Raw genomic sequence first — 57671 nt, forward strand, 5'->3', positions numbered from 1 at the left:
CTTGCCAAGTACGGTCACAGCCTGGTCGAAGGGATTCGCTCGAATTGAGTCTAAGTCTTCTTCATTAGCAGAAAATAAGAGTCCGAAATCTGGCGACACAGACATCGCCAATTCAAGCGCGGAAACTTCGAAACACTCTGCGACATGTCGAACATCATCGTCCACCAAGTGATCAATATCTTCGAGTCGGATCTGCAAACCGCTGTGTTCACAGATATCTGCGATGGCATTTCCTAGTCCGTCACTCGTGTCTTGCCCTGCGTACGCCAACGAGTTGGTGGCTAACCATACGCTGAAATCAATCGGTGGAGACGGTCGGCGCCAACTGCCAAGCAAGCGCTCAGCAATATCGGAAGAAACGGGACGGCTGCCTACCCCTAGTAGCGCTTTCTGGGCTGCCCTGCATCGACCCGCCGAACCTGCAAGGCATAAAAATTGCCCTGGGGTAGCAGCGTTTCTTTTCAGTATGCGCCCTCCTTGAGCGAAGCCAAAACATGTAGCGCTTATGACAAAACTAACATAACCACCCGTATCCCCACCGACGATGCGAACGTCAAAACGTTTGGCGGCGTCGGCCAAGCCGGCGAAAAACTCTTCCTTGATGTGTGCTGGAGTGTCTTTCGGATATCTAAAAATGTCTAGAAGCCCGAAAGGCTTTACGCCCATAGCAGCGATGTCAGATACGTTAGCGGCGACAAGGTAGTGTGCAAGATCGAAAAAGCTTAGGTGGCCAGCTTCGGCAAGATTGAAATGTGGTCCTCGAATAAAATCTGACGCGATGACAAGCGACCCAGAGTTCTGCGTAGAAATCACAGCCGCATCGTCAAAATACTTGCGTTCCAGCAATGGTTCATCGCCGGCTGTAATCAGAGAAAAAATCTCTCGTTCTGTCAAACCCAGAAGTGTTGACATTCTAGCCTGTTTTCTCCTCGCTTTCCTTCATTTCGAAAACAAGATCACTATCGGTGCGCAACTGATTTGCTAACCAAAATGCATAGTTGATAACTACCGCCTTCGGCGCACTCGCGACGGTAATCAAACGAACAGTGCTAAGGAACAGCAGCACATAATATTGGCGAAGGTGAGCTTTTAATCTTTGATCTGTTAGCTCTATACCATCATTATTACTATTGTAGAACTTATATATTGCTGCTCGTAAAATAAGTCTCATCGCGCCAATTACAGAATGGGCAACACCTTCGTAAGCGTTGTAGTCCGGGAAAACTCTGTTCTCAGAATACGCATCCAAGTCTGGTTGCCCCGAAGCGTTCAGAATTATTTCATCGACCTCACGCGGCCCATCGTTGGTGGCAGGCTCAAGCTTAATATCTTCCGAAAGCCACTCACTTTCAATCCTAGTGATTATTCGCGTGATTTTGTCGAACCCAACGTAATCCTCAAGAAAAAATACAACCAAGGACACTTCTAAAGACGCCATATCCAGAAACGCGAGGTCAGATTTGCTAGAGTTCTCAAAATCAATTAGAGACACAACGTCGCTTAGATTTTTGATTTCTCTTCTTCTTTGATTATTTGCATCGGATTGATCTTCATCGCTATCCACACTGTGGCGTTGGACAACTATGTTCTTTTGATGCATGTCGCCGTGGACAATACCGCATATTGTCTTAACCCCTTCGGTCGTTGCTTCAAAGACAATGTTACGCAAGAAATGCTCAATAAATCGCAGTTCAGTTTGAAGGCTATTCGTTTTTAACTCCCCAGAAAATTTAGTGTTTCCCATATTTTGCAAGGCATCAAGAATGTTGCTCAGTTCAGATCCAGTATCGACATCAGAAAGCTTACCGGGCATTGCTTTTCCGTCGCTGAATTTCCATGAGGAAGGCTTAGTGCCGAGCTTACCGAAAAGTTCAGTGAGGATCTTTTGAATAGTTTTCGCGGCCGTCTTGAGCTTTTCCGGCTCAGGGTCTGCAAAGCATTCGGTCAGGAACGGAGTAAGAGATTGCGCTCGAGTGCCATTAATTAGCAGTTCGTAGGCAACTCCAATAGCATGCTTGTGCTGTTCTGACTCAATTGCCGTATAGTTTCCTATGCAGCTAAAGAACTTGGCCACCTCAATTCCGTTTAGTTCTTTCGCGGCGCGCTCAAATCGCGATGAGACAGCTGGCCCATTATGGACTTCAATGTTTTCACCGATCCTCAGGAATCGAAAGGCGAACGCTTTGACTTCGTTAGTGTCTTTTCGTTTGAGCTTAGTGTGTACAATCAGTACGCGCACCCTGTTGCTGAGCCTTGAGAATTCTTCGACGGTGACTTCAAACATGGAGGCTATCTTTTGGGCCTTAAGGTGATCTATGCTTTCAGCATCTGCTCTAGCTTCTTCCGCGGGCGTTTCCTCGTTCAGATCAAGGTAAAGCAGCTTTGCAAGAGCCACGGTCAGGGCTGCGGAAACGTCATCACTGAGATCTGTGACAGCATGGAAGGGCGACGCTACTGCTAGTGTCATCCGATCCAGGTAACTCCAGTCGATCTTTCCTTCGTTCGCTTCGAGGAACCTATTGGACAACGAGAACTTTTTGGCTGTTTCTAAGACCTCCGGTGGGGCAACATGGACCTCTTCACGCAGTGCTTTGTCTATACGGCTTGCTCCGAACAACGCGCCAAATGCCATGCACGGGTCCGCATTTTTTAGCAAAAAACGCATTTGCTTACCGAGTGACCCGGGCCACAACTGCCCTGCTGGTGAGAATGGTATAGGTTTGTCGAGGGATTCCACCGGAAACGCAAGCAACGAGCACTTTTCTAGGCGGGGTGACTTCTGCAGGTAATCTCGAAGCTTGGCCCAGGTCGAAGGAAAATTGTCCGCTTTTTTCAAGAAATCTGAAAGAGCGAGAGTGAAATAGCCACCTTTTGAATGAGAGCTTTCATGTGCCTCATTCCAATTGGCTGCAAGAATTATGAGCTCACCCGCTTCGAAACTTTCTTCGGTTGCCAAACCAATTTTCGCGGTTACTTTTTCGACGCTGATCCTAGCGCTCTCGCATGCATCCAAAATGAGCGTTAAGCGCTGCACCCTGGGCTTACATACCAATTCCACTGCGTAATCGATAATGTCAAAGTCCAGGTCGCTATCGCTACGTTTAGAGGGTGTCCAATATCCTTGACCGTCTGATTTGCCATGGCCTGCGTAGTAAATAAGTACGTCCCAATTTTCCGAACTAGTACTTATATAGTCCTGCAGCTCGTCTATAGCTTCACTCCCCGCCACCTGATCGTAATTTATCAATATGTTTGCAAGTTCCCATGAATTAAGCTCAAGGACATTTGCCATCGTGACGACATCGTGCGGAACGAAGTTTAGTTTGGATTGGTCAGTGGTGTAGATTTGGTTGCCGAACAAGGCAGCTATTTTCTTTGGTGTACCCATTTCTGCATCTACTTCTACTTTTGAATTTTTTATCGATGGTTGCGAGAAATCGCCAATCGTTAAGAAAGTTGTGTTTCCATAGAATACTGATGCTCTGGGCGTTGCAAGGCCTAATGATTCGATATAATAGGCAGATGAAGCATGGGTCCATTAAACTTTGAGAAAGCTCCGTATGACAGATAGTTGTTGGCTCTGCTCGAATGACCGCTTTGTGCTGAATGAGCAACTCGGCTTGCCTTCAGAGGAAACGCTCGTCAGGCGCTCCAAATATTTTATTGCGGCCGTGGACATCGCACCGTTAGTTATCGGTCATTTACTTCTGACGCCCGTCCGTCACGTTGAACGTTTGAGCGATTTGCGCAACGAAGAGAAGCGTGATTTGCAACAACAGCTCAGTTACTTCAGGAATCTTTTTGAGCGCAATGGCTTCGGGATTCTTTCATTTGAGCATTGTGACAACGGTAAGTCTGCGCGCAAATGTGTGAGCCATGCACATGTACATTGCTTACCAATCTCGAACGCTAGGATGGGTTTGGTGGACGCAGTGGTGTCGAACTTTGCGACCGGTTTGCCGAGCGACACGAATTATTTGCAGGTTTTCCTGGATGAACAGGTTCGCTGTGTTTGTGGGTTCAGTTCTGCAGAGCGCGCGCGCTCCGCGTTAGAGGTTGCAGCGGCTGGAGTATGTCGCCCATGGCGAGATCGCTTGCAACAAGACTTAGAAGAACTTCCGCGGCGTTTGATCGAGTCGGTAGGGTTTATTGAACGGTTGAAAGCTGTAACTTGAAAAAGCTCATTGACCTTGGTGAAGATCGCATCACACGTGAGCTGATCCTCCCAAAATTTCCGAGCGTATCAGATAGCCGCTATGGAGCAGATGATTGTGCATTGCTGAGGCGAGGCTCTAAGTCCTCAACATTGGTGCATACCACCGACCCTGGCCCCACACCTGTCGTTTTTGAACTTTTCGAACCGGACTATTTCCATCTTGGTTGGATGACTGTCACAGTTAACGCTAGCGACATTGCCTCGATGGGAGCAAAGCCAGAGCAAATGTTGCTGTCTGTTGAAGCGCCCGAACAAATGTCAGTATTCGATTTTGACCGCATGTTAGAAGGCGTTGCTGCTGGCGCTGAAGCGATGGGGGTTCGCGTTGCCGGTGGCAATCTCCGTGACGCAGAACGTGTAAGGTTAACCGGGACAATGATTGGCGCGGTTCCTAGTGGAGAGCCGTTGAGGCGAGGTGGAGGCAAAATCGGGAATGCTATCTGGGCAGTTGGACAAACAGCCCACTTTTGGCTTTCTGTGTTACTCTGTCTTCGGCGCGGCTTTAAAGAAAATTCGAATTCTCAAAATGTCACCAGCGCGTTGTTGAAGCCTATGGCAAAGACTGCATTCGGAATGGCGCTTCAACGATCAGGTCATACGGCCACGGCCACAGACGCCTCAGATGGCTTGATGTCTGCCATTGGATCGATTGCAAGCACAGCCGGCTGTGCCGCAAATGTAGACATTTTACGTCTAGAGGCTAACTCTTGGGCGATTGAAATGGCGAGCGAATTAGGGATCGACTACAGAACCTGCGCGCTCGCGTGGGGAGATTGGCAGATATTAACAGCCATTGAACCTGAGTTGGGAAACGAGATTCGAACTCTCGCCTCTAATTACGGGCTGCACGCAATGCACTGTGGAGACCTTGTTGAAGGGAAAGCTGGTGAAGTTCACTATACATGCGGTGGAGCGCCGGTAGTACCACCCGATCTGCGGTCTAAAAAATTTAGCCAAAGACATAGAGAATGGAGTTATTCAGACTGGGCTGATTTAATTGGAAGTTACAAGTTTGCAAATTAAGTACGGATGACCTGCTGACGTGTTCCCCTGAAAGTTCCTCGTTTTAGTTTAGTTTGTTTCTTATATTGAGGTCCGCTCTGTTTTTGGCTGGCCTCGGGCGGGTTTTCCTGGGTATCGGCTATCGGTATTGGCCGACGAGATCTGACAATGCCGAGTTACGTCAGAGGCGGAGGGAACTAGCATCGGAGTGATGGCGCTTAGAGCTCTTTTCATGTCATTCGTGTGGATTGCTGGAATTCGGATAAAAGTCACCCCAAAATCGGCAAGCAGTGAATTGTGCACAAAGTCTAAATGAATGATGAGAAATAGCAGGTGCTTAAACGGGGGCCGCACGCCCCCTCACCGAACAGCGCCTATAGCGCGTTCGGCAAGGTAGTTGGTTTACCAACGAACACCTTGCGCGTTTTAATTTGAACCGGAGCTCCCCGGTAATGAGGCGTGTGCGCTTGTTCTATCGAGTGCCTTTGAGATCATTATTGCTCTTGCGGCAGGCTGGTTTCTGCGCGAGTCCCTCACCTGGGTTCATTTCGTATCCGCGGCGCTCGTCGTTAGACGATGCGCGACAGGGCCAATAGGAATGCCTGTGATTTCATCAGGTCACTCATGCGCGGCTATGTATGAAGTCTCTGCTGCTCTCGTTTCGCCGATACGTTTAATCGTCAATTTGCTCCGGAAGCGAAAAGATCTTGCCATTGATCGCGAATCTGTTCGATCACGGCATTAACAAGTGGCCCAAGAAAGCTAGCTGAATTATCGACAATACCCTCTGCGACCTGGTCCGCGGCCTCTCCGATTACTTTGCTACCCAGCGTTTTCAACGCCCCCTTGATAACCGCCTTCACACTATTGTCAGGCGCGCCGGCATTGACCAAAGCATCCTTGATAGCCTCGTGTTGATCGTTGGGGATGATGTTGAGTATTAAGTCTGTGACTGTATCCAAGGGAGCGCGCACCAACGCAGAATTGAATGATGTGTCGGAAAAGTGTCCAATTTCCCGGATCCTCTGGCGCATATGCGCGAGAGTCAGCGGGTTCTCGATCTCCATCACAAAGTAATCGCCATCTTTGGCGAACTTGGTATTGATTAGAGCCTGTTTGATAAGCTCGTCGAGCCTCTCCTGGTCACTGCCATATTGGCGTATTTCCAGATCGAAAATTAGCTGCGAAGCTTTTGTTCGTGTGACCATCAGATCTGTCATTAGACTGTAGATCGTCGCTTCAGTCTTAACGATGCCAAGATTTCGCATCAAATCGAAGACGCGTAGTTCGATCTCGCGCTTGGGAAGCGAGCCAAAAGCCGGTGTCATGAAGTCCTTGAGGAAGCTTGCAATTTCGGATTTTAGTTTTTCTTCTTCGACTACGTCAAGCGCTTGCGCGATATCCATTCTGTCCTCCTGCTTCCTGCCCATCCTAGAAAGTTGCTGCACCGCAAATGAATGTCTGCTTTTGGGCGCAGCCTAAAATTCGGCGCGCGACCAAAATTATTCGATCATTGCCGTTGCAAGTTTGGAACTGAGCAGCTCGTCTTCGATCAAAATGTAGATTTCTTCGGGTGGAGTTTTGAGCGAGTAGACCATCAAACCAGGATCGATCCCCATCTCAATCAGATATTCCATTGTTTCACCCTGACCATACTGTATTCCTTCCACAGCCAAGAGAACGGGCATGTACCCCGGAGCCCTGTAGTAATGCTGATGCATCCCTATGGCTGAGCTTTTCGACGCTGACCGCTCGACACCTGCAGCAAAAATGTATGGGCATGAAGAAAGGCACACCATGCCTGGCAACATAGTGGTGTTGACCTCGGTCGCACGTAGGCTACGTCCAATGGTCAGTGCCTCTTGGACATCGCCGCCGGGACTGTGGAGGGTTATCAACCCTGGTGGCTCCGGAGTGCTAGCAAGGAAACTCGCAAGGCGCTCGGCATCACCGGTCTCAATGCGACCATGCATAAAGAGTGCTTCTCCCAAATCACCAGCGTCCATCAATTTGAATTGCAGCCTTGGAGGCATCTCACTTGGAACATCGATGTCTAGCGGGATCGGGGTTTTGGTAAGGTCAGGGAGCGTTCGGGTTGGTTCGTAACGCCTCACTTGATCACCGGGCGTCGCTGGCCCGGTAGGCAGTGCATTGTTCCCGCTGAAGCTAGGGAACCATTGCGTTTGTAAGTGCGAAAGGACCAGTACGGTTGCCAATATCGCCTGCGCGATCAGTATCCACTTCAAGCTGCGTTGCACAGTGATCCGCGATGTATCAAAGCGTTCAGAAAACACGACGCGCTACTCCGCAGCATTTAAGTTCGCAGGTTCTGAAGCTTCCGCATTCGCGACACGGCGCAAGACTTCTTTGTCCGCGGCGCCCATCGAAGCCTCGACATCTTTCATCGCATTTATAGCTGCCTTCAGGTCGGCCAGGGTGAGGGTCTCTTCGATGCTAAGTCCATCTCGACCACTGCGGATCGATGCCTGTGTGATCGCGAGGACGAAGACTAGCACGGCGGGCAAAAGATCGATTGCAATCGCGCCAGCCCAAGAGGGGACGAAGTTCCCAGCATATTTGATCACTGCGTCAGCACTCGAGATCGGATTGTAGGCAGTCTCTTGCGGCGGCTCCAAAGCCAGCACTTCATCAGCCGCACGTTTCAGGGTTTGGCTGCGTTGGTCGAGTGCGTTCAGAACCGAGGCAATGGTGCTTGATTGGGCTTCTCGCACGCTGCTGTTTCGACCGTCGAGTTCGGGCAGAACAACAGACGCAGGCAGGTCCTCAGCAGCTCGTGCGACAAGCGGGGCAACCGAATATTGGTTCAGGTTGGTAATCACCCCAGCAAGGCGAACGCTTTCTTCCGAGAACGCCACTGATCTTTGTTCAACCGGACCAGGCGCAACAGTGAGGGCTCTCATTCGTCCAAGAATCTCGTTACCCTCGTCAAAGGCTGAGTCAATCAGCGGCTGCTGTTCCCTTATCTGTTCCTCGAGATTTTGTAGCTCTTCTGTTTTTTGCGTGAGAACGCGAAAGACTGCTCCCTCGCCAGCTGTGCCTGAAAGCTCGCCAGAACGTTCTTGCTGGGCGAGCGCTTCGAATGCCTCTTTTGCCCGCTGAACTTCGCGTCCGAGAGCTTGCCCTGAAAGGGCAATTTCGTGTGCCTGCTCTAGCGCTGCTTGGTAGTCACGGACTGTAGTGTCCAGATGCTGTTCAACAGCTGCTGATCCCGCGAGCGCAGCCGCGTTCAGCCAACTCGACATTGCAATTATTGCAGCTGATCCAACTAGCATCGAGACTGAAAGCCCAATGAATCCTGCTGCACTTCGCATCGCAGGCATCAAGCGAAGCATGTAGCTCCAAAAGACAAAGATGCCGACCGAAACGGCGATCGAATACGCGACTGCTGCGAAGAAACTCATCGCACCGGTGTCCTCCAGCAGAGAGGACACGCCCAGGTATGTGTAGATTCCTGAGGCGATTGCGAGCACGCCCAAAGCTGCGGGAGTAAATGTTTCAAGCCAGGAAAGATGGCCTTCAAGCTCTTTGGCGGTGCGAAGGCCCTTTGCCTCTGCAGCGGTCAGTTTTGTTTGACTGTCTTCCATAGCATTTCCTCACGAGCTTGCAGGCAGCTCAGCTTAGCCAATCGGCATGGTTCAAGTACGCAAGAGAACTTTGAACGACAAGGCGCATTCTAAGTGTATATTGCGCTCAACAATAATTAAAAGTTGTATCTGAGTTGTGATAGTTACCCCACCTTTTTGTTAGCAGTAGGGCCTACGTCCAATCTTCTTAGCCACTCCCGGCTGCTCAAACTTGGCATAACGCCCACCTGAATAGCGTCGGCAATCTAGGGCGACACCGGCGGCGACGGCTAGGGCCGCGATATCTCTGCCGTCTATGTAACAGATTGCGACGATCCTGCCGTATCGGTCTTGGTCAACCGCCTCACAACGCAACTGTTGCCCGCTCACCAAGCCTCGCATAAACCTCGTCGCGGCATTACCACCTGTGCGTCCGGTTTCTGGAGCGTCCAGACCGTTTAGCCGGATAGTAAGCGTACCGTGCTCAGTAGATTGAATTCGCAGTGTGTCACCGTCTGTGACGCGGACAACTTTACCGGTGAATTCTGTTGCCCCGGCTTGTGTGGCTATACTAAGAAACGACAGCGCTGTGCCGATCACTAGGATTGATCGCCTCATATGACTTCTTCCTTTTTTATTGTTTTCAGCGCCGCACGTAGCTGCAAGTTCACACCACGTCAATAAGTATTAAACCTAAACAAGACTGATTTCAGAGAACTACATTGACACATGCAAAATTTGTCATGATTTTTGCTTTACGCCTAACTCTAAAAACTAAAGGGCGAACATTTATATCTCATAAGATGCTTGAACACCTTAAGCGTTGAGGTGTGATGAATTAGTCGAAGATGCCGAACTTACAATCTCAAATCTGTCAAAGATTATATCGTTGAAACGATCCTAGAACCATGTTCAAATTGTTTGTCAAACGCGACAACTAACGCTTTTACATCTTCATTCGATTACCTCTTGCAGTCGTTGCAACGTGTCCAGAAGAACATTTTTGAAACGAAACACCTCGAGGTCGATAACAACCCGTTCTCTTCGGGACATGATCAAAAACGCCTCCAGAACCGCGTCAGAATGATGGGAGAGCATTGCTAGGTGAGGCCCGCTTGGCCCGTGCTCTGCCGCAAGCCAGTTCGTAACCGTACGTTCGCCAGCACCGGTCCACCGACGTACCGTTTTTACGGCTCTGTGTGTTCCTCCAAGTTCTCTACGCAGCGCGGTCGCAATGACGGCCGCATAAGCTTCTGAGCTCAGTTGTTCGATTGAACCAACATGCAAGTTGTTGCGCATTTTCGGCGACATATTGCATCCCCTCTCCAGATATAGTTTTCGTTGGGTTTTCGCTGTTGCGGGTTAAGCAGCAAAAACTCGTCTTAGATACCTGCGCATAACGGCTGGAAGATGGGTTCGAGAGAGGACATCGATCAGAGCAAAGATGGTGAGCGTGACGAGCTGAAAGCGCGTGCCGCCGAGTATGTTCGCATGTCGACTGAGCATCAGAGGTATTCAACGGAAAACCAAGCCGAAGCAATCCGTCGTTATGCAAACAAGCGTGGTCTCAAGATTGTTCGCACGTACGCCGACTCTGGACGAAGTGGCTTAAACATCGAAGGTCGCGACGGACTCAGCCAGTTGATCTTGGATATCGAAAGCGGCAAGGCAAATTTCTCGGTAATCCTTGTCTACGACATCAGTCGTTGGGGGCGCTTTCAAGATGCAGACGAGAGTGCGTTCTATGAATATCGATGTCGGCGAGCAGGTGTTCAGGTGGAATACTGCGCAGAGCAGTTCGAAAATGATGGCAGTATCGGTTCCGACGTACAAAAGGTTGTCAAACGACGAATGGCAGCGGAGTACAGCCGCGAACTCTCCGTCAAAGTGTTCGCTGGGCAATGCCGTCTCATTGAAATGGGTTATCGACAAGGTGGAATGGCTGGCTTTGGTCTGCGTCGCGAGCTCAGAGACGAGCACGGCCGACCAAAAGGTCTTCTGACGCGCGGTGAAAGGAAAAGCATTCAGACTGATAGGGTTGTGCTCGTTCCAGGGCCGTCAGAGGAAGTCGCAATTGTCAGGTGGATCTTTCAACAGTTCGTAGAACGCGGTTTGGATGAAACAGCAATCGCCCAGCAGCTAAACCAACGAGGTGTTACCACAGACCTTGACCGCCCCTGGACCAGAGGCACCGTGCATCAAATTCTCATCAACGAAAAATACATCGGCAACAATGTTTGGAACCACGTTTCATTCAAGCTAAAGCAGCATCGACTGAAAAATGATGCGTCGATGCTGGTTCGCGCTGACCATGCTTTTGAGGCAATCGTTGACCCGCGAGCTTTCGATGCTGCCCGAGCAATAATTGAATCCCGCTCACATCATCTGACCAATGACGAGATGCTTGACCAGTTGAGATCCGTCTATGAACGCACAGGCGTACTTTCTGGATTGATAATCGACGAAACGCAGGACTGCCCTTCGAGCAAAGCCTTTAGCCATCGGTTTGGCGGGCTGCTGAAAGCGTACAAGCTGATCGGATACACTCCTGAAAGAGACTATCGCTACATCGAAGTAAACAGGGCTCTGCGGCGGCGCTACCCTGATACGGTTAATGAGACGATCTCAGGGATTGAGAAGGCTGGAGGGAAAGTCTCCAGAGACGAGATTACCGATCTTCTGACGATAAATCAGGAGTTTACAGCTTCGCTTACGATCAGTCGTTGCTTTCAAACGAACGCAGGCTCTCTGCGCTGGAAAGTGCGGCTTGATCGGAGCCTGTATCCAGACCTTACGATCGCAGTGCGGATGAATACTGAAAACACCAGTGCGAAGGATTATCTCATCCTCCCAACATTTGATGTTGAAGCCGAAACTCTGAGGCTTTCTGAAGACAATGGGGTTTGGATTGATGCCTATCGATTTGAAACGCTAAGCCCACTATTTGCTTTGGCGGAACGGCTCTCAATTCACGAGGCTGCATGATGCCAGACGCAGAAAAACTGCAAATCGAGCTGGTTCCCATTCACAGGATCTCCATCCTGAACCCTCGGTTGCGTAACAAGAAAATCTTTAGAGAAATCGTTTCAAGCATTCGCGATGTGGGGTTAAAGCGACCCATCACCGTTTCTAAGACGGAAGAGGCAACAGAAGCGCGTTACCAACTGGTGTGCGGGCAAGGCAGGCTTGAGGCCTTCAAACAGTTAGGGCAGGTGGAAATACCCGCGATCGTCATTCGAGCAGATACTCAAACAAGCCTGGTGAAGAGCTTGGTTGAAAACTGCGCACGTAGGCAACACCAAGCGATCGACCTGGTTCGTGACATAGAAGGTATGAAGGAAAGGGGCTACAGCGAGCCAGAAATTGCCAGAAAGACAGGGCTTTCAACCGAGTATGTAAAGGGCATCGGCAAACTCATTCGCCAAGGTGAACAGCGCTTGCTTCGTTCCGTTGAAGCTGGGCAAATTCCGATCAGTGTTGCTGTTGAGATTGTTGATGCGGATGACGACGGAGTTCAGGACGCTCTTCAGAATGCTTATGAAAATAACATTCTTAGAGGACGTAAGCTTCTTATTGCTAAGAAAGTTGTCGAGAGCCGGACCCGTCGGGGCAAGGCTCTCCTAAGCAGCGTGCAGCGGAAGAGAAGAATTTCGTCCGAGGCGTTGGTACGTGCCTACAAGGAAGACACTGACCGCAAAAAACTCCTCATTCGAAAAGCGGATGCAACGCGCAATCGGCTGATTTTCATCGCCCACGCACTGAAGGAACTTCTAACTAACGAAGGGTTCCTTGAACTGCTCAAATCCGAGCAATTAGACACAATACCTAAGAAGCTTGCTGATCGGATGGAGCGTCAGGAGCTGACGCGATGAGCCCAAAAGAAGCTCCTTTGGTCAAACTGGCGTTTCATCGTGAGCCGATAAGGCTTTTCATCTCCAGTATCACACCTCTAAGAATTGTGTCGGACAGGATAAAGAAGTCCAAGAAATACGGCCAGATACGTTCCTCGATCTTCTATTCCGGTTTAGCTGAGCCTCCGGTTGTCGTTCCAGATCGCGATGAAAAAGAGAAATACCTCCTGTTGGACGGACACATGAGAGTGTCGGTCTTGACGGAACTCGGACATGAGGAAGTCGACTGTTTGATCGCAACGGATGATGAAGCTTACACGTACAATAAGCGGGTCAATCGGCTCGCGACCATCCAAGAACATCAAATGATCCTGAAAGCCATTGAAAAGGGTGTGTCTGAAGAAGTGCTCGCGCGTGTCTTGAACGTCAATATTCAGAACATCAGAACGAAACGTGGACTGCTTGAAGGAATATGTGCCGAAGTAGTTGAACTTTTAAAGGACAAGCACGTCCCGATAAACACCTTCAGGGAACTGCGTAAAATGAAACCTCTGAGGCAGATTGAAGCCGCCCAGCTTATGATCGCGATGAACAAATTTTCTTGTCCATACGCACGGTCGCTCGTCGGGGCTACACCTGTCCCTCAGCTAGTTGAAACTGCAAAACCGAAGAAAATAAATGGGCTTACCGACGAACAAATTGCGCGTATGGAGCAAGAGTCTGCCCAATTAGATCGTGAGTTTCATCTGCTTGAAGAAACCTATGGCCAGGATCATCTCGATTTGGTGATTGCAACAGGATACGTGAAACGTTTGATCGAGAATGCGCGCGTGGTTCGCTACCTCGCCCAGAGTTTCCCCGAGCTGTTGACCGAGTTTCAGAAAATTTCTGAAATCGACGAAACTTCTAAATTCAATTCTCCAAACTAAGCGACGGCACACTCACAAAAACGGTACAAGACACTCCAATTCGAGGTCGATGCATCAATGCTTGTTGTCGACACGACGTGTAACTAACATCATGTCGACCGTCGATTTGGAGACCTTTATGATCGATACTGCTACGCTGATTGCATATGTCACCATCGTCCTGGGGTTCGTGTTCATACCGGGACCGGCAACACTACTGACCGTGGCACGGGCGACGAGTTCGGGAACAAAGGCCGGAATTGCAACCGGAGCAGGGATCGCTGCCGGGGACGTTGTACACACCTTCATGGCGATCATCGGTGTATCGGCGATTATTGCGACGTCAGCGCTTCTTTTCAGCCTCATCAAGTACGCAGGGGCCGCGTATCTCGTTTATCTCGGCATTGTCGCCATCTTTGACAAGACACCTCTGGATCTCAGTCGTGGGAGCGCGCCGATCACGGCAAAAAAGGCGTTCAAACAGGCTATCATCGCAGAGATCTTAAATCCGAAAACAGCGTTGTTCTTTCTGGCCTTCCTACCGCAGTTCGTGAAACCGGAGAACGGTTCGGTCATGCTTCAACTAACTGTGCTTGGTGTAATCTTCGTGCTGCTAGGCCTATTCAGTACCGTGATCTTCGCTGTCGGGGCTGGCAAGCTCGGTAGTTTCCTTAAGAAGCACCCTGCCGTCGTGAAATGGCAAAGCAAAGTCGTTGGTGGCATTTATTGCGCCCTCGGTGCCCGCCTAGCATTGCAGGAGCGGTAACGGGTTAGGCGTTAATGAAGACCGGTGGTGCGGAAGTCCGGGTGCCCAGTCTCTCAGAGTGTGTCCGTTGCTGTATCGAGAAGAATGTAGATCCCGGCAGCGATCATAACGAAAGGTGAGAGGTTTTCGAAAAACCACTGGATTCTTCGGTTACTCCCAAAACTTTTGGTTAGCAGGGTGCCAGCGACGACAAGGCCCGTTACTGCGATAAGAGCACCTAGAAGGACATGCCGATCGAGCACCGCGGCCGTATCGGCGAAAAAAGCAGCGATGAGGATGAATGTATCAGCGCTTAACGCAAGGAAGATAACCGCGGCGCTGAAGATTGAGTGCGCTGGCTTTGGTGTGTCTGTGCTCTTTCCAGAGCGAGACATGTTTCTCCAAACTTCCCATACACCAAGAGATAGTGGCACAATGCCGAGATAGCCAAGAGCGTGCGGTGTCAAGAATGTTACACCCGCGCCTGCAACATATGCCCCTACAACAACCAGAATCTGCGCAAACAGGAAACCGATCAGCGCTTGTTTGTACCTTCCTGATGTCGCGATTGCGAAGAAGGCAAAGAGGCCATCGATATTGGTAAGCGCATAGGCGAGTGCAATTGAAAGAGCAAACAGCATCGACGTCTGCTTTAGGACGGGACAAGCACAAAAACAATCGCAAAGGCATCATACAATCGAGAAGGACGAGTATTTCAGACAACATTCTCCGAAGGTGCAACAACTTTAAGACTGGCATCGACGATTTAGGGTGTTGGCTTCCCGTCTGCACCTTCGTTCGCAATTCAGCGAGTATCCGTTTCCCGCCCCTTCCCACAAATTGCTGCATCTGAGTTGAATGTCCGCTTTTGGGCTCAGGTTTCAACGCAGCGAACATCAGGAATGGGGCCGCAAAGCGGACTCGCCGCACATTCCAAGACCAGTCCGAAAGTTATGGGACCGCGAGGGGACTGTCTTCTTTCAGACCAGTTTTGGTGAAAACTGCCATCCGATCGATCTGATGAAATGCCTCGATCGCCGACCAGGCTCAGTTGTTGACCTGAGCGCCTACGCGATATGCGACAAAAGCTTTGTGCCCGTCACGCAAATACAGCTTCAGGCTCATGATCCGCGTCGTCGGGTCCCTTTCCTCAATATGGTCGAAGCATTTAAGCAGCAGCTTCCACACGTCTGGGATCGAGAGCTTGCTGCCCGGGACGGGAATCGAGAATTCATGTCGGACTATGATTCCGGCCCGATAATGCTCGAAGCCGCACCGGACCGAGATGATAGGTTCGTTCGTTTCGATCGCTCGACTCTGGGTGTAGGCCCAAACGTCGAAATTCAACGAAAACAGCTCTAGTTCGGAACGGCTACTCGATGCTTGCAATCGAACCGTGTCCTCGAGTTGTCCATTTTCTTCACATGATTGCAAAGCGCTTCGGAGCGAAGACAGGCAAAGCCTACTGGACAAGACCGTCGTCGGATAGCTCATGTCCAATACCAGCGTTCGCTCCTTGTTGAGCCGATATGTGTTCACCTTAATCTTGGTCTCATGACCCTCGGCGACCGAGATTTCGCGGAACAACTGCAGTGCAGTGGGTCCGTAAATATCATCGAGCGTCTCCCTAATGACGATTTCGCCGACTACAGCGCCTAGGAATCTTGCCGCACCTTCGTATTCACTTTGCTTGTTCGGATCCCAGCGCTGCGGACTCTTAAGCGAATGATGACGCAGCTTACCACGCAGCAGAACCAAGGCTCGAATCTTTTCGCGAGTGCTGTCTCCAGGTTTAAAGAGATTGAACGCAGGCTCTCTAGTTGATTTTTGCTTGGCGAACACCTTCGCATTGTTCTCGATGGCTTGGCAGAGCTCTGCTTGCTTTAACAGGAGGTCCGTCTGCTTTTCATTACCGGTCTTTCCATCGCAAAATCGCGTCTCTAGAAACAGGTACATGTTGTTATACGCGTCGACATACCGTCCAGCACCGTATGCTAGTCGCCCTTCGCGAAAATGCGAATTCGATTCTATTCGATCATCGGAAATCTGATTTACGCAAAAAGCCCTTCCGATCTGCTCGAAATCGCACTCCCGATTCAGAGCATTGTAGGCATTCGAGCGAAACGACGTGAGATGAATACTGGTTTCTTCACTCACGTCTTCCGCGCGGAAGCGCAGTTCGTAATTGTCGTAGTCCAGGTCTACTATCTGCTGGCCGCTAATAACGGCCTGCCAATTCATGATGCTCTTCCGAGCCCGAGAGGCATGCCCGCCTCCCATTATCTTGATGGACGGAATCTCGGCTTCCGACCCGGTTGGCTGCACTAACGGGGCCTGTGCGACATCCACGCCGGAGAAGGCGACGCAAACGCGCTTCAATACGTTGGCTTCACGTTCCAGCAAGAAGGTCCTATCACCCAACTTGATAGGCCAGTCTTCCACCACTTCAACGTGATTCTTTACATCAAATGCTACTGTAACGATCATTACCTGATCTAGCCGAGCAAGAAAGCATTAGGCAATCCTTATTTCGGTCGTCATTGGATAATCGGGCAATTATCCGATTGCGCGACCGCTGCAGATTCTCGACGGCAGATAAGCTTCACCGCCGTCTGAGCTCTCGATAGCTGCCTGCATTGCCTCGATGACGTCGGTTGAGCTTGACGCAATGTTTGCAAGGCGAGGCCCAAACCCTCCCAAGTGCGTGAACTCGTCGAGCGCCCCGCTCGAATGCTTCTGTGACCTGTGATGGCCATCATCACGACGGGTTTTGAGAACTATCAAGGGTATTCTCAGGAACCAAATGGGCGCACAAAGCTGCCACAACCCAAAATAAGAAAATTGAAAACATGCTGGGTTGCAGTAGGGGTGCAAATGCTGCTGGGCTTAGGTGCAACACGCTGGATAAGTTTGAGGCAAGACAAAGACAATATCCTGAACAAGATCAATCGGTCCGCGAACCGGTCTGGGTCGGCGCGCAGCTTCATGATTGAGACTTAAGCCTAAATCATAATCCGCGTGTCGGGGGTTCGAGTCCCTCCTCCGCTACCATTTTCCAAAATGTCCGATCCGGAGACATAGGAAACGTTTTGTACCAGAGACATGGGTTGCAACCTCGTGCCGAACGGGTTGTCGATTGTCTGTAGTGTTCTCTGCTCCAGGTCGATATATCCCAGATCATAGCTCATGAAGCTGATCAGCCAATTTCCATCCTCCACTTCTTTTATTCCGAGCCTCTGACCGGCCAGTACGGTCGAGACGTTGATCTTCTTGCGATGCCTGCAGATCCGCCCACAAGCCGTGACCAGGGTGTCCCGGTCATGGAATGGATAGTCCAGGTGCGGCAGGCCCTAATAAAGCCTTGCTGAGGATGTGAAGACTTTCGCTGGGGTCTTCATGGCAAGTGCTTCGTGAGGCCTTTCATCGTTGAATTCGTTGACGAAAGCGTCGAATTTGGCTCCCTGCTGCGCCATGTGGGCCGATTTATGAGGCTATGACCTATTGTGGCGAATTTGAAATGCGCCTCTTTTTCTCAGCACAAGCCAGAACGTATTTCAAATTCACCGCACTAGCGCGCAAGCCAGCCCCCATCCACATTCAGAACGGCACCGTGAATGTACTGTGCCGCGGGCGAGGAGAGGAACACCGCGGCCTCGCCGATATCGCTCGCTTCTCCCCAGCGTCCGGCAGGTATCCGCTCCAGGATCTGCCGGTTGCGTTCCGCGTCATTCCGAAGAGCTTCCGTGTTGTTGGTCGCTATGTAGCCGGGCGCGATCGCGTTGACGTTTATTCCTTTTGCGGCCCATTCGTTGGCCAGGAGTTTTGTTATGCCAGCAACACCGTGTTTCGAAGCCGTGTAAGAAGGCACGCGAATACCGCCCTGAAAGGAAAGAAGTGAGGCGATGTTGACGATCGCGCCCTTTCGTCCTGCCCCCATTGCCGCCCTGCCGAAGGCCTGACAGGTGAAAAAGACCGCCTTCAGATTGACATCCATGACGTCATCCCAGTCCGTTTCGTTGAACTCGGCAGAATCTGACCGGCGGATGATGCCGGCATTGTTGACCAGGATGTCTATCTGTTCGCGTTCGAAAACCGGAACCGCCGCCATCGGATCGGAAAGGTCCAGCGCCAGATACCGGCCATGGTCCAGCTTTTCCAGCGTCTCTTCACAATCCCGGCGGGCTGCGCAGATCACTTCTGCACCGGCCTTTCCCATGGCGACGGCAATCGCCTGCCCGATGCCCGTGTTGGCACCCGTTACGAGTGCCCGCTTGCCGTGAAGATCAAAGGCGCTCATCGCAGGTCCCCAATGGCGACCATGTCCATGTCGGTGAAGTCCATATTGTCGCCGGCCATCGCCCAGCAGAACGTGTACGCTCCGGTCCCTGCCCCGCAATGGATCGACCATGGTGGAGAAAGAATGGCTTCCTCGTTCGCCACCACCAGGTGCCGGGTCTCATCCGGCTTGCCCATGAAGTGAAACACGCGCTGGTCGGCTCCGAGGTCGAAATAGAGATAGGCTTCCATGCGGCGATCATGAACATGGGCGGGCATCGTGTTCCACACGGACCCGGGCGCAAACTGCGTGTACCCCATCATGAGCTGGCAGCTTTGGGCAACTTCGGGGTGAAGGAATTGCAGGATGACCCGCTTGTTCGCAGTTTCGGCAGAACCCAGTTCGACGCGCCTGGCTTCCTCGGCCCTGATCAGTCTGGTCGGATGACCGCGATGTGCAGGTGCGGACAAAACGTAGTAGCGCCCGGGTGCCGAGAAGCTGACCGGCCCCGCGCCCATTCCAACATAGAGAACGTCGCCTCGGGCGATCTCGTAAGTCTGACCGTCCACCTCAACAGTTCCAGTGGCCCCTATGTTCAGAACACCGAGTTCGCGCCTGTCCAGCAACGATGGCGTACCTGTCTCTGTTACTTCGTCAAGCACCAGTTTTCCGTTCACAGGCGCAACGCCCCCGAGGATCAGCCGGTCGTAATGGCTGTAGACCATTTTGATTTCATCATCGACGAATAGACCGTCGGCATGAAAGTGCTTGCGAATGCCATCAGTATCCAGGGTTTTCGCGTAATCGGGATCGATCGCGTAGCGCGTCTCAACAGTGAGCATGATGCGGATTCCAGGTGTCTAGGGTGTCAGAGAAAATCGTCACGGCGCGGCGTGAACGTATCAATCAGGGTGCCTGGCTCGACGCAAATGCAACCGTGTCTGGCTCCTGAGGGAATGATGAAGCTGTCGCCAGCAGCGACGTCAAATTCCAGGCCATCGATCGTGAATCTGAAGGCGCCGCTTTCGACATAGGTCGATTGCACATGAGGGTGCGAATGAAGTTTGCCTTCGGCATCCTTCTCCTCAAACCGGAAGGCCACGACCATCAGCTGCGGACTGTCGGACAGCACTCGCCGGGATACGCCCGGATCCGCTGGGACTTGCGGGAACTTTTTTACGAACACGTTCTCAACCTCAATGGAAAAGAGATGGTAGCCACAGCGACAGGGCCGGGATGTAGGTCACAAGCATCAGCGTGAAGACGGCAGCGCCGTAGAATGGCCAGACCGTGCGAATTGCATCCCAGACGGATATCTTCCCGACCGCGCAACCGACGAAGAGAACCGTACCGACAGGGGGTGTGCACAGGCCTATCCCGAGGTTGAGAACCAGGATCACGCCGAAATGCACCGGATCGACGCCGAATGCCGTTGCGACCGGCAGAAAAATCGGGGTTGTAATCACGATCAGCGGTGACATGTCCATGAAGGTTCCCAGGAACAACAGGACGATGTTGATCATCAGCAGGATGACGATCGGGTTTTCTGAGATGTCCTTCAGGAAAGCGACCAGTTCTGCCGGAATTTTCAGGAATGCCAGTAGCCAGCCAAAAGATGCCGCACAACCGATCACCAGAAGCACCATCGCCGTTGTCCGGACGGCAGCCTTCGTGGCAGCGACAAATTCGTTCCAGCGCATTGTCCGGTAGGCAAGTGTCGTAACAAGGAGCGCATAGACCGCCGCAATGCAGGAACTTTCAGATGCGGTGAAGACACCTGAGCGTACGCCTCCGAAAATGATCGCAATCAGCAGCAGACCGGGAACTGCATTGATGAACAAAGCTCCGAGCGCGGCCATGCCCGGAAAGGCTTCGGTTGGGTACCCGGCACGCCGGGCGACAATCCAGGCCGTGATCATTAGGGCCGCCGCCAGCAAGAGGCCCGGCAGAATACCGGCCGTGAACAGGTCGGCAATCGACAAGCGGCCACCCGCGGAAATCGAATAGATGATCATGTTGTGCGATGGCGGCAGCATCAGCGCGATAATCGACGACATGACGGTGATATTCACGCCGTACTCGACCGAGTAGCCCTTCTTCTTCATTTGCGGGATCATCAGACCGCCAATTGCCGTTGCATCGGCGGCGGCCGAACCGGAGATCCCTCCGAAGAGGACCGATGCGGCAATATTCACTTGACCCAGCCCGCCGCGAAGGTGGCCGACGACCGCGCCGGCGAGCGCGACCAATCGGCGCGCGATATCGCCACGCACCATCAGCTCCCCGGCAAAGATGAAGAACGGAATGGCCATCAGCGCAAAGACGGAGACCCCGGAATTCAACCGCTGAAAAACGATGACGGGAGGCAATCCCATGTAGAGCACCGTCGCCAGCGAAGCCGCACCGAGGCAGAACGCCACCGGCGTCCCGATCAGGAGCAGCAAGGTGAATGTTCCAAACAGAATGAAGGGTTCCATGTCAGACCCCTGCCGTATCGGTTTCGCCGAAACGCGCGGTCGGCTGGCCCGCAGCCCGCCGGGCAAGACGTTCCAGCGAGAACAGGAATACGAGACAGCCACCCCCGACCAGCGGAAGGAAGTCGATGGCTCCGGAGATGCCGAGCGACGGCAACTTCACGTCCCAGGCCGACAAGGCAAGCTCCGAGCCGTACCAAGCCATGCCCGCTCCGAAAGCGGCAACAACCGCATCGGATATGCTGAAGAGCACATGTTTGGCGCTTTTGGGCAGAAAATAGAGCAGCACATCAAAGCTGAGATGATAGCCTTCGCGGATACCGACCGCCGCCCCCAGAAAGATGAACCACCCCATCAGGATCACGGAAGCCGGTTCGCTCCAGACGAGGCTGTCGTTCAGAACGTAGCGCATGAACACCTGTGCGGAGATGAAGACGGTCATCAGGATGAGCCCTGCGCCTGCAAGCCATAAAGCCAGTGTTGAAATCCAGCGCATTACGCGTGCCAGAATTGAAAGTTGTGCCTGCACGTCATTTTCCCGAAAGTGAAATCTGCGGCCGGAAGGCCGCAGATTTCCGGTTGCTTCAGTCTGTTGAGCGGATCCGGCCGACAAGGTCCTTCAGCTTGTCGGACGTGACGTGCTTTTCGTAGACGCTGTCCATCGCGGCCATGAAGGGTTCCTTGTCGATTTCGGTGATGACCTCGACACCGGCTGCCCTGACCTTTTCCTCAGAAGCTTTCTCCCGCGCTTTCCAAAGGTCGCGCATGAAGGGAACCGATTCCTTGGCCGCCTGCTTCACGGCTTCCTGGTCTTCCGGCGAGAGCTTGTCCCAGGACGCCTTGGACATGACCAGGACTTCCGGAACGATCAGGTGTTCGTCCAGGGTGTAGTAGCCTGCCACTTCGTAATGCCCCGAGGACTCGTAGGACGGCCAGTTGTTTTCCGCCCCGTCTATGACCCCGGTCTGAATGGAGGAATAAACTTCACCGTATGGCATCGGCGTTGCATTCGCGCCCAGCGCCGACATCATGTCGACGAATATGTCGGACTGCATCACCCGGACCTTCATGCCTGACAGGTCCTCGATCGACTTGATGGGCTTGACCCTATTGTAGAAGCTGCGCGATCCGCCGTCGTAGAAGGCAAGACCCACGTAGCCATGTGGTTCAAACGCTGCGAGAATGTCCTCGCCGATCGGGCCATCCATGACCCTGTGCATGTGATCGACGCCCTTGAAGACGTAGGGCAGCGAAACAACCTTGGTTTCCTCCACAAGGTTGTTGAAGGGGCCCATGGATACGCGGTTGAGATCGATCACACCGAATTTCGTCTGCTCGATGGTGTCCTTCTCCTGGCCAAGCTGCGCCGAATGAAAGACTTCAACGCAAACACGGCCGTCCGTGCGCGCCTTCAGGAGCTCACCCATATGCTTGACGGCTTCAACAGTCGGGTAGCCGTCCGGATGCGTGTCGGAAGATTTCAGGGTTACTTCGCAGGCAATTGCCGTCGTTGTGAGGGCCGCCGTAGCCAGAAGCGCAGCAGCAAGTGATTTAAGTACTGTCATGTATTCCTCCCGAAGATGTGGCTCCTCAGAGCCGGTAGGCCTGCTTTGCAAGCCTGTATGCGAGGTCGATCGCGACCTCGTAGGCCTCGTCCTCATCCAACCTCCCGGATGTCACGAGGGATGCGAGATATGCACAGTCGACCCGCCTGGCCACGTCGTGCCGGGCAGGGATCGAGCAAAATGCGCGGGTGTCATCGTTGAAGCCGACCGTGTTGTGAAAGCCGGCCGTTTCCGTGGTCATTTCCCTGAAGCGGAGCATTCCTTCCGGGCTGTCGTGAAACCACCATGCAGGTCCGAGTTTCAGTGCCGGATATACTCCGGCGAGCGGGGCGAGTTCGCGCGAATAGGCGGTTTCGTCCAATGTGAAAAGAATGATGCCGAGGTTCTTCTCCTCACCAACGGCATCCAACAGCGGTTTCAGCGCGTCGACATAGGTCGTTTGCTTAGGAATATCGAAACCCTTGTCCCGGCCATAGGCGTTCAGGACAGGGCTGGAGTGATTTCTGAAACTGCCGGGGTGAATCTGCAGGACGAGGTCGTCATCCAGGCTCATCCGGGCCATTTCGGTGAGCATGTGGCCACGAAACCGTTCCGCATCGGCAGGCGTGCATGTTCCCTTCAACGCCCTTTGAAAAAGCCCGTCCGCCTCCGCTGCCGAAAGGTTTTCGGTATGCGCGGAAGGATGGCCGTGATCTGTGGACGTCGCTCCAAGGGATTTGAAAAATGCACGACGCTGCCTGTGTGCGTTGAGGTAGCCTTGCCAGCCAAGGGTGTCTTCTCCGGCAAGTTCGCCGAGTTTCTCAACGTTTTGAGTGAAGCCCTCGAAGTCGGGATCAACGACGTTGTCAGGCCGGTATGCCGTGACGACCTTGCCGTTCCAATCACTCTCCCGGATCGCGCGGTGCCAGCACAGATCGTCCAGGGGAGATTCGGTTGTGGCGATGACCTCGATATTGAAACGCTCGAACAGCGCACGCGGCCGGAACTGCGGCTTTGCGAGACATGCGGCAATATGATCGTAGGCTTCGTCCGCATTTTCTGCGCAAAGCCGCCGTGTCCAGCCGAACACCTCTTCAAAGGCATGCTCGAGCCACAGACGCGAGGGCGTGGCCCGGAAGAGATGATAGTTTTCCGCGAAAAGGTGCCAGATCGTGCGGCTGTCCGTTTCCGTCCAGCCGTCATCTGCGCGCGGGACCCCGAGGTCACTCAGATCGATTCCCTGCGAGTGCAAAAGGCGGAACACGTAGTGATCCGGAACAATGAAGAGCCTCGCCGGATCCGGGAAAGGGTCATTTTCTGCGTACCAGCGCGGGTCGGTGTGACCGTGCGGGCTCACGATCGGCAGTTTCGAGACTGCCTGGTAAAGACTTCTGGCAACCGACCGCGTGGATGCTTCTGCCGGAAACAATCGGTCGGGGGAAAGGCGGGCTTTTGCACTTTCAGTTGCTTCCGCAATTCCAAATGCCATCATAGTCTCCGCAGAACAAACAAAGCCAACATTTACTGCAGCTAGACAACTGATATGCTAGTTATCTAGTCAAGTCAATGGAGAGTCGCCGTATGAGCGAAAACAGCGCATTGAAAGCGCTCGGACCGATAAAGGTGCAGTCCGTCACCGACACCGTGTTCGAAGAACTGAACCAGCAGATTCTGTCCCTTGACCTTCCCCCGGGGACCAAGGTGTCGGAGGTTGACGTCGCCAAGGCTCTTGGTGTCTCCCGTCAACCTGTCAGGGATGCCTTTTTCAGGCTGTCGCAGCTCGGCTTCCTGTTGATCCGTCCCCAGCGCGCCACCGTGATTTCAAAGATTTCCGAAGAAGCAGTGCTGCGTGCGAAATTTATTCGAATTGCTCTTGAGATCGCCTGTTGGTCCGCGGCGGCGGATGTCGTGACCGGCGAACAGATCAAAGAGCTGAAAGAATTTCTGAAACAGCAGAAGTCAGCGGTTGATGCCAACAATCAGAAACTGTTCCACGAACTGGATGATGCGTTTCATCGCACGATCTGCCGGATCGCCGGACATGAATACGTCTGGAGCTTCATCCGGGAGCAAAAGGCTCATATGGACCGCGTCAGGTTCATTTCGTTGACGATCGGAGCAGCACAAACCGCATATGAAGACCATATCGTTCTGATCGACGCACTCCAGAACCGGGACAAGTCACGCATCGAACCAGCATTGACCGAGCATCTCGGCCGGATCGAAAAAATTCTCGAAAAAATCAGATTGGAAAAACCGGAGTTCTTTCAGGACTGAAGCCACCAGGTGATCAGCAAACCAAGAAAGCAACTTACGTAACAACGATTGCACTTGAATGGAGTTGGCCCAAACCGGGTCAGTCATGGTGGCGGTAAAGATCCTGCGATCTGTCCAGGTGCGAGCGCATTGCGTTTTCCGCGTCCGCTGCGTTGCCCCTTTCGATGCACGCGACAATTTCCATGTGTTCTTCAAGCGTTACGTTTTCCCTGCCGGACCAGATCAGCAGGTCGGTGTGGTAGTTGAAAAGCCACGAGAGCATCGCATCGCTGACAGCCGCAAAGATCGGATTGCCCGACATGGAGGCAATCTTGCTGTGAAAGGCGATATCGACACGGATGAAGTCAGAGGGGTTGCCGAGCATCTTCTTCTGGTCGTCGACCAGTTGCTTCAGATCCGCAACATCCTCGGGCGTCGCGGACTGCGCGGCAATCTTGACCATCCCGACCTCGAACAACCGCCGCGCCTCCTTGAGATGTTCGAGGTTGTCCGAAGACGAGGACAACAGCATCCTGGCAACCATGTCCATCTGCCGGAACGCCAGGTCCGCGGACAACTCGCTCACCTTAGAGCGTTCTCCCTGGGAGATCGTGATGAGACCCTGCGTGTGCATGATCTGCATGGCCTCCCGCACGGCGGGACGCCCCACGCCGAACCGCTTCATCAGTTCACGTTCAGAAGGCATGGGATCACCGGGAGCAAGATCTCCACGCACGATCATTTCACGAAGCCGTTCGAAAACCTGATCGGAGAGCTTTTGCCGGGTGATCTTTTCCTCGCCGGCTCCGGAGCCATTCCAGTTTTCCATAACCCGCCAAATCGCTCTCATTGTTGACCGCCACGATAGTATATCGCTGACAACCGGGCTGCGAGCAATGGTGTCAGTCCCTGCACCTAAAGCCACAGGATTTCATAGGGCCCAAGGCTCACACGCTCCCGGCAGTCAACCTGAACTTGCTCCGGCGTAAGATTGGCAATCAAAAATTCCGGTTGCACTCCAGTGTCGATGCAAAGTGCCGCAACCCGGCGGGGGGCGGTATTGCTGCATTGAAGCAAACGTTTTTCGCGCAGTCGCGTCAGCCAACTGACGGCCCGGCCAACCGGCAGGAGGGCTCCTCCCTCTTCCCTTACAAGTCCCCTTTGGCCTGCAAATGAACACGGCACCCACTTTTCGACACCGGCGGGAGCGATTGCCGACGCGTATCCGATCGTCCAGGCCGCGGCGAACTGACCGCGTTGACGCGGATCGTCATGGCTCATGCAGATCCGGTCTCCGTCGGGGTTCTCGAATGTGCGCGACCCGTAAGGGTTCTGACGCATCCCGATGCTGGAGGGGCCAATCCTGTAGGAAGCGTTATTCCCGATGATGGCGCGCGCGGACCGCGTGATATGAGGGAGCGTTTCCAGTGTCTCCATGACGCTGATGTCGTCCGCCGCATGGACGATCGGGTTCGTTGCATGGGTCACGAAATCCAGAAGATCCAGGGGGGGCCGCTTCCGGTTCAGTTCCGTGAAATAGCTGAACATCCCGCCTCCCAGGGGGACATCGGGAAAGAACTTCCGAGCCGCCTCGTAGACGCTCTGCAGCGGCGGGCAGTCCGGCCACTTGCTTCCCGGCGGTGTCGACTGCCTGTCGACAGACGGACAGACCGCGAGCGAACTCAGAACAAGTCCGGACCCGGCAACACTGTCGTGCAAACGCTCGAACTCATCTTCCAGCTTCGTTCTTGATCCGACAACGTACTCCAGGTCGAACGGCAGGTGCAGCTCGTCCTGCAGTCTCCTGAAATCCTCAAACGCTTCATTATTGTGACCCGCGGTGGGGTCAAAGTGACAGAGTATGGCGTGCGGAGCGACACGCGCCAGAAGTTCGCCTGTCCTGATGGCCTGTCCGGCATCCTCGGGGGATACGAGCAATCCTACCTTCGGGAACGCGATATCACTGGGTGGGCCGGGTTCGATGACGACCACATCCACACCCTGGCGCGCGCGAACCGCTTGCGGTTCTTGCGACGTGATCGATAGGCTTACTGCCTGCCGGTGAGTCCCGCCGGCGGGTATCTGGTAAGGCCAGGGCAGTTCAATCGGACGGACATAGGTCTTGTAGGATGCATCGGACCAGTTCCGCTGGTCCTCCATTTCAAAGACATCCCCTTCCATGCGGCACGTCGCCCTGAGGCCTTCGCAAGGCGCGTGGGTCAGGGCACGTATCGACTTGAACGGCTGCCAAGGTTCGATCAAATCCGGGAAAACGGTTTCTTCTAATGAGCCGTCACAATGCTCGACGGTGACGTTTGAACCGGAAACACCCTCTATTGGATGCAGGATGTTGAAACCGGTGCGATTGGTTTCAAAATCCCGGTCCGCACATGCTGTTGCGACGAATTCGACAGCGCCGGAGCTATCGCCTGAAATTTCTGTCTCCACTATGAGGAGCGATCCCTGGTTCTCATACGTCGCCTGATAGGTGATGCGGAAACCGGTGGGCGCCTCCTCGATTTCCAGATCCGTCATTGCCGGTTCAAGCGTTCCCCAGTCCCTGTCGCGGACGACATAGGAGACAGCGCGCAGAATTTCGACGCCGCCGAATTTCACATATCTCAGATTACCGTTTTCCAGCCGCACATCCAGTGCACCTGCACGCAGTATGCGATGAGGTGCCGGTGGTTTGCCGGTGCCGAAAAGGCGCTGTCCTTCGGAAACGGGCATGTTCATGAACCGGTCAGCTGAATGGTTCGATTTCCTTCGGCGGCAGACAGATAGGCAGCCTCGACCAATTCCAGTGTTTTCAGATTGTCCTTTCCCGACGTTTCGGGCGAGGCAGACGCGTGCAGGCAGTCGATAAAGTGCTCCTGAATGTTGCGCACGCTTTCCTGGATGTTGTGCCATGGCCGCTCGGCCCAAGGCAGCAAGGGCGGGGAAACGTCCTGCTGCTCAGTGCCGTCGGCAGACTGAATCACGAGCTGATAGCCGGGCAACAGTCTCAATGACCCGGTGTGCCCGTCGACCTCAAGGAGGCTTTCGGGAAAGTTCTCGCGCGGCAGCAAGGAAGCATAGCTGCAGTCGACAATGCTGGTGACCCCGGTCTCGTGAACCAGCATCATGGTCGCCACATCCTCTGCTTTGATCAGCGGATTGACGCGCTTTGTGCTCGCAGCAATGGAGCGGGCATCACCGAAAAGGAAACGAGCGATATCCAGTATGTGAATGCCGAGATCCTGAATGATGAAGCGGTCGTCGGTCGCAAGATAAGGCTGGCCTGAATAGACATCGTAGGCGGAGCGAAAACTCACGCGGCCCCAGAAGGGGTCTCCAATCCGTCCACTGTCCAGAACGTCCTTCACCACCCGGATCGCCGACTGCCACCTGAAATTTTCATGCACCATCAGTGATACGCCGGCATCGTCGGCAGCACGCGTCATCGCCTGTGCATCCTCCATGGTGTCGGCGAATGGCTTCTGGCAAATGATGTTGACCCCCGAAGCCGCCGCAAGTTCGACAAGCGGGCGATGGGTCTGGACCGTCGTGGCAATATCGACAAAGTCCAGCTCCTCAGCATTCAGGAGCTCGGCGGCATCCGCGTAGGTGCGCTCGATCTTGAACCTGTCGGCCGTTTCCCCGAGCCGGGCAGTATCCCGGTCACACAGGGCCGAAATCTCGACGCCGCTCAATTCCTGCCAGGCATGCAGATGATTTTGGGCAAAGAATCCGCACCCTATGAGAGCTCCCTTTTTCATTTCTTCCCCTTCAAGCCGCCAGTGCCTGTTGCTGCAGCGCGACCCGCGCTTGCAGTCTCTGTTGTGCCTGATCAACCACGACAGCCGCAATGATCACCAGACCCTTGATGACCGTTTGCCAGAAAGAACTGACGCCCATCATGACAAGCCCGTCGGACAGGACACCGATCACGAATGCGCCGACGATCGTTCCGCCGATCCGCCCGCGCCCGCCGGACATTGACGTCCCGCCAAGCACAGCCGCCGCGATGGCGTTGAGTTCAAAGGTTTCTCCCGTCGCCGGATGGGAAGCGACCAGCTGGGAAGAAATCACCAGGCCGACGATCGCCGCGCAAAATCCGGAGAACATGTAGACGAACATCTTTACACGCTTGATCTTCACACCGGAAAGCGCTGCTGCCTTTTCATTGCCTCCAACGGCATAGATATGACGCCCAAGGGGCGTTCTTCCCGCGATATAGGCCGCCGACAGGCCGACGGCGATCAGCAGCCAGATCGAGATCGGGATACCCAGGAAACTGCCGGCCCCCAGAAGATAAAACCCGGTTGAACCGTAGGCTTCGTTACCAACCAGGTTCGGGAACGTGGCGCCGTCGGAAGACAGCAGAGCAAGACCGCGCGCGACGTATAGCGTTCCAAGCGTCGCGATGAACGGCGCAACATTCAACCGCGTTATCAGCATCCCGTTCACCGCGCCGACAAGGACACCGACAGCCAGCGTGATCAGGATGATTTCGAAGAGATTGAAATAAAGCGAATATCCGATCCCGAGATCCACACCGTTCAGGATCAGGTAGCCCGCGACCATGCCGCAAAGGCCAACGATCGATCCGACCGAGAGGTCGATGCCGCCGGTGATAATGACAAAGGTCATCCCGATGGCCAGAAACGCATTCAACGCCACATGTTTGGACATGATCACGAAATTGGCGGCGCTCAGGAAATTCGGAGCCGCGAAAGAGAAAAAAGCAAACACGGCAATCAGCGCGATAAAGGTACGGAGCTTCAGGAGCAGCAGTATCATGGACTGACCACCCGCAGCGCCCTGGCGCTCAGTTGCTGTTAGCGACGTCATGCGTGAGGTCTCCCGTTCTTCTGGCCTGGCACACGATCAGGGGCATGACCGATCGCGGACGCGGCTATTATCTGTTCTTCGGATGCATTGCCCCCATCGAATTCCCCTGTGATCCGGCCATTCGACATGACGATGATCCGGTCTGAAAGGGACATGACCTCTTCCAGGTCCGACGTGACGAAAAGAATACCGAGCCCTTCCGCGGCGAGCTTTCGCATCGTCCGGAACACTTCGGCTTTTGCACCAATGTCGATGCCTCGGCTGGGTTCGTCCATGAGGAGCACCTTGGGTGCTGTCATCAGGGCCTTGCCGATGACGACTTTCTGCTGGTTGCCGCCGGAGAGCGAACTTACCGGGTTTTCCATGCTGGCGATCTTGATCGCGAGATCTTTCACGAACCGGCCAACCTCTTCACGTTCACGTCTAAGGTTCAACTGAATATGCCGCACGAATTTGCCGAGACTGGACAGCGACATGTTCTCGCGGATCGGCAGCATCTGAATCAGGCCTTCCGATTTCCGGTCTTCGGGGATAAGCGCCAGCCCGCGCGCGATGCGGCCGGCAACATCCGGTTCGTCCAGCAACCGGTCGTCGACAAAGAACGACCCCCGGCAGGTCGGATGCTGTGCCATGATGCATTCGAACAGCTCGGAACGCCCTGCGCCCATCAATCCGTAGATGCCGACGATTTCCCCCGCCTGCAAGGACAGGGAAACGTGATCGACGACGAGCTTCCCGGTACGCCCCGTCAGGCAGATGTCCTCGCAGCGGAACACCTGCTCTCCGAATTCATGTTCGACGGATTTCGCGAAATCCTTCGAGGCCGCACCGATCATGTTCTGCACGATCCACTGGACATCCACGCCCTCCATCGAGCGCGCGCCGGTGCGCACCCCGTCCCTGAGAACCGTTATGTAATCGCCGATCCTGATCAGCTCCTCGAGGCGGTGCGAGATATAGACAATACCGACACCGCGCTTTTTCAGGTCCTCGATGACGCGGAACAGAATCTCGACTTCGGCCGCGCTCAGCGCGGAGGTCGGCTCGTCCATGATCAGGATGCGGGCATCCTGGGCGAGCGCCTTGGCAATCTCCACGATCTGCTGTTCGCCGATCCTCAGGTCGGACACCAGTGCATCGGGCGAGATATCGTGCTCCAGCCGTTTCATGAGCTCCGCGGCGTCTTCCTTCTGCTTCTGAGCGCAGATGTCGACACCGCCCCGGGTCTTCTCACGGGCGATGAAGATATTGTCGGAGACCGTCATGTTCGGAAACAGGTTCAGTTCCTGAAAGACGATGCCGATGCCATCGGCCGCCGCTGCGCGCGTATCCGGAAAAACCTTGATCTCGCCTTCCATCAGGATCTCACCGGAGGTCAGCTGTTCGACACCGGCAATGACCTTCATCAGCGTCGACTTGCCTGCGCCGTTCTCTCCGACCAGAACGTTGACGGCGCCCAGATGTACGTCGAAGCTGACATCCTTCAGCGCCACGGTGCCCGGATAGACCTTGTTGGCACCGCGTACCGAAAGCCCGATTTCGTGTCGTGCCGACGTCATTGTCCGCCGACCTTCATTGATACCGGCGTCACAAGATAGGGCGGTCCCTTGCCGCGCTCGGTGAACGCCCCGATCGCATCGACCGTTTGTCCTGCAAGAGCATCGCGCGGAAGGTCCTTCAGAACAGTCTCGTAGGCGCGCGTGTTCAGGGATCGCGACAACTGGGCGAACTCGATCTGGTCGGTGAAGGACGAGAAATCGACAAATGGCAGGATATCGCGCAGGGCCGTACCCCGGATCACCGGACCAAGCTGAAGGGTCACATCTGCGGCCCCGTCCCCGTTCACATCCACATCGGCGGTCGCTGCGCGCGTATCGGTCTTGGCCGACACGATCACCCCGTGGACCTGCACTGCAAAATTCCAGGGGCTTCCCTCGCTGGACGGACGATATCCGCTCGCCTCCCCTGCACTGTCAAGGTCGGTCCCGATCGCAGCCGCGAGGTCTTTCATGTCTGTTGCGGTCTGCCGAAGGTGCGGAACCACCTGGCTCTCCCAGATCCCCTCGACAAGCGCGGTCATGTCTCCGCCCTGCGAACCCGAGACGACCTGCTGCGACGATCCTTCCGAAGCGATATCGTTTCGTTCGAGTTTGCATCCACCCAGGCCGAGAACGGACGCGATCGCCAGAAAGAGTGAGACGGTGCTGCCGCGTTTCACTTCAAAACCTCCTGCTGGAATTCAGTTCCGGCATGCTGCGTTGCCGCTGCAAGTATCCGGAACCTGGGACGGCTGCGGCGGAAACCGGCGCAGCCGTCGCGGGTCTTACTTCAGCGAGAAGGTTTCCAGGTCGCCGGCATTGGAGGCGGTGATCAGGATACAGTCCATCAACTGCTTTTCGTCCTGACCGGTCGATCCTGTCTTGAGGTACTGATCAGCCTGCTCGACCGCGATCTCCGCCTGGCGGTAGGCAGGCTGCAGGACAGTGGCCTTGATGCCTCCTTCCAGGATGGAGTCGCGCACATCATTGCTGCCATCGAACCCCACGACAATGACATCGGTGCGGCCCGCAGCCTTCAGCGCGGCCCAGGCTCCCATTGCCATCGTGTCGTTGCCTGAAATGACACCTTTGATCTCCGGATTGGCCTGCAGGATCGTCTCCATCTTTTCGTAGGCCTCGGTCTGGCTCCAGTTGGCCGATTGCTGGGCAACCATTTCCAGATCCGGATACTGGTCGATCACGTCGTGGTATCCGGCGGACCGGATACCGGCATTGGTATCGGCTTCGCGGCCAAGCAACTCGGCATATTTCCCTTCCTCGCCCATAAGCCGGACGAATTCTTCGGCTCCGAGCTGAGCACCCTGGTAATTGTTGGAAACGATCTGGGAAACGGCAATCCCGGTTTCCTTGATCTCGCGGTCGATCAGAAACGAGGGAATTCCGGCTTCCTTGGCCCGCTTGACGGGAGCAACGGTGGCGTCAGCCCCGGCGTTGTCGAGAATGATCGCCTTCGCTCCCCTGGCGATGGCCGTATCGAACAGCTGGTTCTGCTTGTTCGGATCATCATCGTGCACGAGCACGAGCGTTTCATAGCCAAGCGCTTCCGCGCGCTTTTGGGCGCCCTCGGCTTCCGCCTTGAAGAACGGGTTGTCGTGCGAGGGCGTAATGATCGCGATCAGGTCTTTCGCCGATGCATGGGCCGGAGCCAGCAAGGTCGCGGCGAGTGCCGCTCCCGCGAGCAGGGTTCTGCGGGTAATAGTCATGATTTTCCTCCCAAGATGATTTGGTACCAGTTTGCGCACCACCAGCTCCTCCCGGGCGTGCGCGGTGCAGGTCGGGGCAATCCGGATCCTTGACGCATCCGGCCATCCCGATCAGGTGATCTGCCGGATGCTCTCCTTGATTTCTTCCGGGCGGAACACGCCGATCCAGTCACTGCGCATGAGGCGCGTCTTGCCGTTTGTGATCGCCTTGTTGCAGGCGTCGGAAAAGACGCCGTCGACTTCTTCCATGACGACAGCGCCGAGGACATTGAGATGGCCGAGCAAAAAGTCCCGGGCAGCGTCGCGATCAACGCCCTGACGAACGACCTCGTCCATGGCTTCCTTCATGATGACCAGCAAGGTGGCGCACACCGTCTCTGAGAGACCCGGCTCCAGAAGTGCCATCTGTTCGACGGTGACCCTGTGAGATCGCAGAATCGGCTGGAAGATCGTCTTCGCAATCTCTTCACCAACGGCAAAATGCTCTTCGGGGCCTTGCATCAATGCGCTGACGATCGCCTGCTTGGCTGCAATCCCGCCAAAAAAATCCCGTTTGGCGTTCGTTTCGGTCTCGTCGTTGAAGATCGGTGGGTGGCACGGATGCGTCACGAAATAGGTAACGTCTTCCCGCTCGGGGAAATGCCCCGCGAAAGGCGCGGCAGCGTCCAGCGCGATCACGATCGTTCCAGGAGCGATCTTGTCGATCAGTCCGGCCGCGACTGCGCGGATCGCGGTATCTGGCACGGCCAGAATGACTGCCTCGGCGCTCGCAAGAGCTGTGTCGGCGTCAACGCAATCGACCCCAACCTCGGCCTTCAGCCGGTCCCTGCCCGCACTGCTGACCTCAACGTGAGAAACGTCGTACCGGGAGTTCTTGAGGTTGCGGGAAAGCCGCACTCCCATTTTGCCTCCCGCACCGATAAGCGCGATCTTCATGGTTCCTCCAGTATTTTCTGGTCGGATTAACACATATGAAAATCATGTTGTCAACTGGTATGATAAGTTGATAAGACGATGAATATGGAAATGGGAGCAAAGGAAGCCAATGCAAAGGCTGCACGCCACCTACGAGTTGGAAACGCCTCTGTCGCTGGACAGTGCGGCAAGCGTCATTGCCGGTGAACAGTCGTCGGGCACCTTTCTGAAGGTCCCTGGCGAGACGGATCTCCTGAGAGAGCGTTCAGGCGCACGTGTCGAAAGGATCACCGAGACATCCGCCCGGACCGCACCATCCCTGCCCTGCCGGATAGGTGCCGACACTTACCGGCGCGGTGAAATCGAAATCTCCTGGCCATTTGCCAATCTCGGCGCATCCTTGCCCAACTTGCTGGCGACGGTTGCCGGCAACCTGTTTGAATTATCGGAAGTGTCGGCACTCAGATTGACTGACGTTTCGCTCCCGGAGGACTTCGCCGCAGCTTACCCCGGACCCGCATTCGGCCAGACGGGCACCCTGGAACTCGCAGGTGTGAGCGGCAGGCCGATGATCGGAACGATCATCAAGCCGAGCGTCGGACTGTCTCCTGAAGAAACGGCCGAACTCGTTCGCACCCTGGTCGAGGGTGGCATCGACTTCATCAAGGATGACGAGCTGCAGGCCAACGGACCATATTGCCCGTTCCCAGACCGGGTTTCCAAGGTCATGGCAGTCCTGAACGACCATGCGAACCGGACCGGCAATAAGGTCATGTATGCGTTCAACATCACCGACGAACTGGACCAGATGCGGCGCAATGCAGACCTCGTGCGTGAAGCCGGCGGCACATGCGTGATGGTCAGCCTGTTCTCGCTCGGACTGGTCGGTCTGAGCGCGATGCGAAGGCACTGCGAATTGCCGCTTCATTGCCATCGCAATGGCTGGGGCATCTATTCCCGGTCTCCAGACATCGGTATAGATTTCAGGGTCTGGCAGAAACTCTGGCGACTGGCAGGCGCAGACCACCTGCACGTCAACGGGATCGCCAACAAGTTCACGGAGCCGGACGAAGTCGTGATGGAAAATGCCCGCCTTTTGAACCAGCCGTTGGCCGGTTCACCCGGATACCAGGCCATGCCGGTTTTCTCATCGGGACAAACCGCGGTCCAGATGGAAGCCACCTTGAACGCGATCGGCCATACGAATTTCATCTTCTGCGCCGGCGGCGGCATCATGGGCCACCCCGGCGGGGTGAAAGGCGGGGTCGCGAGCCTGAGGCAGGCTGCCGAGGCATCTCTGAGCGGCATGCCGATCGAGGTTTTTGCCCGCGGCCACAGGGAGCTGCGCGACGCATTGGCAATGTTTGGAGATAAGCAACAACCCGGCTCCGGGTCATGAGTAGCGGTTTTTTCCTGTCCTACTACGGAGATGACTTCACCGGCTCGACCGATGTCATGGAGGCACTGTCGGCAGGCGGGGTCGAAACGGTCCTGTTCACATCGATCCCCGACCCGTCCCGCCTGGAATGTTTCAGTGCATTCAAGGCCATTGGCCTTGCCGGAACCAGCAGGAGCCAGTCACCGGAATGGATGTCGGAAGCCATGCCCGCCTCCTTTTCCTGGCTACGCGATCTCGGCGCCCGCTTTTGCCACTACAAGGTCTGCTCGACATTTGACAGCGCAACGGACAAGGGATCGATCGGGCGCGCACTCGAACTCGGCTTGACGGTCTTCGGTCAGGAACGGACGGCGATCGTCGTCGGCGCTCCGCAACTGCGCCGATACACGTTTTTCGGCAACCTTTTCGCCGCTTACCAAAACAAGATCTATCGCATTGACCGGCACCCGGTGATGAGCAGGCACCCGGCCACGCCGATGAATGAAGCCGATCTCGTGAAGCATCTCGAAAAACAAACACCCCTTCCGATTGCAAGCGTTTCACCGGAGGATCTGCCGGGTCTCGCAAACCGCCTTTCGACCGGTGAGGGTCAACCGCCGAATGTGTCACTGTTGCTCGACGTGTTCGATCATGCGTCGCAGCAGGCTGCCGGCGAATTTCTGAATGCAAACGCTTCCAGGCTCGGCCCATTCGTTATCGGGTCTTCGGGTGTTGAATACGCACTGCTGCACGCATGGGAGAGATCAGGGAAAATTCTGTCCAGGCCAAGCTTTCAACCGCTGGAAGCCCACTCCCGCATTGCGGTTGTTTCGGGAAGTTGCTCGCCAACAACCGGCAGGCAAATAGATCATGCTCTGCAGCGCGGATTTAAAGGCGTTCAGGTTGACTATGCCTCTCTCGTGAGCGGGGTGGGGTTGGAAGAAGAATATGAGCGCGTGCTTAACCTCGGCTCCGCCATCTTGTCTGAAGGATCAAGTCCCTTGCTCTACACGGCGAAAGGGGCCCAAGGCACTGAACCGGAAACCATGGCAGGTGATCAGGACCGTGTCGGTCAGACGCTCGGACGTCTCCTTGCGAAGCTTCAGCAGTTGCACGACCTGAAGAGGGTCGTCGTCGCAGGTGGCGACACATCAAGCCATGCCTTGAGCGAACTCGGGATCTATGCGCTGACTTTACGCTACCCCCTGGCGGCAACACCCGGATCGCCGGTGTGTCATGGACACCTTGAAAACGGCCATAAGATCGAAATCGCCCTCAAGGGGGGACAGATCGGTGACGATACCTATTTCTCGTCGCTCAGGGACGGAAGCGTATAGAGGACTGTTCTGCCGGAGTTGGCGCGCGTCACAAGCATTGACCAAAACCGTCGTGGGTCCAAGGAACGCAGACCCTACCAGCAGCAAAATCCACCATCAACGAGAAGATCCACGCCTGTACAGTACGAAGCGGCATCCGACAGCAGAAAGACAGCCGGTCCCACCATTTCATTGACATCCGCCATCCTCTGCATGGGAGTCTGGCTCTCGAAGTCCTTGGTCTGGTGCACCATTTCGGGGCGCGTGTTCATTGGTGTGGCTGTGTAGCCAGGAGAAATCGAGTTTACACGAATGCCACGATCGACCCATTCCATTGCCATGGATTTCGACATGTGAATGACGCCTGCCTTCGAGGCGTTGTAATGCACCTGCATCAATCCCCGGTTCACGATCACGCCTGACATTGAAGCGATGTTCACAATGGACCCACCCTGTCCATGAGAAAGCATGGCGCGCGCTTCGGCCTGGCAAGACAGCCAAACACCTTTCATGTTGATGTCCATCAACGTTTGGTACTGCTCTTCGCTCATGTCTTCGCATGCATCGGCATTGGCGATGCCGGCAGCATTGAGCGCCAAGCGCAGCGGTCCGAGTTCCGCTTCGGTGCGGCTCACGGCATTGGCCATGTCCGCAGCAGATGTCACATCCGCAGTGATTTGCAGGGACTTTCGTTTCGCGGATGCAATGAGTTCTGCGGTTTCCTGAAGGCCGCCATCAGAACGACGGTCCACCAGCGCCACATCGGCTCCGCACTGCGCCAGGCCAAGTGCTATTCTCTGGCCGATACCGCTGCCGGCACCGGTTACAAGTGCGGTGCGATCAGAGAGATCGAACAACGCCGGGGCATTCAGGTTCTTAGTCGACATGACAGGTCCTCAAATTCTTCGCTGCCCAAATTTCACATTGTTGCAAGTTCCATGACTGAAACGTCGTTTGCCTCCTCTCGTTTCAGTATTCCGGAAAGCCTGCCTTGCGCCATGACCATTACGCGATTGGATACACCGAGCACCTCTTCCAGATCGGAACTGATCACGATGACCGATACCCCTTCCTGGGCAAGGCCAACGATGATGTCGTAAATCGAAGAGCGTGCACCGACGTCGATCCCTCGTGTCGGTTCATCCAGCACGACGACACGCGGATTGCGGGCGAGCCACTTGGCGATCACGACTTTCTGCTGGTTCCCCCCTGATAGTTCGTCGGCGTTCTGGTGGCTTTTTCCTTTTACGCCAAACTTCAGTATTCCGCCGTCGGCGAAGGCCCGGGTCCGTTTTCTTGTCACCCAGCCCTTCTTCGCGACCTGGTTCATGTTCGAATACGCGAAATTCTCTGCGATGGAATGTGGCAGTACGAGACCCTGCTGCTTCCGGTCTTCGGGCACCAGAACGATCCCGTTGCGGATGGCATCCTGTGGTTTTCGCGGAGAAATGTCCTTGCCATCGAGCAGGACCTTCCCCTTGGAAACCGGGTCGATCCCCACTATCGCCCTCGCAAGCTCGGTGCGGCCCGCCCCCACCAGTCCGGCGATACCGAATATTTCGCCGCGAGCAACATTGAAGCTGATGTCCGAGAAGCTGCCCTGCGCCGAAAACAAGTCGCGGACTTCAAGCACGATTTCATCCTGCGGCTCGGGGATCGGAGGAAACATGCGCTCAAGGCTGCGCCCCACCATGGCTTCAACAATCGTGCGAACCGGCACATCCGCGCTTTCGAATTCCTGCACCTTCGAACCATCCCGCATCACCACAATGCGGTCAGCGATCTGCTTGATCTCTTCGAGCCGATGCGAAATGTAGATGATACCCACACCGTCCTGTTTCAGCCGCTCAATCTGCTCGAACAGTTTCGCGGTTTCTTCGCTGCCCAGAGCAGCCGTTGGCTCATCCAGGATCAGGAGCCTGGCATTCAGCGTCAACGCCTTCGCGATCTCGATCAATTGCTGGTTGGCGGTCGAAAGGCCTTGAACGAGACGCCGTGGCGATATGTCGAGACCCAGACGCTGCAGACCTGAATGCGCTCGCTCTTCCATCGCTTTGCGGTCCACAAATCCAGCCTTCTTGAGATAGCGGCCGACAAAAAGATTTTCAGCGATCGAAAGATGCGGAAGCAGCAAAAGTTCCTGATGGATCATGCTGACGCCGGCATCGATCGCTTCGCGCGGGCTGGCGGGCGCAAACGGCGCGCCTTGCCATTTCATTTCACCGGAGCTGGGGAGGATCGTTCCGGAGATGATGTTCGAAACCGTCGACTTTCCTGCGCCGTTTTCACCCAAAAGCGCCACGACCTCACCGGCTTTGATGTCCAGATCGATCCCGTGCAGGACTTCGATCGGCCCGAAGGACTTTCGCACATTCCTAAGCGACAGGAGTGGCGTGGACATGTCTGACGGCATTGTCATGGCGCTTTCGGTTATTTTGTCAACTCAGGGGTGCTTCTCGACGAATTTGGCCGCGTCGTCGCACGTTGTCAGCACGGCATTCGGGATCTGGCGCGCCGGAACGGAAGCATCATTGGCAACAGCGATGGCCGAATTGACTGCCAAAACCCCCATGGCCTGCGTGCTTTGCGTCGCCGTTACGATGAAAGGCGTGTCGCAAGCCACGAGCGATTCCAGTGCGGCCCCGTCGCCGTCATAGCCGCCGATGATGACCTGATCGGCCAAACCTGCCACCTCGACTGCCTTGGCCGCACCCATGGCAAGACCGTCGGCCTGGCCGAAAATGATCTTGATGTCAGGATTGGCCTGCAACATGTTCTGGGCAATCTGGAAGCCCTCGTCGGGCGACCACTGCTGGCTCCACTGCTGGGCAACCAGCTCCACGCCCGGGTTCTCATCGATGGCACGCTTGCAGCCCTCAAAACGTTGTACTTCCGGCGTTGTGCCCTTCTGACCGTGAATCACCACCATTTTGCCTTCACCGCCTGCCAGGCCAATGATGTGGTCGCAAACCTGGTAAGCGGACAGTACGTTTTCACCATAAATCACCGTGTCGCCCGGCGCGCCTTCAGGTTCGCGGTCAACATTGATGACGGGAATGCCTTCGGCGCGCGCCAAGCGCGTCGGCACGGCAGCGGCTGCAGCACCGGCCGGAATGTAGATAAACGCGTCAATTCCCTGGGTGATCAAGTCCTGAACCTGGCTCACTTGCGTGGCGGTGTCGTTCTTTGCATCAACGACGATGACCTCAATGCCCAGCTTGCCTGCATAGCCCTCGACACCGAGCTTAATCTGATTGAAGAAGTCGGCTTGGAGGTTTGGCACCGCGAGGCCGATCTTCTTGATGCCGACGCCTTCGGCAAGGGCTGCGCCTGACGTTGCCACCATCGCGGCCGCAACAATTAGGCTCTTAAAACTTGTTCTCATGGTATCTCCTCCTGGTTTGACGGTCCTCTTCATTTTTTGGACCCTTGAAGGCCCGAGCGATCGGACCAATGAAGACTGCTGAAACGAGCGGTCGGGATTAGCGGCTCTCATCGCGCACCACGGTGTTTGAAAGTTTCCGCTGCTACCGCCAAAACGATGACAAGCCCAATGATGACGGCCTGAAGAAACGGCGATACGCTGAGCAGGTTCAGGCCATTGCGCAGCACGCCAATGATCAGAACACCTATGATCGTTCCGACCACGCCCCCAGTTCCTCCGGAAAGGCTGGTGCCCCCAATCACAACCGCGGCAATTGCGTCCAATTCATAGGCGACACCCGAACTCGGCTGGACCGAGTCGAGGCGGGCGGCAAGCAGTATTCCCGCCAGTCCGGATAGAACCGCGCAAACAACATAGACCATGACTGTCGTCAGCCGCACGTTGATGCCCGCAAGTCTGGCCACTTCGGGATTTCCGCCAATGGCGTAGAGCGATCGGCCTTCTTCTCGAAAGCGGAGAAAGAGGATGGCAACGATGAAGACAACGAGCATCACCGCGACAGTGACGGTCAAAAATCCGAAGTGACGAATGATGGCGCCAAGGTTGAACCAGGTGGGAAACCCGATGATCTGAGATCCGTTGGTGATCATGTTCGCAAGCCCGCGTGCGATCGACATCATCGCCAATGTCGCAATGAACGCAGGAACTTTGAATTCGGTAATGAGCAACCCTGACGCTGCGCCCGCGATTGCCGACGCCAGCAAAGCACCGGTGATCGCAACGCTCATGGGCATGCCGGCCTCGACGTTGAGATAACCGAGAACCATCATGGACAAGGCCAGGATCGATCCGACCGACAGGTCGATGCCGCCGATCAGAATGACGAAGGTCATTCCTACGGCCATTATGCCGAGGACCGTGATCTGATCGGCAATGTTCAGAAAGTTTCTGAAGGAAAGAAACGAGTCGGTTGCAACGGACAGGAACGCGCACAACAGCAATAGCCCGATCAAGGGCCCTGTCGCCCCGCTGAGCGAAAAAAAGTCCGAGTGTTTCGGCTTGGTCTCCGTCTCGGTAGACGTCGTCATGTGCTTCTGCTCCTCCCGTATCGCATATTTATTCATGTGCGATATTTATTTCGTACCTTCTTCTTTTTCTGATGTCAATCGGCTCTTGCAGTAACGCTCGATCCACATTGAACTCAATTGGTTTGCCGTGGTCGCTTGACACTTGCTCATTTTGCATGTTTTTTTAAGTGTGAATTTTTATACACGGATCGACAATGAACACGCAGGAACTTCAAATCATTGCAAACCGCATCAGGCAACGCGACCTGAAAGCCGTCTTTGAAGCGGGAGCGGGACATATCGGAGGTGAGCTCTCGGTCATTGATCTGCTGACGGCCCTGTATTTCAAGGTCATGTCGGTAGATCCGAACGATCCGTTGGCGGCAAACCGCGACCGCTTTGTATTGAGCAAAGGCCACACAGCGCTCGCGCTGTACATCGTTCTGGCAGAGAAAGGCTTCATTCGGAAAGACGAAATTTCGACTTTCCTGAAACCTCATTCGAGGCTGAACGGGCATCCGAACCGCACAAAAGTTCCAGGTGTGGAAACCAACACCGGTCCGCTGGGGCATGGGCTGCCGATTGCTGTTGGAATGGCAATGGCGGCAAAGCTGAGCACAGCATCCTGGCGGACTTTCGTGATTACCGGCGATGGCGAAATGCAAGAAGGGTCGAACTGGGAAGCGATCATGGCTGCGGCGCATTTCAAATTGGGGAACCTGACCTTGATCATTGATCACAACCGGCTGCAACAAGGCGCGCGTCTTGAAGAAACCAACGACATTGCGCCTTTCCGGCCGAAGCTCGAAGCATTTGGCTGGTCGGTCGACGAGATTGATGGTCACGATATGGATCAGATCTGTTCGACGCTCGATTCACCGCCGATCGTGTCGTCAAAACCGAAATGCATCATTGCTCACACGAACAAGGGATCTGGGGTCTCGTTCATGTCCGACAACGTGGCCTGGCACCACAAGGTGCCTGATGAAGTCCAGTACAAACAGGCGATGGCTGAATTGGAAAAGGCAGCACCATGAATGCACCCTTCGAAACAGCCAGGTTACACGACTGCCGCGATGCGTTTGCGGGAACGCTGGAACAGCTGGGTGCGTCCAACGAACAAATTGTTGCCGTATGCAACGATTCGGTTGGGTCTTCGAAGCTGGCAGGGTTTCGTGACAAGTTTCCGGAGCGTCTGATCAATGTCGGCATTGCCGAACAGAACATGGTCGGCGTCGGTGCCGGACTTGCCAATGGAGGGAAGATCCCCTTTGTTTGCGCCGCTTCGCCATTTCTGACCGGCCGCGCACTTGAACAGATCAAGGCCGACGTTGCCTATTCTGAAACAAATGTGAAACTGGTCGGTATCAGCGCGGGTCTTGCCTATGGCGAGCTTGGTGCAACTCATCACTCGATTGAAGATTTTGCGTGGGTGCGGGCCCTGCCCAATGTCCCTGTTGTTGCGCCGGCGGACCGAAACGAGACAGCAGCCGCCATCAAGTGGGCTGCAAGTTACCAAGGGGGACTCTTTCTGCGCTTGAGCCGGGTTGGTGTACCGGACCTGTTTCCTGAAGACCACGTCTTCAGTCCAGGGCAAGCCAACGTCTTGCGCGAGGGGGCCGACGTGACCATCATCGCCAACGGGACTTTGACCTTTCGAGCGATGATCGCGGCGGAAATGCTCCAATCACAGGGGATATCGGCACGTGTCCTCAATATGGCCACGGTCCGCCCGATAGACACGCAAGCCATCGTCAAGGCTGCAGAAGAGACAGGTGCCATAGTCACATGCGAAGAGCACACGGTTTATGGCGGTCTTGGAAGTGCCGTTGCAGAAGTTGTCGTGGACGAATGTCCGGTCCCAATGAAACGATTGGGCGTGCCGGGTGTCTTTGCTCCGACAGGTTCAGCAAACTTTCTTCTGGAAGAATTCGGTATGTCGCCGGACGGCATCGCCGGAAGTACAGCTAACCTACTGAGGCGCAAAGGATAGATCGTGTCGCGCAGTGTCGTTCTTGCGATTGACGAAGGTACGACGAACTCCAAGGCCGTGCTTGTTTCGCAAACAGGGGAGATCGTCGCCTCAGCCAGTGCACCGGTCCCCATTGAGCATCCCCGATCGGGATGGGTGCAACAGGATCCCATGGCGATCTGGACAGCAACTCAGGGCGCGATCGCGGATTGCCTCCGCAAGGCACCGGACGCGGACGTATGCGCACTTGGAATCTCCAACCAGCGCGAGTCGGTGCTGATCTGGGACCGGAAGACGGGTGAGCCCCTTGGACCGGTTTTGACGTGGCAATGCCGCAGGACAGCGGCAGCATGCGCCGACCTGAAGGCGGCAGGGCATGAACCTGACGTCATTGCGCGCACGGGCTTGCCGCTTGATCCCTTGTTTCCACCAACGAAGATCGCCTGGTTGCTCGCGCATCACGGCGCAGGCACTGACGACATCTGCGTCGGAACAGTGGACAGTTGGCTGATCTGGCAGTTGTCGGGTGGACGCGTGCATGCCACGGACCGTTCAAATGCAGCGCGCACACAACTGTTCAATCTTGCTTCGGGAAGATGGGACGACAGCCTTTGCCGCTTGTTCGGAGTCGATCCGGCTGCGCTTCCCGAAGTCCACGATTCCGCACATATCTTTGGTGAAACGCGGAATACAGGGGTTCTGCCCGAGGGTGTTCCTATTTCATCTGCGATCGGCGATTCACATGCGGCCCTGTTTGGTCACGGGGCATTCGAAAACGGCGATGGCAAGGTCACCTTCGGCACGGGTTCGTCGATCATGACCACAATTCCGGAATTTGTTTTACCGCCCGGCGGGCTGACGACAACGATCGCCTGGTCCCTCAAAGGACAGACAACCTATGCCCTTGAAGGCAACATTCTGGTGAGCGCGTCAGTGTTTCCCTGGACTGCAAAGATCCTGGGCCTTCAGAACGTGGATGATCTGCTTGATCTGGCAGAAACGGTCGAAAACGCCAATGGCGTGTGCCTGGTGCCTGCGCATGTTGGTCTCGGTGCGCCTCATTGGAGCGCACAGGCGCGCGCGTTGATCTCCGGCCTGTCTTTTGTAACCGAGCCTGCCCATGTCGCCAGGGCTGCGGCTGACAGCCTGGCGCAACAGGTTGCTGATATCCTGGATGTCATTACAGGGTCCGGAATGAAGGTGGGCAGGCTTTTTGTCGATGGAGGCCCGAGCGAAAATGGCTTCCTGATGCAATTGGTGGCCGACTTTCTTGCACACCCCGTAACACCTTGCAGAAACTCCGAAACGTCAGCCCTGGGAGCAGCTTATCTGGCGGGCCTTGCATACGGTTTCTGGCCCGATCTGGATGCCTTGAGAAGCGTTATTTCTCATGACGTTCCCATCGAAGCAAGCATTCCCGACGAAGAAAGGACAGATTTGCGCGCTGATTGGCGAGACGCCATTGCACGCACCACACTCAGCCTGTAGTGAATTTTTATTCACTGCTAGTCCTCAAAAGGTCCTCCGAATGTCCCGGCTTAACGAACTTCGAATGATTGCGCGCGTTGCCCAGATGTATCACGTGGAAAATCAGCGTCAGGCCGATATCGCCAAACACCTGAGGATCTCGCAGGCGACCATTTCGCGAATGCTGAAACGTGCACAGGAAGAAGAGATCGTCAGAACAACGGTGGTGGCTCCGTCCGGCACCTACGCAGATCTGGAGGCAGCCCTGCGCGACAAATACGACTTGTCCGAGGCGATTGTCGTTGAGTGTTCGGAAGATCGGGACGGAGCGATCATGGCGCGAATTGGAGAAGCTGCCGCGCACTTTGTCGAGGCGACCCTTCAGCCTGGCGAAATCATAGGAGTTTCAAGTTGGTCCGAAACCATTTTGAAGATGGTGGACAACATTCATCCGATGAAATCCGGCAAGGCCAAGTTTGTCGTGCAAACACTCGGAGGCATGGGGGACCCGACAGTCCAGATCCACGCCAATCAACTGACCACTCGCCTGGCCAGGCTCACGGGAGCAGAAGCATTTTTGTTGAGCGCTCCGGGTGTCGCGCAATCAAGGGAAGCCAAACTGGTTCTTTCGGGTGACGCTTATGTGCGCGAAACCATGGATTTGTTCGAGAAAGTCACGCTGGCGATCGTCGGGATCGGAGCAATAGAGCCGTCCAGCATGTTGGCACGCAGCGGCAACGTGTTTTCCACCCGAGAGCTCGCAGCAGTAAAGGAAGCCGGCGGTGTTGGTGACGTCAGCCTGCGGTTTTTTGACATTGACGGGAACCCCGTGAAAACGCCTCTCGACGAGCGTGTCATTGGCATGACGCTGGCCGAACTCGCCCGGATCGACAGGGTGATTGCGCTGGCCGGCGGACAATCAAAGACGCGTGCAATTCAGGGCGCATTGAAGGCCGGCATCATCGATCTTCTCGTTACAGACAAATTCACAGCCGGGCGTCTCGTCTCAGATGTCCATGACCAAATCCAATCGGAGTAGTATTGATGGACAGATTTGCAGGCAAATGCGTTGTTATCACCGGCGGCAACAAGGGGATCGGCTATTCGATGGCCGAACGTTTCGTTTCCGAGGGCGCAAACGTTGTCATCGCTTCGGTCGAGGAGCAGGTGATGGACGCAGCAACCAAACTCGGTCCGAAAACTCGCGGGTTTGTCTGCAACGTGACCGACAAGGCGCAGGTCACGGATCTCTACGATTTTGCCAAGAACGAATTCGGCGGAGTTGACGTGTCGGTGCAAAACGCGGGCATCATCACAATCGCCAGGATCGAGGACCTGAGCGAGAAAGACTGGGACGCGACGATGGAGGTAAACACCAAGGGTGTATTCCTGTGTTGCCAGGAAGCCATTCGTCAGATGCGTGCATCAGGTCGTGGCGGTCGATTGATCAACACCGCGTCGGGACAGGCTCGCGACGGGTTCATCTACACACCGCACTATGCGGCTTCCAAATTCGGCGTCATGGGTTTGACCCAAAGCCTCGCCAAGGAGGTTGCTCTCGAGGACATCACGGTCAACGCCATCTGCCCCGGCATCATCAAGACGGAGATGTGGGACTACAATGATCGGGTCTGGGGTCAGATGCTCGGCGATTTCGGGCCCGGCGAGTTGATGGAAAGCTGGGTGCAGAACAATATTCCCATGAAGCGCGCGGGCGAAGGAAGTGACGTGGCCGGCCTGGTGGCATTCCTTGCAAGCGAAGACGCCGCCTACATAACCGGTCAGACGATCAATGTGGACGGCGGCTTGATCATGTCCTGACGTCCTGCACCCGGGCCGCTTCCCGGCCTATGCCGCAGGAGCGTCCAGATCCCGATAGAGCGTGGCAACAGCAAGGGCTGCGTCCGCCGCTTCGCGCCCCTTTTTGACAAAGTGCTCCGAAAAGAACTTGATGTGATCGTCGGTCGGCTGAAAGTTGTGCGGCGTCAGAGACACCGACAGAACGGGAACGCCAGTTTTCAATCCGACTTCAAGGAGACCAGACACGACGGATTGGGCGACAAAATCATGTCTGTAAATACCACCGTCGACCACCAGGGCGGCCGCTGCAATTGCATCATAGTTACCGGTTTCCGCCAGCTTTTGAGCAAGCAACGGCATTTCGAACGCGCCTGGAACGTCAAACACCGAAATCTCCGCATTCGCGTCAAATTCACCGAGTCTACTCTGGAATCCAGCAAGCGCCTGATCGACAATCTCGGCATGCCAGCGCGCCTTGATGAACGCAAATCTAGGGGATTTTGCCACTGCTCTTGATCCTTTTAAATCACGAAATCCCAGAGCGTTGAAGTAGCCGGACCAACGCAGGCCACCGGAATTTTACCGGATTCTGCTGGCCTACCTTATGAGGGCCGCGCCCACGAGATACATCCATTGATTGCAATATCAACTCGCCCTGAGAATGCACGTTCTCTAGCCGATGGCACCCACTTCGTCAAAACAAAAGAGACGATATGTACCTCCGCCGATACCCCCTGGCTCGAGTTGAAATGCCTTCGCAGTTTAGGTGTTCCCTTCTTCTCATTCTTCCGGTGATCAGGGCCGCGTCGGCCGCTTCGGACGGAAGGTGTCCCTCGTCAATACGGGACAAAGCCGCCACGGGAATTTTCTGCTTTGCGATTTTCGGATGCGTCACCTGAAAGTACGGGAGGCAATTCCCGTTTGAGGAAATCAAGGAATGCTTCAAACGCGGGCAAGAGGCCCCGCCGGGAGGCCATCAGCAAGCTGATCTGCGGGCGGCCTGCTGTCCAGTTCGGCAAGACACGAACGAGGGAACCGGCATCCAGCTCGGGTCGGCAGACGTAGGACGGCAAGGCAACGACACCGAGGGAAAGTGCCGCCGCGCGTTTGAGGGTCGTCATGTCGTCGCTTGCCATTCGAACCCGACATGGCACGGAAGCAGTTTGCCCTTCACGGTCCGCAAGCAGCCATTGGTGCGTTTCTCTCTGCCGGCCAAGAACCAGCGCTGGATGGTGTGCCAGCGTAGCCGGCTCATCCGTCCGGCCCAGATTTACGAGATACTCGGGCGAACAGAAAAGGTGCCACTCGACGTGCGCCAACCGCACCTGGATCAAGCTCGAGTCCGGCAATTTTTCCACATGCCCCCTGATTGCAACATCGATGCCTCCCTTCACCAGATCATCCATCTGGTTCGAGGCCTGTTGCACCAACGTGACCCGGGGATTGTCCTGCAGGAAACGAGGCAGAATCCGATCAAGCGCAAACTGGGCCATCCCCACGGAACAGGAGAGGGTCACGACGCCTTCGATACTGTTGGTCCTGCGGCGTATGACGGTTTCGGCAGCCTCAAAACGGCCCAGCGCGTCCTGTGCAAGGCGATAGTATTCCTCACCAAGTTCCGTCGTGGTCACGACGCGCGACGTGCGCTGCAGCAAGCGCACGCCCAGATCATCCTCAAGTTGCCTGACCCTGCGGCTGAGCCTTGACTTGGGAACGTTCAGCACGCGAGAGGCGGCGGAAAAGCCGCCCTTCTCGACGACCTGAACGAAATAGAACGCATCATTCAAATCCATTCCGCAACCCTCCTACTGTTCCATCAATAGAACAATAGGTTCTGATAATGGCTGATTTTCAAAGAATTGTCCTGACCTTATTCTCAATACTCAGAAAATGAGGAAACCGACATGGACAAGCAAGTTGTCAAGAAATCGACAGTCCAGCCCTTTCGGAGACCGGCTCCTAGTGCCGGCAGGCGGATCGCTCTGGGCGATGGGTTCTCGGCCAGGAGCTACATTCACAGCGATTTTTCGGGGCTTATGGATCCTCTGATCATGGTGGACCATTTCGTCATGACAGAGCCCACTTTCGGAACGCATGCCCATGCCGGACTGTCGGCAGTGACCGTGATGTTCGAAGACAGCGAAGGCGCGTTCCGCAATCGCGACTCCCTCGGCAACGATGTCGATCTGGCAGCCGGCGACCTCTACTGGTTCAAGGCCGCACGCGGGGCAATCCACAACGAAGAGCCGCGCCCTGGAGCGAGAACGCACGCACTGCAGGTCTTTGTCAATCTGCCCCAAAAACACCGGCATGATCCGCCGACAGCATTTCACCTTCCTGCGAAGGATATTCCGCGCGTTTCCGGTGAGCGAGCTGAGGCTCGGCTTGTTCTCGGTGAGAGCAATGGTGTCACAGGTGCGCGTGCACCGGACATCCCTCTGACCCTGCTCGATATCAACCTACGCGCTGGAGGGAGGTTCCTGCACGAGGGCGCAAGCAATCAGCACGCCTGGATTCTCTCCATTGAGGGTTCCGCCGCCGTTTCCTGGAACGGAACCTCGACCGCTTTGCAGTCAGGTAAGGCTGTCGCACTGGAGGGCATATCGGACATCAGCATTGCGTCGGAGCTTGGCGCGCATGTCGTTCTCTTCAGCGGAAATCCTCTACGCGAAGCATTCGTCCAAAGGGGGCCGTTTGCAATGGGCAGCATGGCTGAACTCGACGCGGCTGAAGCCGACTATCGAGCGGGCCGGCTTGGATCAATTGACTGAAAACCGAACCAGAAAGGAGAATTCAATGACCAACTCTCACAACCCGGAACCGTTGACGCGTGACAATGCCGCCGTGGTGCTTGTCGATCACCAGGTAGGTCTGATGACCGGAATCCGCGACTATTCCATCGCGGAGCTGAAGCACAATGTTGTCGGATTGGCCAAGGCCGCAAGGGCCCTTGATCTGCCGATCGTGACCACGACAACGTCTGCAGAAACGCTGTGGGGACCGGCCTTCCCGGAACTTGCGGACGCCTTGCCCGAACACGCATTCATAGACCGGACAAGTGTGAACGCCTGGGACGACAAGCGGGTCGAAGAGGCCATTCGAGCAACCGGCCGCAGCAAACTGATCTTTGCCGGTGTTTCGCTGGAGGTTTGTGCCGCTTTTCCGGCGATGCGCGCGGTGCGCGAAGGGTTCGATTCCTATGTGGCGGTAGATGCGAGTGGAACCTTCAACACAACCAAGCGCGAGACCGCTCTTGTCCGATTGACGCAGGCCGGTGTCGTCGTCGCGGATGGAGCAAGCCTCATGGTTGAAATCCTGGCGGATAATGCGAGCCCCGAGGCGGCTGGAGTATATGCAGCGCTCGGCATGGATTGGTCGATACTTGTCGGGCAAGTCCGCAGGAGCGCATAGAGCGGTTTCGAATCATTCGTGTCCGGCGATAAGGGCACCGAACACCTCCGGGTCCGTGACGCCTTCGGACCCGATGACGAGGACACGCGACTGCGCATTCAGTCCAAGCTTGTCACGCAGTGTTCGATTTTTCGCTCCGCATATCAGTCCGATCAGACCCGCGACCGCACTTTCGCCTGCTTCGATACATTGGTCTCCCGTTTGACCCATTGCAAGCAGGCGCAGGGCCGGTGCAACCAGACCATCAGGTATGGTCATGAAGCCGGAAACGGATTGCTCAAGAACGGTCCAGGCCAGTTGGGAAGGCTCCCCGCAAGACAGTCCGGCCATGACCGTTTCCTTTTCGACACGAACCGGCGTCGGCGCACCTGCTTTCGCACTCGCCAACAGGCAGGGCGCCAGATCGGGTTCAACAACGACGTTCCTTGGCGCGTCTGCTCCCCAATCCTGAGAGAACGACGCTATGGTCGCTGCTGCGAGACCGCCGACACCGCCCTGAAGAAAGACATGGGTCGGCGGCAGCGGCAACGCCTGTACAATCTCTCGTGCCATCACACCATAACCGGCCATGACGTCGAGCGGAGCCTCGGAATATCCCGGCCAGGATGTGTCTGACACAATGCTCCAGCCGAATTCCTCGGCGTCTACACGTGTCCGAGCGACCGCAGCGTCATAGTCGCCATCCACCCTGATCACCTCCGCCCCGAGGTCCTGCAAGGCTGCGGCACGGAACCGGCTGACCTCTGCGTGGATGTAAATCCGGCACTTTGCCCCGAAACGCGCCGCGCCCCAGGCCACTGACCGCCCATGATTGCCGTCAGTCGCCGAAACGATCATCATATTCCCGATCAGCGATGAAAAGGCCCCACCCTGGATCTCATCGACCGAGACATCCCGCCCCTCTGTCTCCGTCAGGGCGCGTTGAAGGCTGCGCAAGACGGCATATGCGCCGCCCAATGCCTTAAAACTTCCAAGACCAAACCGGGGGCCTTCATCCTTGTAGTGGATTGCCCTCAGGTTCAACTGTCGCGCCAGCCCCGGAAGATCGACAAGGGGTGTCGGTTCATATCCGTCCCAGGCCGTGATCAAGGCATGAGCCTGATCAAAGCGGCCGGCAGGCAGGGTCTTGTTGATAGAGGACCCGAAGGCGGGTTCGCCGGCCAACAAATCAATCTTTGCATTTTCAAACATTTCGAACATGGATGCGCCTTTTTGCAATTCTCAGCAAAAATGCTTCATCTTTGTCGAGAATTGGCATCCATATTTTGCTAAATAGTGAGAAATTTTTGCGAGATAACACCATGAAGCAAGACATTTTATCGAACGAGCTCGATAGCTTTGATCGCGCGATTCTCAGGATCCTGCAGGAAGACTGTACCGTGCCGCAGAGGCAGATCGGCGAGGCCGTGAACCTGTCGACGGCCGCCGTGCAGCGAAGGATCAAACGGATGGAACAGGACGGCATCATCTCCACACAGGTTGCCCATATTGCCCCAAAGGCTGTTGGACTTCCCCTGACCATTGTCGTGGAGGTGGAACTGAGAGAAGAAACCGGCGGCAGGATCGACGAAATCAAGCAGCGCTTTCACGAAGCTCCGGAAGTCCAGCAGTGCTACTACGTCACGGGAGAATGCGACTTCATACTGATCGTGATCGTCGGGGACATGTCGGAATACGAAGCGCTCACGCAGCGCCTGTTCTTTCCCAACAGAAGCATTCGAAAGTTCCGGACACTTGTCGCGATGGACAGAACCAAGGCAACGATGCAGTTGAACATTTGACCGGCGGACTGCGCCGTTCCACCCGAAGGTGCCTTTTCCCGCAGGCCAAAAAGTGTCATGTGAACAGCTGACTGCATGCTTGCAACGCTGAAAGCCGTTTGATCAAGCAACGTTACAGTGAGTTCGTGAAGTTCGTGAAACGGCTTTGAATGATGTCGGTCCAACCTGCCTGATAGTTTCCCCTGATGTCTGCGGCTTTGTCTCCACGCACTTCCCAGCCGCTGTGAACCAGCGTGACGAGCGTGTTGCCATCATCTGCAAGCTCGAACTCGACAGAGACTTTCGTTGCTTCGTTTTCCGTCGAACCGGGATGCCAACTGAAAGCGACATACTTGCCTTCCTGGTAGTCCAGGATGGTACCCCAGATCCTTTGGTCACCCTTCGCAGAAATCTCGAAGATCTTTCCCCCTTCGTATCGCTCGATCACAACAGTGTCCGGCGCAGGCTCACCCAGATACGGGCTGACCGAATGCGTGTCCAGCGGCCACCAGTGCGAGGCCTTGGACATGAAGGCATCGAAGGTTTGACTCGGGCTTCGGTTGATCTTGGAAACGACTTTGACCGGATCGAGAGACATCGGACTACTCTCCTTTTTCGTCAATTGAAGCCAACAGATTTGACCAGTGCGCAGTCCAGAACGCCCGGATTTCGTCCAGCTTGACCTTGTTGATGCAGTAGATATTCCGGGTCCCTTCCGCACGCGCGGAGATGAGACCGGTTTCCTTCAGGACCTTGAGATGCTGTGACATGACGGGTTGCGATACGCCAATTCTCGACGTCAGTTCACGCACGGACATCGGCTGCCGTGCCAGCTCATCTATCACGCTCTGCCGGATCGGGTTTGCAAGGGATTTGAGCTCATCTTCATAAGGCATTCCTAATGATAAAAAAATTCTTATCAATAAAGCAAGTCAAAAGTTCGCGCTGACGAACGCGTAATCGAAATGCGGTTCTAGGATTGCTGAACAGAAGCTTGCACATTGGGCTTTACGAAAACATTTGCTGCGTGCTGTTGCCTTGTCGGTTCCGAACTGGGAAAAACAAAGGCGAAAAACACGCCCTACAGCTCCCTTTGGAGAGCCGAGAAATTCGATCGAGTATCAGTCTAAGAGCCTGAAGGCGAACCTCAATCCGCTCCACGCACGGGTATGCCGTCACCCGGTTTCGGCTGGACGAGGCGCTGCACGGCGAAGACCGCAGCTGCGACGGACAGGCCTGCCAGATCGGTCCAGAGACCACCTTCGATCATCAGGAGGGCGGACGCGGCCAGACCCAGTCGCAGATAAGACGCTGCAACCTTGCCGAGGAACCAGCCCTGGACGCCCGAACTCAGCAGGAACACGCCCACGATCGCCGTTCCACCGGCGCGCATGATGTCGATGGCATCGCCGTCCATGAGAATTGCCGAATTGTAAAAGAACATGAACGGCACGATGAACGCAGCCAGCCCGAACTTGAACGAGGTAACAGAGGTTGCCATCGGGTTCGCGCCGGAAATCCCCGCAGCCGCGTAGCTCGCCAGCGCCACCGGTGGGGTAATTGCCGAAAGAACGGCGAAATAAAAGACGAAGAAATGTGCCGTCAGCGTCGGAATGCCGAGCTGCACCAGGCCCGGCGCAACCACGGATGCTGCAACCGCATAGGCGGCGGTCGTCGGCATGCCCATGCCCAAGAGGATCGCGATGCACATGGCAAAGAACAGGGCCAGAAGCTGACTGGCTGCCGCGAGATCAAGAAGCAGGCTGGAGAACCGCGCACCAACACCGGTCAGGCTGATCACGCCGACGATGATGCCCGCACAGGCACAGACGGCAATGATCTGGATCGACATGACGCCGGCCAGCTCAAAGGCCTTTATGATTGAGCGTAATCCCATGCGATGGGGTGTGAACCAGGAGACAACGGCGGCTGAGACGGTTGCCAGCGTCCCGGCGCGGATGACCGAATAGCCCATGAAGAGGGCTGCGATCAGAATGATAATCGGTACGAAGAGATAGACCCGCGCCACCATATCCTTGAAATTCGGCAGTTCGTCGTCGCGCATGCCCCGCATGCCGAGCTTTGCCGCCTCAAAATCGACCATGAAGTAAATCGAGACAAAGTAGAGCACGGCAGGAATGATCGCGGCGATCGCGATGTCCTGATAGGGAATGCCGGTGATCTCGGCCATGATGAAGGCCCCTGCCCCCATGATCGGCGGCATGATCTGGCCGCCCGTGGACGCCGCGGCCTCGACAGCCCCCGCAGTCTTCTTTTCGTAGCCGACCCTTTTCATCAGCGGAATGGTGAGCGAGCCAGTGGCAACGACATTCCCGGCAGAGGTGCCGTTGATCATGCCCATCAGCCCGGAAGCAAAGATAGCCACTTTCGCCGGCCCTCCGCGCGCGCGTCCGGCTGCGGCAAAGGCGAAATTCACGAAATAGTCGCCCACTTTGGAGGCCTGAAGGAAAGCGGCGAAGATAATGAATAGAATGATGTAGGTCGACGAAACCGCCGTGGTCGGCCCCAGAATACCGGCATCGGAATAAACATGTCCGAAGAAGCGCTGCCAGGTGTAGGCGCTTTGAACCGCCAGAATGCCGGGAAGCAGGTGGGCGGTGAATGTGTAGATCAGGAACACGGCGGTGATGATGACCAGGGCAAGGCCTGCGACCCGGCGTGTGAGCTCAAGGATCATTGCAGATCCCGCCGTCGCAGCGAAGGCAACCCCGATCGGAACGAATGTTGTGCCGACGGAATTTCTGGCCGCCGTGTCGTAGATGGCGATGAAATAGGTCGCGACAACCATGGCGCAGACCGCAAGCACGACATCGGATGCGGCAAAACGCTCGCGGCCCCGGCGCTCAAGCCAGCCCGCGACGATCGCTCCGAAGGTTGCGATCAGCAACGGAACGCCGAACCACCATACTTCGTTTTCGTAGATCTCGGTGCCCGGAAAAGCCGCCCAGGTCGTTAACCCGCCCATCTGCGGCAGGGTGCCTGAATGGATCAAATGAACGAAACTGATCGCCGTTGCCCCCGAAACGAAGGCAGGCACAAGAAGCAGCAGCGCGAGAATGCTGACGACACGTGTTTCTCGATGCGGCGCACCGGTTGCGTGAAAGATGTGAGCGGAAAAGAGCAGAAAGCCGAGCGCCAGGGCACCGGCAATATGCGCGATACGGAAATTCCAGGTCTCCATCGGAAACTGCGGCAGGAAGGGAATGGTTATCCCGGTCCATGCCGAAATGGAGACGCCATTGAGCGCAACCATGTGAAATGCCGCGTAAAGCGCGGACAGGCCTGCCATGACAAGATAGGCGCGCCCGTCAAAAAGACGGCGATTGCTCTCGATCGGTTCTTCATCGACACCTTCAGCCAGAACTTTGTCGCCGACATCTTCGGCCGACTGGTCGATCTTGTCTGTCATGGGTTCCTGCAATGGCCGATCTTGGCGGCTCTGTCTTCTATTGTCGGGGCATTCACCGTCTCACGCACGGACGGGTCTTAGTTAGATCCGGCACCCGCACGAGGAGGATCTCCCCGTGCGGGCACGACTGGCGATCAGTTGCCGTAGATCATGTCGGCAGGAATATCGGCGCCCTGGGTTTCCTGGAACCAGCGCGCAGCACCCGGGTGCCACTTCATGACCTGGTTGCGGTCCCAGAACTCCGGCAGCGTCGAACGGGCCGCCTTGTGAGTGGCGACCATGCGCTCATTGTCTGACATGACCGCCTTGACAACACCGTACACGAAGGTTTCAGGCAGATCGCAGTTGGCGATCGCAAAATTCCACATGGAGACGGACCGTGCCGGAGCCTCCAGCGTTGTGTAGCTGTCTGCTGCAATGTCGAAATTCGCCACGGGGAACGCCTTGGTGATTGCGGCCTGTTCTTCTTCCGTGAACTCGATGATGTTGATGTCTGTCTGCACTTCGAGCTGGCTGACAGCCGGAACCGGCACGCCCGCGGCAAAAGCGATGACGTCCAGAAGGCCATCCTGCAACTGGCTGCCGAGGTCGGACCAGCCGCCGTTGCGGCGTTCGAACTTGACACCGAGCTCTTCCATCATGCGCGGGAAATAGGTGTCGGACGTCGATCCGGCCGGGCCAAAGCCAATGCGCGCACCCTCAGGAATATCGGCAACGGACGTGATGCCCGAGGAACTCAGGGCCGTGATCGAAAACGGGGTCTGGTACATCGGGAACATGGCGCAGGCCTTGTCCATCTGCAGTCCCGGAGCGATGGGATTGGATCCGGCTATTGATTCCGCCGCAGGTCCCATGGTGGTCATGCCGAACGGCAGGTCGCCCGAATGAACCAGGGCCATGTTCTGCATCGGCCCGCCGGTGACTTCGGCAGCACCGGACACACCAAGCTCTTCACCGGCGATGTTCGCCCAGCCTGTGCCGTATCCGAAATAGGTGCCGCCCTGCGATCCCGTTCCCACGGTAAAGCTCTCGGGCCAGCCAGTCTTGTCGACTGTGTCTGCAACCGCTGCGGTTGCGGTCAATGCGGCGATCACAAAGGCGCCGGTCATCATGCTGAATTTCATGAGTTCCTCCAGATATTCTTCATGAAAGGTCCGTTGTCCGAGCCCACATCCTCCTGCGGACGGCAAAGACCGGCCCTTCACCAAGACTGCACGCTAATCCGCCGCCACGGCGCTGCACAGCGCGGAGAAATTATATAAAAAAATGGAATAATTAATGGCTATGCCGAAATGGCAAGCTGCTCCACATACTGATCGAGCGTTTGCAGAAGAGCGTCGCGCGATGAATCCCGCGTGTCACGAACCCAGGCGACCGACAGAGCCAGTTTGTTCTTCGCAGGCCCGGTGGGCAAGTCAAGCGGAACGAACGTAACGCCGCCAACTGCCAGCCTGGAAATCCAGCGTGGAACAATGGCAATGCCGACACCTGTACTCACCAAATTGACAATGGTCTGTTTCTCCTCCGCAATCTGCGCAACACGCGCGGGCAAACCTGCCTCGAGAAACAGCTTCATCGTCAGATCATGGCTATGCGGCCGCGATCCCTTGTCCGGGACGATAAGCGGCTCATCCGCCATGTCCTCGACGCGTATCCGATCCCTTTTTGCAAGCGGATGCGTATCCGGAACAGCAACAACAGCTGTTTCGATGAAAAGGGATCTCAGAACAAGGCGGGGGTCCAGAACCTCGGGTGGCCTGACGATTGCGACATCGAGCCGTCCCGTCAGCAGACGAGGCAGCAGGCGAATGGTCTTCTGCTCAAGGAGCTGGATATCGATCTCCGGATGCGCCTCTCTGAAGAGCGGGATCAGTTGTGGCACAAGACCGACGGCGGCACTGTCTATGGCCCCAATCCGCAGGACAGACGCGTTGTCCCGCTGGCTCTCCCGGAATTCGGCTTCGAGCCGGTCGGCGCGGTCCACGACATCGCGGGCAGCTTCCAGAAGATCGCTGCCGGCCTGGGTCAATGCAACGGTCCGGGTCGTTCGCGTCAGCAACCGGCTGCCGAGACTGTCCTCCAGCATCTTGATCTGGCGTCCCAGTGACGCAGGCAGGATATCGAGCTTCTGTGCGGCGCGGCCGAAATGCAGCGTATCTGCGACTGCGATAAAGCACTTCAGTTGACGGAGTTCCATGGGTCTCTTTGATTATATCATTTTTTTATATGATCGAACCAGCATTGCCGGAATGAACGGAGATTGCAAGTCTGGCGGCAATTCGACGGCAGGCGTGGGAGGACATGCGCCGCTGCCAGCCCCCAAAAGCAGGAATTTGTCATGCGCAGCTATCAGATTGCAGCCATCCCGGCCGACGGCATTGGTCCGGAAGTGATTGAAGCGGGATCGGAAGTTCTGGCTGCGCTCGGACAGCGCTCCGGGGATGTGAGTTTTGACCTGACCTTCTTCGACTGGGGATCAGACCGGTACAAGAAGCACGGCGAGATGATGCCCTCCGACGGACTGGAACAACTCAAGCCCTTCGACGCGATCTATTTCGGCGCCGTCGGCGCACCGGATGTCCCGGACCACATCACGCTCTGGGGTCTCAGGTTGCCGATCTGCCAGGGATTCGATCAATATGCCAACGTGCGGCCCACCAAGATTATTCCCGGCGTCACCTCGCCCCTGCGCAATGTCGGGGTCGGGGATCTCGACTGGGTGATCGTTCGGGAAAACTCCGAAGGCGAATATTCGGGAAATGGTGGGCGCGCCCACCGGGGTCTGCCGGAGGAAGTCGGCACCGAGGTCGCAATCTTCA

Annotated in this window: 54 protein-coding genes and 1 pseudogene (2 of these 55 cut by a window edge); 18 read left to right on the top strand and 37 right to left on the bottom strand. The window is 55.5% G+C overall.

The window, feature by feature from the left end; all coding sequences use genetic code 11:
* Together ACO07N_RS00535 and ACO07N_RS00540 are read right to left on the bottom strand one after the other, a co-directional pair.
* Positions 1-912: the 5' portion of a thiamine-phosphate kinase gene (locus tag ACO07N_RS00535; RefSeq protein WP_421979146.1), read on the bottom strand. It extends 99 nt beyond the left edge of the window; the window shows 912 of its 1011 coding nt (coding positions 1-912); the start codon lies at positions 910-912; the stop codon falls past the left edge of the window.
* Position 913: 1 nt separating this feature from the next.
* A complete protein-coding gene (locus tag ACO07N_RS00540) occupies positions 914-3388 on the bottom strand; it encodes a caspase family protein (RefSeq protein ID WP_421979147.1) in 2475 nt (824 codons plus the stop codon).
* 172 nt (positions 3389-3560) lie between these two features.
* On the opposite strand from ACO07N_RS00540, the gene ACO07N_RS00545 reads away from it, so the two are divergent.
* The gene (locus tag ACO07N_RS00545) at positions 3561-4175 is read left to right on the top strand and encodes an HIT domain-containing protein (protein WP_421979148.1); all 615 of its coding nucleotides are present in this window, start codon (positions 3561-3563) and stop codon (positions 4173-4175) included.
* Complete coding sequence (locus tag ACO07N_RS00550; protein WP_421979149.1) at positions 4172-5239, top strand: thiamine-phosphate kinase; 1068 nt, start codon at positions 4172-4174, stop codon at positions 5237-5239. Before ACO07N_RS00545 ends, ACO07N_RS00550 begins: the two co-directional genes overlap by 4 nt.
* Positions 5240-5898: 659 nt before the next feature.
* Here ACO07N_RS00550 and ACO07N_RS00555 read toward each other — a convergent pair.
* From ACO07N_RS00555 to ACO07N_RS00575, 5 genes are all read right to left on the bottom strand, one after another.
* Positions 5899-6624, bottom strand: coding sequence for a hypothetical protein (locus ACO07N_RS00555; RefSeq protein WP_421979150.1), 726 nt, complete (start codon positions 6622-6624; stop codon positions 5899-5901).
* Between the two features lie 96 nt (positions 6625-6720).
* Positions 6721-7512 carry a hypothetical protein gene (locus ACO07N_RS00560; protein WP_421979151.1) on the bottom strand — a complete coding sequence of 264 codons (792 nt, stop codon included), beginning with the start codon at positions 7510-7512 and terminating at the stop codon, positions 6721-6723.
* A gap of 6 nt (positions 7513-7518) precedes the next feature.
* Positions 7519-8823 (bottom strand): hypothetical protein, encoded by a 1305-nt coding sequence (locus ACO07N_RS00565; RefSeq protein WP_421979152.1) that lies wholly within the window; start codon positions 8821-8823, stop codon positions 7519-7521.
* Positions 8824-8982: 159 nt separating this feature from the next.
* On the bottom strand, positions 8983-9420 hold the full coding sequence (locus ACO07N_RS00570) for a thermonuclease family protein (protein WP_421979153.1): 438 nt from the start codon (positions 9418-9420) through the stop codon (positions 8983-8985).
* 336 nt (positions 9421-9756) lie between these two features.
* Positions 9757-10113: a hypothetical protein gene (locus ACO07N_RS00575; RefSeq protein WP_421979154.1), complete on the bottom strand. Its 357-nt coding sequence runs from the start codon at positions 10111-10113 to the stop codon at positions 9757-9759.
* Between the two features lie 99 nt (positions 10114-10212).
* Between ACO07N_RS00575 and ACO07N_RS00580 the strand changes: the two genes are divergently transcribed.
* The 4 genes from ACO07N_RS00580 (at position 10213) to ACO07N_RS00595 (ending at position 14327) form a co-directional block, all read left to right on the top strand.
* Positions 10213-11787: a recombinase family protein gene (locus tag ACO07N_RS00580; protein WP_421979155.1), complete on the top strand. Its 1575-nt coding sequence runs from the start codon at positions 10213-10215 to the stop codon at positions 11785-11787.
* On the top strand, positions 11784-12674 hold the full coding sequence (locus ACO07N_RS00585) for a ParB/RepB/Spo0J family partition protein (RefSeq protein ID WP_421979156.1): 891 nt from the start codon (positions 11784-11786) through the stop codon (positions 12672-12674). The genes ACO07N_RS00580 and ACO07N_RS00585 overlap by 4 nt, the downstream gene beginning before the upstream one ends.
* Positions 12671-13582 (top strand): plasmid partitioning protein RepB C-terminal domain-containing protein, encoded by a 912-nt coding sequence (locus tag ACO07N_RS00590; protein WP_421979157.1) that lies wholly within the window; start codon positions 12671-12673, stop codon positions 13580-13582. Before ACO07N_RS00585 ends, ACO07N_RS00590 begins: the two co-directional genes overlap by 4 nt.
* Before the next feature lie 118 nt (positions 13583-13700).
* Positions 13701-14327: a LysE family translocator gene (locus tag ACO07N_RS00595; protein ID WP_421979158.1), complete on the top strand. Its 627-nt coding sequence runs from the start codon at positions 13701-13703 to the stop codon at positions 14325-14327.
* A 53-nt stretch (positions 14328-14380) separates the two neighbouring features.
* Here ACO07N_RS00595 and ACO07N_RS00600 read toward each other — a convergent pair whose 3' ends face one another.
* From ACO07N_RS00600 to uxaC, 10 genes and pseudogenes are all read right to left on the bottom strand, one after another.
* Positions 14381-14947: a hypothetical protein gene (locus ACO07N_RS00600; RefSeq protein ID WP_421979159.1), complete on the bottom strand. Its 567-nt coding sequence runs from the start codon at positions 14945-14947 to the stop codon at positions 14381-14383.
* A 406-nt stretch (positions 14948-15353) separates the two neighbouring features.
* Positions 15354-16793, bottom strand: a complete 1440-nt coding sequence (locus tag ACO07N_RS00605; protein ID WP_421979160.1) for a hypothetical protein — start codon at positions 16791-16793, stop codon at positions 15354-15356.
* Positions 16794-17416: 623 nt separating this feature from the next.
* Positions 17417-17773, bottom strand: a pseudogene (locus ACO07N_RS00610) (IS481 family transposase); the annotation flags it as partial.
* Positions 17774-17874: 101 nt separating this feature from the next.
* Entirely contained in the window at positions 17875-18603 is a 729-nt protein-coding gene (gene kduD, locus ACO07N_RS00615) for a 2-dehydro-3-deoxy-D-gluconate 5-dehydrogenase KduD (protein WP_421979161.1), read from the bottom strand.
* Positions 18600-19424, bottom strand: coding sequence for a 5-dehydro-4-deoxy-D-glucuronate isomerase (kduI, locus tag ACO07N_RS00620; RefSeq protein ID WP_421979162.1), 825 nt, complete (start codon positions 19422-19424; stop codon positions 18600-18602). The genes kduD and kduI overlap by 4 nt, the downstream gene beginning before the upstream one ends.
* A gap of 26 nt (positions 19425-19450) precedes the next feature.
* Positions 19451-19768, bottom strand: coding sequence for a cupin domain-containing protein (locus ACO07N_RS00625; protein ID WP_421979163.1), 318 nt, complete (start codon positions 19766-19768; stop codon positions 19451-19453).
* A gap of 10 nt (positions 19769-19778) precedes the next feature.
* Complete coding sequence (locus tag ACO07N_RS00630; protein ID WP_421979164.1) at positions 19779-21059, bottom strand: TRAP transporter large permease; 1281 nt, start codon at positions 21057-21059, stop codon at positions 19779-19781.
* A gap of 1 nt (position 21060) precedes the next feature.
* A complete protein-coding gene (locus ACO07N_RS00635; protein ID WP_421984357.1) occupies positions 21061-21552 on the bottom strand; it encodes a TRAP transporter small permease in 492 nt (163 codons plus the stop codon).
* 88 nt (positions 21553-21640) lie between these two features.
* Positions 21641-22621, bottom strand: coding sequence for a TRAP transporter substrate-binding protein (locus tag ACO07N_RS00640; protein WP_421979165.1), 981 nt, complete (start codon positions 22619-22621; stop codon positions 21641-21643).
* Between the two features lie 25 nt (positions 22622-22646).
* A complete protein-coding gene (gene uxaC, locus ACO07N_RS00645; RefSeq protein ID WP_421979166.1) occupies positions 22647-24089 on the bottom strand; it encodes a glucuronate isomerase in 1443 nt (480 codons plus the stop codon).
* 92 nt (positions 24090-24181) lie between these two features.
* On the opposite strand from uxaC, the gene ACO07N_RS00650 reads away from it, so the two are divergent.
* Positions 24182-24877, top strand: a complete 696-nt coding sequence (locus ACO07N_RS00650; protein WP_421979167.1) for a GntR family transcriptional regulator — start codon at positions 24182-24184, stop codon at positions 24875-24877.
* A 79-nt stretch (positions 24878-24956) separates the two neighbouring features.
* Here ACO07N_RS00650 and ACO07N_RS00655 read toward each other — a convergent pair whose 3' ends face one another.
* The 8 genes from ACO07N_RS00655 to ACO07N_RS00690 all read right to left on the bottom strand — a co-directional run bounded on the left by ACO07N_RS00655 (position 24957) and on the right by ACO07N_RS00690 (position 33887).
* Complete coding sequence (locus ACO07N_RS00655) at positions 24957-25706, bottom strand: transcriptional regulator NanR (protein WP_421979168.1); 750 nt, start codon at positions 25704-25706, stop codon at positions 24957-24959.
* Positions 25707-25771: 65 nt separating this feature from the next.
* The gene (apnL, locus tag ACO07N_RS00660; RefSeq protein ID WP_421979169.1) at positions 25772-27592 is read right to left on the bottom strand and encodes a D-apionate lactonase; all 1821 of its coding nucleotides are present in this window, start codon (positions 27590-27592) and stop codon (positions 25772-25774) included.
* Entirely contained in the window at positions 27589-28614 is a 1026-nt protein-coding gene (locus ACO07N_RS00665) for a Gfo/Idh/MocA family protein (RefSeq protein ID WP_421979170.1), read from the bottom strand. Before ACO07N_RS00665 ends, apnL begins: the two co-directional genes overlap by 4 nt.
* 10 nt (positions 28615-28624) lie before the next feature.
* Positions 28625-29689, bottom strand: coding sequence for an ABC transporter permease (locus tag ACO07N_RS00670; RefSeq protein WP_104705205.1), 1065 nt, complete (start codon positions 29687-29689; stop codon positions 28625-28627).
* Positions 29686-31248 (bottom strand): sugar ABC transporter ATP-binding protein, encoded by a 1563-nt coding sequence (locus ACO07N_RS00675; protein ID WP_421979171.1) that lies wholly within the window; start codon positions 31246-31248, stop codon positions 29686-29688. The genes ACO07N_RS00670 and ACO07N_RS00675 overlap by 4 nt, the downstream gene beginning before the upstream one ends.
* Complete coding sequence (locus tag ACO07N_RS00680) at positions 31245-31907, bottom strand: DUF2291 family protein (protein WP_421979172.1); 663 nt, start codon at positions 31905-31907, stop codon at positions 31245-31247. Before ACO07N_RS00680 ends, ACO07N_RS00675 begins: the two co-directional genes overlap by 4 nt.
* 105 nt (positions 31908-32012) lie before the next feature.
* Entirely contained in the window at positions 32013-32951 is a 939-nt protein-coding gene (locus tag ACO07N_RS00685) for a D-ribose ABC transporter substrate-binding protein (protein ID WP_421979173.1), read from the bottom strand.
* A 111-nt stretch (positions 32952-33062) separates the two neighbouring features.
* Positions 33063-33887 (bottom strand): phosphogluconate dehydrogenase C-terminal domain-containing protein, encoded by an 825-nt coding sequence (locus ACO07N_RS00690; RefSeq protein ID WP_421979174.1) that lies wholly within the window; start codon positions 33885-33887, stop codon positions 33063-33065.
* Positions 33888-33996: 109 nt separating this feature from the next.
* On the opposite strand from ACO07N_RS00690, the gene ACO07N_RS00695 reads away from it, so the two are divergent.
* Positions 33997-35265 carry a ribulose-bisphosphate carboxylase large subunit family protein gene (locus tag ACO07N_RS00695; protein ID WP_421979175.1) on the top strand — a complete coding sequence of 423 codons (1269 nt, stop codon included), beginning with the start codon at positions 33997-33999 and terminating at the stop codon, positions 35263-35265.
* Positions 35262-36581, top strand: coding sequence for a four-carbon acid sugar kinase family protein (locus tag ACO07N_RS00700; RefSeq protein ID WP_421979176.1), 1320 nt, complete (start codon positions 35262-35264; stop codon positions 36579-36581). Before ACO07N_RS00695 ends, ACO07N_RS00700 begins: the two co-directional genes overlap by 4 nt.
* 74 nt (positions 36582-36655) lie before the next feature.
* On the opposite strand, the gene ACO07N_RS00705 is transcribed toward ACO07N_RS00700, so the two are convergent.
* The 4 genes from ACO07N_RS00705 to ACO07N_RS00720 all read right to left on the bottom strand — a co-directional run bounded on the left by ACO07N_RS00705 (position 36656) and on the right by ACO07N_RS00720 (position 41033).
* Positions 36656-37447 carry an SDR family oxidoreductase gene (locus ACO07N_RS00705; protein ID WP_421979177.1) on the bottom strand — a complete coding sequence of 264 codons (792 nt, stop codon included), beginning with the start codon at positions 37445-37447 and terminating at the stop codon, positions 36656-36658.
* A 32-nt stretch (positions 37448-37479) separates the two neighbouring features.
* The gene (locus tag ACO07N_RS00710; RefSeq protein ID WP_421984358.1) at positions 37480-38961 is read right to left on the bottom strand and encodes a sugar ABC transporter ATP-binding protein; all 1482 of its coding nucleotides are present in this window, start codon (positions 38959-38961) and stop codon (positions 37480-37482) included.
* Positions 38962-39003: 42 nt separating this feature from the next.
* Positions 39004-39906 (bottom strand): substrate-binding domain-containing protein, encoded by a 903-nt coding sequence (locus ACO07N_RS00715; RefSeq protein ID WP_421984359.1) that lies wholly within the window; start codon positions 39904-39906, stop codon positions 39004-39006.
* 146 nt (positions 39907-40052) lie between these two features.
* Positions 40053-41033 carry an ABC transporter permease gene (locus tag ACO07N_RS00720; protein ID WP_421979178.1) on the bottom strand — a complete coding sequence of 327 codons (981 nt, stop codon included), beginning with the start codon at positions 41031-41033 and terminating at the stop codon, positions 40053-40055.
* Between the two features lie 194 nt (positions 41034-41227).
* On the opposite strand from ACO07N_RS00720, the gene ACO07N_RS00725 reads away from it, so the two are divergent.
* The 5 genes from ACO07N_RS00725 to ACO07N_RS00745 are packed head-to-tail and all read left to right on the top strand — an operon-like array spanning position 41228 to position 46272.
* On the top strand, positions 41228-42049 hold the full coding sequence (locus tag ACO07N_RS00725) for a transketolase (RefSeq protein WP_421979179.1): 822 nt from the start codon (positions 41228-41230) through the stop codon (positions 42047-42049).
* The gene (locus tag ACO07N_RS00730) at positions 42046-43005 is read left to right on the top strand and encodes a transketolase family protein (RefSeq protein WP_421979180.1); all 960 of its coding nucleotides are present in this window, start codon (positions 42046-42048) and stop codon (positions 43003-43005) included. The genes ACO07N_RS00725 and ACO07N_RS00730 overlap by 4 nt, the downstream gene beginning before the upstream one ends.
* A gap of 3 nt (positions 43006-43008) precedes the next feature.
* The gene (locus tag ACO07N_RS00735; RefSeq protein WP_421979181.1) at positions 43009-44472 is read left to right on the top strand and encodes an FGGY family carbohydrate kinase; all 1464 of its coding nucleotides are present in this window, start codon (positions 43009-43011) and stop codon (positions 44470-44472) included.
* A gap of 40 nt (positions 44473-44512) precedes the next feature.
* Complete coding sequence (locus ACO07N_RS00740) at positions 44513-45490, top strand: sugar-binding transcriptional regulator (RefSeq protein WP_421984360.1); 978 nt, start codon at positions 44513-44515, stop codon at positions 45488-45490.
* 5 nt (positions 45491-45495) lie between these two features.
* Positions 45496-46272 carry an SDR family oxidoreductase gene (locus tag ACO07N_RS00745; protein WP_421979182.1) on the top strand — a complete coding sequence of 259 codons (777 nt, stop codon included), beginning with the start codon at positions 45496-45498 and terminating at the stop codon, positions 46270-46272.
* A 27-nt stretch (positions 46273-46299) separates the two neighbouring features.
* Here the strand turns inward: ACO07N_RS00745 and ACO07N_RS00750 are convergent, their stop codons facing one another.
* The gene (locus ACO07N_RS00750) at positions 46300-46758 is read right to left on the bottom strand and encodes a 6,7-dimethyl-8-ribityllumazine synthase (protein WP_421979183.1); all 459 of its coding nucleotides are present in this window, start codon (positions 46756-46758) and stop codon (positions 46300-46302) included.
* A gap of 329 nt (positions 46759-47087) precedes the next feature.
* Positions 47088-48044 carry a LysR substrate-binding domain-containing protein gene (locus tag ACO07N_RS00755; protein WP_421979184.1) on the bottom strand — a complete coding sequence of 319 codons (957 nt, stop codon included), beginning with the start codon at positions 48042-48044 and terminating at the stop codon, positions 47088-47090.
* A 111-nt stretch (positions 48045-48155) separates the two neighbouring features.
* On the opposite strand from ACO07N_RS00755, the gene ACO07N_RS00760 reads away from it, so the two are divergent.
* Together ACO07N_RS00760 and ACO07N_RS00765 are read left to right on the top strand one after the other, a co-directional pair.
* Complete coding sequence (locus tag ACO07N_RS00760; RefSeq protein WP_421979185.1) at positions 48156-49022, top strand: pirin family protein; 867 nt, start codon at positions 48156-48158, stop codon at positions 49020-49022.
* A gap of 25 nt (positions 49023-49047) precedes the next feature.
* Positions 49048-49662: an isochorismatase family protein gene (locus tag ACO07N_RS00765; RefSeq protein WP_421979186.1), complete on the top strand. Its 615-nt coding sequence runs from the start codon at positions 49048-49050 to the stop codon at positions 49660-49662.
* 12 nt (positions 49663-49674) lie between these two features.
* Here the strand turns inward: ACO07N_RS00765 and ACO07N_RS00770 are convergent, their stop codons facing one another.
* Positions 49675-50862: a diaminopropionate ammonia-lyase gene (locus tag ACO07N_RS00770; RefSeq protein WP_421979187.1), complete on the bottom strand. Its 1188-nt coding sequence runs from the start codon at positions 50860-50862 to the stop codon at positions 49675-49677.
* A 101-nt stretch (positions 50863-50963) separates the two neighbouring features.
* Between ACO07N_RS00770 and ACO07N_RS00775 the strand changes: the two genes are divergently transcribed.
* Positions 50964-51443 (top strand): Lrp/AsnC family transcriptional regulator, encoded by a 480-nt coding sequence (locus ACO07N_RS00775; RefSeq protein ID WP_421979188.1) that lies wholly within the window; start codon positions 50964-50966, stop codon positions 51441-51443.
* Positions 51444-51555: 112 nt separating this feature from the next.
* Here ACO07N_RS00775 and ACO07N_RS00780 read toward each other — a convergent pair whose 3' ends face one another.
* The 5 genes from ACO07N_RS00780 to ACO07N_RS00800 all read right to left on the bottom strand — a co-directional run bounded on the left by ACO07N_RS00780 (position 51556) and on the right by ACO07N_RS00800 (position 57049).
* The gene (locus tag ACO07N_RS00780; RefSeq protein ID WP_421979189.1) at positions 51556-52020 is read right to left on the bottom strand and encodes an SRPBCC domain-containing protein; all 465 of its coding nucleotides are present in this window, start codon (positions 52018-52020) and stop codon (positions 51556-51558) included.
* 4 nt (positions 52021-52024) lie between these two features.
* Entirely contained in the window at positions 52025-52318 is a 294-nt protein-coding gene (locus ACO07N_RS00785) for an ArsR/SmtB family transcription factor (RefSeq protein ID WP_421979190.1), read from the bottom strand.
* A 251-nt stretch (positions 52319-52569) separates the two neighbouring features.
* The gene (locus tag ACO07N_RS00790; RefSeq protein ID WP_421979191.1) at positions 52570-54852 is read right to left on the bottom strand and encodes a TRAP transporter permease; all 2283 of its coding nucleotides are present in this window, start codon (positions 54850-54852) and stop codon (positions 52570-52572) included.
* Between the two features lie 134 nt (positions 54853-54986).
* Positions 54987-55976, bottom strand: a complete 990-nt coding sequence (locus ACO07N_RS00795) for a TAXI family TRAP transporter solute-binding subunit (RefSeq protein WP_421979192.1) — start codon at positions 55974-55976, stop codon at positions 54987-54989.
* Between the two features lie 158 nt (positions 55977-56134).
* The gene (locus tag ACO07N_RS00800) at positions 56135-57049 is read right to left on the bottom strand and encodes a LysR family transcriptional regulator (protein WP_421979193.1); all 915 of its coding nucleotides are present in this window, start codon (positions 57047-57049) and stop codon (positions 56135-56137) included.
* Positions 57050-57190: 141 nt separating this feature from the next.
* On the opposite strand from ACO07N_RS00800, the gene ACO07N_RS00805 reads away from it, so the two are divergent.
* On the top strand, positions 57191-57671 hold the 5' end (the start) of the coding sequence (locus ACO07N_RS00805) for a tartrate dehydrogenase (RefSeq protein WP_421979194.1). The gene runs 593 nt beyond the window's last position; only the first 481 of its 1074 coding nucleotides appear in the window; the start codon lies at positions 57191-57193; the stop codon falls past the right edge of the window.

Origin of the sequence: Roseibium sp., from assembly GCF_965229775.1 — a bacterium.
Lineage (GTDB): Bacteria > Pseudomonadota > Alphaproteobacteria > Rhizobiales > Stappiaceae > Roseibium.

Excerpts from the sequence above, each read along its gene's own strand:
- ACO07N_RS00540 (WP_421979147.1), bottom strand. The coding sequence starts at position 3,388 with ATGGGTACACCAAAGAAAATAGCTGCCTTGTTCGGCAACCAAATCTAC.
- ACO07N_RS00545 (WP_421979148.1), top strand. The coding sequence starts at position 3,561 with ATGACAGATAGTTGTTGGCTCTGCTCGAATGACCGCTTTGTGCTGAAT.
- ACO07N_RS00555 (WP_421979150.1), bottom strand. The coding sequence starts at position 6,624 with ATGGATATCGCGCAAGCGCTTGACGTAGTCGAAGAAGAAAAACTAAAA.
- ACO07N_RS00565 (WP_421979152.1), bottom strand. The coding sequence starts at position 8,823 with ATGGAAGACAGTCAAACAAAACTGACCGCTGCAGAGGCAAAGGGCCTT.
- ACO07N_RS00570 (WP_421979153.1), bottom strand. The coding sequence starts at position 9,420 with ATGAGGCGATCAATCCTAGTGATCGGCACAGCGCTGTCGTTTCTTAGT.
- ACO07N_RS00575 (WP_421979154.1), bottom strand. The coding sequence starts at position 10,113 with ATGTCGCCGAAAATGCGCAACAACTTGCATGTTGGTTCAATCGAACAA.
- ACO07N_RS00580 (WP_421979155.1), top strand. The coding sequence starts at position 10,213 with ATGGGTTCGAGAGAGGACATCGATCAGAGCAAAGATGGTGAGCGTGAC.
- ACO07N_RS00585 (WP_421979156.1), top strand. The coding sequence starts at position 11,784 with ATGATGCCAGACGCAGAAAAACTGCAAATCGAGCTGGTTCCCATTCAC.
- ACO07N_RS00590 (WP_421979157.1), top strand. The coding sequence starts at position 12,671 with ATGAGCCCAAAAGAAGCTCCTTTGGTCAAACTGGCGTTTCATCGTGAG.
- ACO07N_RS00595 (WP_421979158.1), top strand. The coding sequence starts at position 13,701 with ATGATCGATACTGCTACGCTGATTGCATATGTCACCATCGTCCTGGGG.
- ACO07N_RS00600 (WP_421979159.1), bottom strand. The coding sequence starts at position 14,947 with ATGCTGTTTGCTCTTTCAATTGCACTCGCCTATGCGCTTACCAATATC.
- ACO07N_RS00605 (WP_421979160.1), bottom strand. The coding sequence starts at position 16,793 with ATGATCGTTACAGTAGCATTTGATGTAAAGAATCACGTTGAAGTGGTG.
- kduD (WP_421979161.1), bottom strand. The coding sequence starts at position 18,603 with ATGAGCGCCTTTGATCTTCACGGCAAGCGGGCACTCGTAACGGGTGCC.
- kduI (WP_421979162.1), bottom strand. The coding sequence starts at position 19,424 with ATGCTCACTGTTGAGACGCGCTACGCGATCGATCCCGATTACGCGAAA.
- ACO07N_RS00630 (WP_421979164.1), bottom strand. The coding sequence starts at position 21,059 with ATGGAACCCTTCATTCTGTTTGGAACATTCACCTTGCTGCTCCTGATC.
- ACO07N_RS00635 (WP_421984357.1), bottom strand. The coding sequence starts at position 21,552 with ATGCGCTGGATTTCAACACTGGCTTTATGGCTTGCAGGCGCAGGGCTC.
- ACO07N_RS00640 (WP_421979165.1), bottom strand. The coding sequence starts at position 22,621 with ATGACAGTACTTAAATCACTTGCTGCTGCGCTTCTGGCTACGGCGGCC.
- uxaC (WP_421979166.1), bottom strand. The coding sequence starts at position 24,089 with ATGGCATTTGGAATTGCGGAAGCAACTGAAAGTGCAAAAGCCCGCCTT.
- ACO07N_RS00650 (WP_421979167.1), top strand. The coding sequence starts at position 24,182 with ATGAGCGAAAACAGCGCATTGAAAGCGCTCGGACCGATAAAGGTGCAG.
- ACO07N_RS00655 (WP_421979168.1), bottom strand. The coding sequence starts at position 25,706 with ATGAGAGCGATTTGGCGGGTTATGGAAAACTGGAATGGCTCCGGAGCC.
- apnL (WP_421979169.1), bottom strand. The coding sequence starts at position 27,592 with ATGAACATGCCCGTTTCCGAAGGACAGCGCCTTTTCGGCACCGGCAAA.
- ACO07N_RS00665 (WP_421979170.1), bottom strand. The coding sequence starts at position 28,614 with ATGAAAAAGGGAGCTCTCATAGGGTGCGGATTCTTTGCCCAAAATCAT.
- ACO07N_RS00670 (WP_104705205.1), bottom strand. The coding sequence starts at position 29,689 with ATGACGTCGCTAACAGCAACTGAGCGCCAGGGCGCTGCGGGTGGTCAG.
- ACO07N_RS00675 (WP_421979171.1), bottom strand. The coding sequence starts at position 31,248 with ATGACGTCGGCACGACACGAAATCGGGCTTTCGGTACGCGGTGCCAAC.
- ACO07N_RS00685 (WP_421979173.1), bottom strand. The coding sequence starts at position 32,951 with ATGACTATTACCCGCAGAACCCTGCTCGCGGGAGCGGCACTCGCCGCG.
- ACO07N_RS00690 (WP_421979174.1), bottom strand. The coding sequence starts at position 33,887 with ATGAAGATCGCGCTTATCGGTGCGGGAGGCAAAATGGGAGTGCGGCTT.
- ACO07N_RS00695 (WP_421979175.1), top strand. The coding sequence starts at position 33,997 with ATGCAAAGGCTGCACGCCACCTACGAGTTGGAAACGCCTCTGTCGCTG.
- ACO07N_RS00700 (WP_421979176.1), top strand. The coding sequence starts at position 35,262 with ATGAGTAGCGGTTTTTTCCTGTCCTACTACGGAGATGACTTCACCGGC.
- ACO07N_RS00705 (WP_421979177.1), bottom strand. The coding sequence starts at position 37,447 with ATGTCGACTAAGAACCTGAATGCCCCGGCGTTGTTCGATCTCTCTGAT.
- ACO07N_RS00710 (WP_421984358.1), bottom strand. The coding sequence starts at position 38,961 with ATGTCCACGCCACTCCTGTCGCTTAGGAATGTGCGAAAGTCCTTCGGG.
- ACO07N_RS00715 (WP_421984359.1), bottom strand. The coding sequence starts at position 39,906 with ATGGTGGCAACGTCAGGCGCAGCCCTTGCCGAAGGCGTCGGCATCAAG.
- ACO07N_RS00720 (WP_421979178.1), bottom strand. The coding sequence starts at position 41,033 with ATGACGACGTCTACCGAGACGGAGACCAAGCCGAAACACTCGGACTTT.
- ACO07N_RS00725 (WP_421979179.1), top strand. The coding sequence starts at position 41,228 with ATGAACACGCAGGAACTTCAAATCATTGCAAACCGCATCAGGCAACGC.
- ACO07N_RS00730 (WP_421979180.1), top strand. The coding sequence starts at position 42,046 with ATGAATGCACCCTTCGAAACAGCCAGGTTACACGACTGCCGCGATGCG.
- ACO07N_RS00740 (WP_421984360.1), top strand. The coding sequence starts at position 44,513 with ATGTCCCGGCTTAACGAACTTCGAATGATTGCGCGCGTTGCCCAGATG.
- ACO07N_RS00745 (WP_421979182.1), top strand. The coding sequence starts at position 45,496 with ATGGACAGATTTGCAGGCAAATGCGTTGTTATCACCGGCGGCAACAAG.
- ACO07N_RS00755 (WP_421979184.1), bottom strand. The coding sequence starts at position 48,044 with ATGGATTTGAATGATGCGTTCTATTTCGTTCAGGTCGTCGAGAAGGGC.
- ACO07N_RS00760 (WP_421979185.1), top strand. The coding sequence starts at position 48,156 with ATGGACAAGCAAGTTGTCAAGAAATCGACAGTCCAGCCCTTTCGGAGA.
- ACO07N_RS00765 (WP_421979186.1), top strand. The coding sequence starts at position 49,048 with ATGACCAACTCTCACAACCCGGAACCGTTGACGCGTGACAATGCCGCC.
- ACO07N_RS00770 (WP_421979187.1), bottom strand. The coding sequence starts at position 50,862 with ATGTTCGAAATGTTTGAAAATGCAAAGATTGATTTGTTGGCCGGCGAA.
- ACO07N_RS00775 (WP_421979188.1), top strand. The coding sequence starts at position 50,964 with ATGAAGCAAGACATTTTATCGAACGAGCTCGATAGCTTTGATCGCGCG.
- ACO07N_RS00780 (WP_421979189.1), bottom strand. The coding sequence starts at position 52,020 with ATGTCTCTCGATCCGGTCAAAGTCGTTTCCAAGATCAACCGAAGCCCG.
- ACO07N_RS00785 (WP_421979190.1), bottom strand. The coding sequence starts at position 52,318 with ATGCCTTATGAAGATGAGCTCAAATCCCTTGCAAACCCGATCCGGCAG.
- ACO07N_RS00790 (WP_421979191.1), bottom strand. The coding sequence starts at position 54,852 with ATGACAGACAAGATCGACCAGTCGGCCGAAGATGTCGGCGACAAAGTT.
- ACO07N_RS00795 (WP_421979192.1), bottom strand. The coding sequence starts at position 55,976 with ATGAAATTCAGCATGATGACCGGCGCCTTTGTGATCGCCGCATTGACC.
- ACO07N_RS00800 (WP_421979193.1), bottom strand. The coding sequence starts at position 57,049 with ATGGAACTCCGTCAACTGAAGTGCTTTATCGCAGTCGCAGATACGCTG.